The following is a 57671-nucleotide window of genomic DNA, read 5'->3' on the forward strand; positions in this document are numbered from 1 at the left end:
CGCCCGGTGGTGCCACCGGTCTTGCCGGTGCCGCCCGGCTTGCTGTTTCCGCCGCCCTGCTTGTTGCCGCCGGTGCCCGGCTTGGTCTTGCGCCCGCCGCCGCTGCCCTTGCCGCCGTCGCCGCGCTCGCCACCGCCGACCGCCACGGTGTCGAAGGTCGGGGCCTCCTTGCCCTCCAGGGCGCCCGCCATCGCGTCGCGCCAGATCGGGCCGGGGGTGTCGCCGCCGTAGACCTTGTCGTGGTACTGGCCGCCGATGGTGATGTTCTCCATCTCGACGTCCTTGCCCGGGCCGCCGACCCAGACCGCACCGGCCATGTTCGGCGTGTATCCGACGAACCAGGCGGCCTTGCGGCCGTCCGTCGTACCGGTCTTGCCCGCGCTGTCGCGGCCGTCCAGACCGGCCTCCTTGCCCGTACCGTCCTCGACGACGCCCTTGAGGAGCGTGTTGACCGTGTCGGCGGTCTGCTCGGACATCGCTCGCGAGCACTTGCTCTTCGGCACCGGCAGGCTCTTGCCGTTCGGGCCGGTGGCCGCGTTGATCAGGACGGGCGTGCAGTACGTGCCGCCGTTGGCGAAGGCCGCGTAGGCGGCGGCCATGGTGAGCGGGGACATGCCCTGCGTGCCGAGCGCGATCGACGGCACCTGGTCCATGTCGGCGCCGGAGGCCGGCTTGAGGCCGAGCTTGGCCGCCATCTTCGTCACCGGGCAGGTGCCGATGTCACCGATCATCTGGATGAAGTAGGTGTTGACCGACTTGGCGGTCGCCTCCCGCATCCCGTACGGGCCGACCTCGCTCCGGTTCTCGTTGCTGACGGTCTCCCCGCCGGAGTTCTTCCAGGTGCCCGTGCACGTGTCCACGGTGTCCGGGTAGGGCATCTGGTAGGGCGACGAGTACGACTTGTTGGGCGAGATGCCCTCTTCCAGGGCGGCTGCCGCCAGGATCGGCTTGAAGGTGGAGCCGGTCTGGAAGCCGTAGTTCGACCCGCCCCGGTTCTTGTCGGCCGAGAGGTTGATCTGCGTCTGGTGGTCGCCGAAGCCGTACGGGCGCGACTGGCCCATGCCGAGCACCTTGCCGGTGCCGGGCTGCACTATCGAGATCGCGGTGGCCACCGGGTCCGACTGGTAGACGTGGTCGGTGATCGACTTCTGGACCGACTTCTGCGTCTGCGGGTCGAGGGTGGTGCGGATCGTCATGCCGCCCTCGTTCCACCGCTTGGCGCGCGCTTCCTTGGTCTTGCCGAAGACCGGGTCCTTGAGGAAGACCTCGCGGACGTAGTCGCAGAAGAAGCCCGCACCGCTGACGGCGGTGATGCAGCCGCTCTTGGGCCGGGTGACCTTCAGCTTGAGGGGCTCGGCCTTGGCGGCCGCGGCCTCCTCGGGGGTCACGACCTTGAGCTCGGCCATGCGCTGCAGCACGGTGTTGCGGCGCTTGGTGGCCTCGTTCGGGGCGTTGACGGGGTCGTAGCGGCTCGGCGACTGCACGATGCCGGCCAGCATCGCCGACTCGGCCAGGGTGAGGTCCTTCGCGCGCTTGCTGAAGTAGCGCTGGGAGGCGGCCTCGACGCCGTAGGACTGCTGCCCGAAGAAGGTGATGTTCAGGTAGTTGTTGAGGATCCGGTCCTTGCCGAGCTCCTTCTCCACCTGAATGGCGTACTTCAGCTCCTTGACCTTGCGGCCGAGGGTCTGCTGCGTGGCGACGGCGACCTTGTCGGGGTCGTCGCCGGCCTCCTCCACGAAGATGTTCTTGATGTACTGCTGGGTGAGCGTGGAGGCGCCCTCGGAGACGCCGCCCGACTGTGCGTTCTTGTTGACCGCGCGGAGGACGCCCTTGAGGTCGATTGCGCCGTGCTCGTAGAAGCGCGCGTCCTCGATGGCGACGATCGCCTTCCGCATGTACGGGGAGATCTCGTTCAGCGGTACGACCGTACGGTCTCTGGAGTAGACCTTGGCGATTTCACCGCCCTCGGCGTCCAGGATTGTGGTGCGCTGGCTGAGCGGTGGGGTCTTCATACTGGCCGGGATCTCGTCGAACCCTTCGACCGACTCTTTGGCCACCAGGCCGAAAGCCCCGACGGCAGGCAGGGCCAGGCCCGCCAGAACCGCTCCGGAGAGCACGCTGACACCGAGGAATTTGGCGGCCATCCGGGTCCTGTTGGACCCCTCGCCCGAGCGCTTCTTACCCATGGAGGGAAGCCTACGTTCTCATTCGGCGGACAGACGCCCGTGTGTTCGCCTACGCTGTTTCACGCCAGTCACTGCGGTGTGATTCAGCATCATCTCCACTCTCACTCTTGTGGGTGATGAGAGGTGTCCGTATTGCCGTCGGTGTCACCCTCTGGGTTATGCGACCCGGGTGACGTGCCCCGATATGACGGGTTAGTCGGTAATGTCGTCCGCTCACTCCGTTGGGTGATCTGCCGCGTACGCATAGTCCGTTCGGGCCATCCAAGATTGGGCCCGAAGGGGGTGTTGCCCCCTGCCCGCCTTCCGTAACGTCCTCAACTGGCAACGGTGAATATGCCGCTGCCGCCGTGGGGGAGCCCCGATTCGGGAGAGGACGGCGCCAGCATGGGCTGGGTAACCGACTGGAGTGCGCAGGCAGCCTGCCGCACTACCGATCCGGATGAACTATTCGTTCAGGGCGCTGCACAGAACAGGGCCAAGGCGGTATGCACCGGATGCCCGGTGCGCACGGAGTGTCTGGCGGATGCGCTGGACAACCGCGTCGAGTTCGGCGTGTGGGGCGGGATGACCGAGCGCGAGCGCAGGGCGCTGCTGCGGCGCAGGCCGACGGTCACCTCCTGGCGCAGGCTCCTGGAGACCGCCCGCACGGAATACGAGCGCGGGGCGGGCATCCTCTCCCTGGGCGACGACGAGTACGGCGACTACGCCGCCGTCGGGTAGGACCCCGGGCAGGACCCGGGCAGGGCCATTACTCCGCGTCGGCGCCCGCAGCGGCCGGGGCGTCCACGGGGGCGGTGGCAGCGGGCTGGGCGGCGAGGCGCTCGCCGATCTCCCGCAGTCCCGCCAAGTCGTGCACATCACCGGGCAGGGCGGCCACTTCCGCCACCGCGACCTCGGGGTGCAGAGCGGTGAAGCGGTCACGCGTGCGCCGCTCGCGGGCCAGCACCTGCATGCGCTCGGCGTGCAGCCTCAGCAGACCGGCCGCGGTCTTCGACGCGTCGTCCGCTGCTGAAGACGTCGACGGCGTTGAAGACGGTGAAGACGTTGAAGCCGCCGAAGCGGTTGACGGTGTTGAAGGCGCTGAAGCTGAAGCTGCTGTGCCCGGATCGGTGTCCGGATCTCCTGAGGACGCAGGCTGGGGGAGGCCGCTCTCGGGAGGGGACGGGACCGTGGGAGCGCCGGTTCCTGCGACGCGGGCGGTACGTGAGCCAGCTTGCCCGCTCTCACGATCCACAATGCCGCCGTCGGCAAGATTTTCCGATGTTCCTTCCGGGGGCGCTTCCGGAGCCTCCGCCGACCGCTCCGGAAGCCGTTCCGTAAGGCCCTCCGCAAGCCCCTCCGCCAGGGACTCGGCCGCGGCGAGCGCCCGGTCCGCCGGGAGCTGACCGGCCGCACTGCCATGTACCCGGTTGAGGACGAGCCCGGCCAGCGGCATCCGTTCCGCGGCCAGCCGCTCCACGAAGTACGCCGCCTCGCGCAGGGCGTCCCGCTCCGGCGCCGCGACGACGAGGAAGGCCGTACCGGGTGCCTGCAGCAGGCGGTATGTGGCATCCGCGCGCGTGCGGAAGCCGCCGAACATGGTGTCCATGGCTGCCACGAACGTCTGGACGTCCCGCAGGAGCTGGGCCCCCATCAGCTTGTTCAGCGGCCCGCTCATCACCGACATGCCGACGCCCAGGAACTTCATCCCGGCCCGCCCGCCGAGTTTCGCCGGCGCCACCAGCAGCTTGATGAGCTTGCCGTCCAGGAACGACCCGAGGCGCCCCGGAGCGTCCAGGAAGTCGAGCGCGGAGCGGCTCGGCGGGGTGTCCACGACGATCAGGTCCCACTCGTCGCCTGAGCGCAGCTGGCCGAGCTTCTCCATGGCCATGTACTCCTGCGTGCCCGCGAAGCCGGCCGACAGGGACTGGTAGAAGGGGTTCTCGAGGATCGCCCGGGCGCGCTCCTTGTCGGAGTGGGCCTCCACGATCTCGTCGAAGGTCCGCTTCATGTCGAGCATCATGGCGTGCAGCTCGCCACCGGCGGACGCGTCGATGCCGGGCACCCGGCGGGGCACGTTGTCGAGCTCCTCGATGCCCATCGACTGCGCCAGCCTGCGCGCCGGGTCGATCGTCAGAACGACGACCTTCCGGCCGCGCTCCGCCGCCCGCAGGCCGAGGGCCGCCGCAGTGGTCGTCTTGCCGACGCCGCCGGAACCGCAGCACACGACGATGCGCGTGCGGGGATCGTCCAGGACGGGGTCGACGGCCAGGACGGACGCGGCGTCGATGCCCTTCCGCTGGGCCGGCACCGGTGCGGTCGACGGGTGTGCGGTCAACGGGCCACTCCTTGCTTCCGCAGTTCGCGCGCCATGCGGTACAGGCCCGCCAGGTCGACGCCGTCGCCGAGCAGTTCCAGTTCGTACGTGGGGAGGCCGAGCTCCGCAATGCCGGCGCGGCCGCGGTGCTCCAGGGCGAGCCGCTCGACGTGCTCGCGGGCCTCGGCCAGCAGCGGATCGACGAGCTGCTCGGCAAGACCGGGATGGCGTGCGCCGCCGAAGCCGGTGCGTTCCAGGGAGTGCGCCAGGGCCTGCGCCACGGCGGCCCGCTGACCGTTCGCCGCGGCCTCCACGGCCGCGGCGTCCAGGATCTCCGGCCGCACCATGTTGATGACGACGCCGCCCACGGGGAGGTTCGCCGCGCGGAGCTCCGCGATGCCGTCGCACGTCTCCTGGACGGGCATCTCCTCCAGCAGCGTCACGAAGTGCACGGCCGTCTCGGGCGACTTGAGCACCCGCATGACCGCCTGCGCCTGGTTGTGGATCGGGCCGATCCGGGCGAGGCCGGCCACCTCGTCGTTCACGTTGAGGAAGCGGGTGATGCGACCGGTGGGCGGAGCGTCCATGACGACGTGGTCGTAGACGAAGCGGCCCGTGCGGTCCTTGCGCCGCACCGCCTCGCAGGCCTTGCCGGTGAGCAGGACGTCGCGCAGCCCGGGCGCGATGGTTGTCGCAAAATCGATGGCGCCGAGCTTCCTGAGCGCCCGGCCGGCGCTGCCGAGCTTGTAGAACATCTGGAGGTAGTCGAGGAGCGCCCGCTCCGCGTCGATGGCCAGGGCGAACACCTCGCCCCCGCCCGGAGCCACCGCGATCTTGCGCTCCTCGTAGGGCAGCGCCTCCGTCTCGAACAGCTGGGCGATGCCCTGCCGGCCTTCCACCTCCACCAGGAGAGTGCGTTTGCCCTCGGCGGCGAGGGCAAGCGCGAGTGCCGCGGCGACCGTGGTCTTGCCGGTTCCGCCCTTGCCGCTGACGACATGGAGCCTGCTCATGATTCGGAGCCTAATTCCTTTCCGGCGGCCCCGTGGCGGCAGGTGGCGACATGAGGACGCCCGCGCGGACGGGCCCGGCCGAGGCTGTCGGCGCGAGGCATTACAGTCGGCCTATGACCAAATGGGAATACGCCACCGTGCCGCTGCTCGTGCACGCGACCAAGCAGATCCTGGACACCTGGGGCGAGGACGGCTGGGAGCTCGTCCAGGTCGTCCCGGGGCCGAACAACCCCGAGCAGCTGGTGGCCTACCTCAAGCGGCCGAAGCCGTGAGCGCCGTCGAGAGCCGGCTCGCCGAGCTCGGGCTGACCCTGCCGGACGTCGTGCCGCCGCTCGCCGCCTACCAGCCGGCCGTGCGCTCCGGGGCGTACGTGTACACGGCGGGTCAGCTGCCCATGGTCAAGGGCTCCATCCCCCTGACGGGCAAGGTCGGCGCCGAGGTCAGCGCCGAGCAGGCCAAGGAGCTCGCGGCGACCTGCGCGCTCAACGCCCTGGCCGCCGTCAAGTCGGTGATCGGCGATCTCGACCGGATCGTGCGCGTGGTGAAGGTCGTCGGCTTCATCGCCTCCGCCCCCGATTTCACCGCCCAGCCGGGTGTCCTCAACGGCGCCAGCGAGCTGCTCGGCGAGGTCCTCGGCGAGAAGGGCGTGCACGCCCGCTCGGCCGTGGGCGTCGCGGTGCTGCCGCTGGACGCGCCGGTCGAGGTCGAGTTCGTGGTCGAGGTCCGGGACTGAGACGGCACTGAGACGGGACCGATCCGGAACCGTTTCCGGTCTGACGGGGTCTGACGGGCTCCGGTGGAGTCTGACCGGTCCTGATCCGGTGGGATCCGGTCTGATCGGGTCGGACTCGGGGTTTCGGACCGGCCCAGGTGCTGCGAGGGCCCGGCCCCGCCTGCCCCGGTCCGCTGCCCCGCCCCGGTCCGCCGTGGGCCTCGTCCCCTCGAACATCCGCGCGTGAGCGCATAGCATCCGGCCATGTCGACTTCGAACGGCCAGTGGTACCCGCCGGAGTGGCCGGACCGGATCAGAGCGCTCACGCGCGGGGAGCTGCACCCCGTGAGCCCCCGCCGCGCCGCGACCGTCCTGCTGCTGCGCGACGGAGCCGGCGGCCCCGCCGTCCACATGCTGCGCAGACGCGCCTCCATGGCCTTCGCCGGAGGCGCGTACGCGTATCCGGGCGGCTCCGTCGACCCGCGCGACGAGCGGGGAGACGTGCCCTGGGCCGGACCGCCCCCCGCCGAGTGGGCCCGTAGCCTGGGCGTGGACGCCGCCTCCGCCCGGGCCATCGTGTGCGCCGCGGTCCGGGAGACCTTCGAGGAGGCCGGGGTGCTGCTGGCCGGGCCCACCCCCGGCACGGTCGTCGCGGACACCACGGGCCCCGAGTGGGAGGCCGAGAGAGCCGCCCTCGTCAGCCGCGAACTGTCGTTCGCCGACTTCCTCGTGCGGCGCGGCCTGCTGCTGCGCAGCGACCTCCTGGGCGGCTGGGCGCGCTGGATCACGCCCGAGTTCGAACCGCGCCGCTACGACACCTGGTTCTTCGTCGCCGCGCTCCCCGAGGGGCAGCGCACCCGCAACGCCTCCACGGAGGCTGACCGCACGGTGTGGATCCGCCCCGCCGATGCGGCCGACGGCTTCGACCGCGGCGAACTGCTGATGATGCCGCCCACCATCTCCACGCTGCGCGAGTTGCGCCCCTACGAGAGCGCTGCCGCAGCGCTGGCCGCCGCGCGTGACAGGGATCTCACCCCCGTCCTGGCCCGGGCGCGGCTCGACGGGGAGGAGATCGTGCTGAGCTGGCCCGGACACGACGAATTCACCCGGCGCGTCGCCGGCAAACCCTCGGGACCTTCGGAGGCCGACCGATGACATCCGCGACCGAACTCCCCGGCCGCCCGCGCGCGGGGGCCATCGGCGGCCCCGCGACCGCCCGGGCGACCTGCGTCCTGGCGCCCAACCCCTCCGCAATGACGCTCGACGGCACCAACACCTGGATCGTCGCCGAACCGGACTCCGACCTCGCCGTCGTCATCGACCCCGGGCCGCTGGACGACACCCACCTGCAGGCCGTCATCTCGACCGCCGAGGCGGCCGGGAAGCGCGTCGCCCTCACGTTGCTGACCCACGGCCACCCCGACCACTTCGACGGCGCCGCGCGCTTCGCCGAGCTGACCGGCACGCACGTACGGGCCCTGGACCCGGCGCTGCGCCTGGGCGGCGAGGGCCTCGGCATCGGCGACGTCGTCACCACCGGCGGACTGGAGCTGCACGTGCTCTCCACGCCCGGGCACACCGCCGACTCGCTGTGCTTCCACCTCCCCGCCGACCGGGCGCTGTTCACGGGCGACACGGTGCTGGGCCGCGGCACGACGGTAGTCGCCCACCCGGAGGGGCGGCTCGGCGACTACCTCGACTCCCTGCGCCGGCTGCGCGCGCTCGCCGTGGAGGAGGGCGTGGAGACGATCCTCCCCGGGCACGGCCCGGTCCTCGACGACGCGCGCGGCGCCGTCGACTTCTACCTGGTGCACCGGGCGAAGCGGCTCGCCCAGGTGGAGACCGCCGTGGAGAACGGCTACCGCTCGGCCTCGGAGGTGGTCGCCCACGTCTACGCGGACGTCGACCGCTCCCTGTGGCCGGCCGCGGAGCTGTCCGTACGGGCGCAGCTGGAGTACCTGGGCGAGCACGGGCTGATCCAGTGAGGGGCTCTCTTCGCCGCTGTGGCGCCGCGTGCGCATGACGGCCACGGTGGCGTGACGAGGGCATGCCGAAGGCCCCTGCCGTTCCCGGCAGGGGCCTTCCGAGCTTGTGGGCGCGCCTGAGGGCGCTCCCGTGGCGCCGTGCGCCCGGGGCGTGCGGCCTGCACGCCCCGCACGGCTTGCGTCAGCGGGAGCGCTTCGCGAGCCGCTCCACGTCCAGGAGGATCACCGCACGGGCCTCCAGGCGCAGCCAGCCGCGGCCGGCGAAGTCGGCGAGGGCCTTGTTGACCGTTTCGCGGGAGGCGCCGACGAGCTGGGCCAGCTCCTCCTGGGTGAGGTCGTGCACCACGTGGATGCCCTCCTCGGACTGCACGCCGAAGCGGCGCGACAGGTCCAGCAGGGCCTTGGCGACGCGGCCGGGGACGTCCGAGAAGACGAGGTCCGACATCGAGTCGTTGGTGCGGCGCAGCCGGCGGGCGACGGCGCGCAGCAGTGCGGTGGCCACCTCCGGGCGGGCGTTGAGCCAGGGCTGCAGGTCGCCGTGGCCGAGGCCGAGCAGCTTGACCTCGGTGAGGGCGGTGGCGGTGGCGGTGCGCGGCCCGGGGTCGAAGAGCGACAGCTCTCCGATGAGCTCGCCGGGGCCCAGGACGGCCAGCATGTTCTCGCGGCCGTCGGGGGAGGTGCGGTGCAGCTTCACCTTGCCCTCGGTCACCACGTAGAGGCGGTCGCCGGGGTCCCCTTCGTGGAACAGGGCGTCGCCCCTTGCGAGGGTGGCCTCGCCCATGGAGGCGCGCAGCTCAGCGGCCTGCTCGTCATCGAGCGCCGCGAAAAGCGGGGCGCGCCGCAGAACGTCGTCCACGAGTTCTCTCCTTGTCGACATGCACAGAGGACCGTGGTCCCCATGATGCCCGTCGGTAAAACTGTGTGATCAAACACAAGTGTCGCGCATCGTCGCCCGAAGCCCTACGGCAGGGGTCCGATTGGGCTGTGGTTTTCCTGCGTGAGGGCCGGATGTCAGTGGCGGGGCTTAGTCTGGCCGGGTGTCCAATACGCCGGTGAGAGCACAGGGCAAGGGGGCTGGAAGGGTGACTCCGCCTCGTAATTCCGCTGTGGGCGAACGTGCGCCTACGGGGGCGGCGAAAGTCGCAAGCAAGGACAAAAAGGAAAGCGGAGAGACATCTTCCGCATCACCCGCATCTTCGGCAAAGGTAGCGAAGCCGGGCTCCAAGGCCTCCGCCAAGCCGGAGTCCCGTACCGCTCTCGTCCGCCGCGCCCGCCGCATCAACCGCGAGCTCGCCGAGGTCTACCCCTACGCCCACCCCGAGCTCGACTTCGAGAATCCCTTCGAGCTCCTGGTCGCCACGGTCCTCTCCGCCCAGACGACGGACCTGCGCGTCAACCAGACCACCCCGGCCCTCTTCGCCGCCTACCCCACGCCGGAGGACATGGCGGCCGCCGACCCCGAGGCGCTGGAGCAGCTCATCCGGCCCACGGGCTTCTTCCGCGCCAAGGCCAAGTCGCTCATCGGCCTGTCCACCGCGATCCGCGACCGCTTCGGCGGAGAGGTGCCCGGCCGCATAGAGGATCTCGTCAGTCTCCCCGGCGTCGGCCGCAAAACCGCCCACGTGGTCCTCGGCAATGCCTTCGGCCGCCCGGGAATCACCGTGGACACCCACTTCGGCCGGCTCGTGCGCCGCTGGAAGTGGACCGAAGCCACCGACCCCGAGAAGGTCGAGGCGGAGATCTGCGCGCTCTTCCCCAAGAGCGAGTGGACCATGCTCTCGCACCGCGTCATCTTCCACGGCCGGCGCATCTGCCACTCCCGCCGGCCGGCCTGCGGTGCGTGCCCGATCGCTCCGCTGTGCCCCGCGTACGGAGAGGGCGAGACGGACCCCGAGAAGGCAGCCAAGCTCCTGAAGTACGAGAAGGGCGGCAAGCCCGGTCAGCGGCTCAAGCCCCCGCCCGACTACCCGGGCCTGCCGGCCCCGCCGCTGGGAGGAGACGCATGACGAGCACGTACGGCCGAGGGGCCGCCGTCACCGCCGAGGGGCTGCCCGGGTGGCTGGAGCCGGTGGCGCGCGCCTCGGAGACGATCGAGCCCCACCAGCTCAGCCGTTTCCTGCCGCCGGAGACGGGCGGCAGGCAGTCCGCCGTGCTCGTCCTCTTCGGCGACGGCCCCGAGGGCCCCGAGCTGCTCCTCCTGGAGCGGGCCGGGACGCTGCGCTCGCACGCCGGGCAGCCGTCGTTCCCCGGCGGCGCCCTCGACCCGGAGGACGGCGACCCTGCCTCAGGCGGGCTGGTGCGGGCCGCCCTGCGCGAGGCGGAGGAGGAGACCGGGCTCGACCCGTCGGGCGTCCAGATCTTCGGCGTCCTGCCCCAGCTGTACATCCCGGTGAGCGGCTTCGTCGTCACCCCCGTCCTCGGCTGGTGGCGCGAGCCGACCCCGGTCAAGCCGGTCGACAAGGCGGAGACGGCCCGGGTCTTCACCGTCCCGGTGGCCCGCCTGACCGACCCGGAGAACAGGGCCACCGCGATGCACCCGAGCGGCCACACCGGCCCGGCCTTCCTGGTCGAGGACGCCCTCGTGTGGGGCTTCACCGCGGGCGTGATCGACCGGATCCTGCACTACGCCGGATGGGAGCGCCCCTGGGACCGCGAACGGCAGGTCCCGCTGGACTGGCGGGCCTGAGGGGCATGAGACGGTGATCCCGGCCCCCGCCGTCCCCCCGGGCCGGCGACACCGCAGACGACATCATTGCGAGGCATACCCGGTGAACGTGCTGGACATCGTGCTGCTGGTCGCCGCCGTGTGGTTCGCCGTCGTCGGCTACCGCCAGGGCTTCGTGGTCGGTGTGCTGTCGGTGATCGGGTTCCTCGGCGGTGGCCTCGTGGCGGTCTATCTGCTCCCCGTCATCTGGGACAGCGCCACCGGCGAGGCCACTCCCGGCACTGCCGCCGCCATAGCGGCCGTCGTCATCGTCATCGTGTGCGCCTCCGTCGGCCAGGCCGCCACCACCCACTTGGGCAACAAGCTCCGCCGCCACATCACCTGGTCCCCGGCCCGTGCCCTGGACGCCACGGGCGGCGCGCTCGTCAACGTCCTGGCGATGCTGCTGGTGGCCTGGCTGATCGGCTCCGCCCTCGCCGGCACCTCCCTGCCCACGCTGGGCAAGGAGGTCCGCAACTCCAAGGTGCTGCTCGGCGTCGCCCGCGTGGTGCCCCCGCAGGCCAACACCTGGTTCGCCGACTTCAGCACCGTCCTCGCGCAGAACGGTTTCCCGCAGGTCTTCGCGCCCTTCTCCACCGAGCCCATCACCAACGTGCCCGCCCCCGACCCCGCCCTCGCGGGCAGCCCCGTGGCCACGGAGGCCCAGCGCAGCATCGTCAAGGTCGTCGGCACGGCACCCAGCTGCGGCAAGGTCCTGGAGGGCACCGGCTTCGTCTTCGCCCCGCAGCGGGTGATGACCAACGCCCACGTCGTCGGCGGCGTCGACGAGCCCACCGTCCAGGTCGGCGGCCAGGGCCGGCAGTACGAGGCGAAGGTCGTCCTCTACGACTGGAAGCGCGACATCGCCGTGCTCGACGTGCCGGACCTGGAAGCGCCCGAGCTGCGGTTCGCCGAGACGGACGCGGAGAGCGGCAAGGGCGCCATCGTGGCCGGCTTCCCGGAGAACGGCTCCTACGACGTGCGCGCCGCGCGCGTCCGCAGCCGCGTCCAGGCGAACGGCCCGGACATCTACCGCCGTGGCAACGTCCGCCGCGACGTGTACTCGCTCTACACGATCGTCCGCCAGGGCAATTCCGGCGGGCCCCTGCTCACACCGGACGGCCGGGTCTACGGGGTGGTCTTCGCCAAGTCCCTCGACGACGCCGAGACGGGCTACGCCCTGACGGCCGACGAGGTCCGTGGCGACGCCACCAGCGGCCGCCGGGCGACCGAGCGGGTCAACACCCAGGGCTGCGCCCTCTGAGGCGCTCCTGCAGGCCCTCCCGGGGGCCTGCAGGAGCCCGTGCACCGGCCGGTCGATGCGCACCGGCCGGGCGGTCGGCGGTGCGAGCGGTCAGCGACTGCGCGGGTGATGGCGCAGCCGCGCCGACACCCAGCGGGCGCGGCGGCGGATGATGCGCGGAATGCCGATGCGCGGATCGTGCTCGGCGGCCGGCCGGTGCTCACCCCTTCCGGCCCTCTCCGGCAGCTCGCTCACGATCAGCGCGGCGTCGCCCTCGGCGCCCCGCTCCTGCGTCACGTCACGGTAGTCGTGCGTCCAGCCCATACCGTGCTCTGTGCCCGGGCCGAAAGGTCGGTAATCGCCCGGGGGTCCCTCAGTTGGCCTATGCGTCGGGCAATTGGCCGTTCGAAGAACGGACGTTCCTGCCCGCTGTGCGGTGCGGGCCCCCGCGGAGGGGGGCGGCCTTCCGGCCGTCCGCTAGCGGTCCGGTTCGGGGTCCTTGAGCCAGTTCACGAGCTCAGTCGAGAACGCGACCGGATCCTCCTCGTGGGGGAAGTGACCCAGGCCGTCGAACAGCCGCCAGCGGTAGGGCGCCTCCACGTACTCGCCGGAGCCCGCCGCGCTGCGCGTGCGCATCACCGGATCGAGGGAACCGTGCAGATGCAGCGTGGGCACCCGCACGGGCCGCTTCATGCGCCGGTTGAACTGGATGCCGTCCGGCCGCGCCATCGACCGCACCATCCAGCGGTACGGCTCGATCGAGCAGTGCGCCGTCGAGGGGATCGTCATGGCCCGCCGGTAGGTGTCCACGGCCTCGTCCTCCGGCTGACGCGGCCCCGACCACTCCCGCATCAGACGTCCCACCAGTGCCGCGTCGTCGGCGACCAGCCGCCGCTCCGGGATCCACGGCCGCTGGAAGCCCCAGATGTGGCTGCCGGCCGAGCTCTGCTTGGGGTCGGCGAGCATCGCCGAGCGCCAGCGGCGCGGGTGCGGCATGGAGGAGACCGCGAGCCTGCGCACCAGCTTGGGCCGCATCACGGCCGCCGTCCACGCCAGGTAGCCGCCGAGGTCGTGGCCGACCAGCGCGGCGTCCGGCTCGCCCAGGGAGCGGATCACGCCGGTGATGTCGAGGGCGAGGTTGGCCGGGTCGTAGCCCCGCGGCGTACGGTCGCTGCCGCCCACCCCGCGCAGGTCCATGGCCACGGCCCGGAACCCTGCCTCGGCAAGCGCGGGCAGCTGGTGCCGCCACGTCCACCAGAACTGGGGGAAGCCGTGCAGCAGCAGGACCAGCGGCCCGTCGCCCATCTCGGCGATGTGGAACCGCGCGCCGTTCGCCGCGACGTCCCGGTGGGCCCAGGGCCCCTCGGGACGTACGACCGAGGTGGCGGAACCACCCGGGACGCCGGTCGGAGCCGGCCCCGGCAGGGCCGGGCCCGCCGGGACGGCCGGGGAGGCCGGGGTGGCGGGGTCGGGTGACGCGGGCGCTGCGGGGGTCTCGGGCACCGTCATACGGTCGAGCGTGTCACAGATGCGTCGGCGGGGCTCGTGTCGGTGAGCGGACGGGGATGCGGCTTGACGGTGCCCAGCACCGCGGCGGTCTGCTTCGCCGAGGCGATGCTCTTCTCCGGCTTGCTGACCTTCTTGAACTTGGTCACGGCCAGCAGCCCCAGCAGCGCCGCGATCAGCAGGAACGCACCGCCGACGATCAGGAAGGACCAGGCGAGGCCGAGACCGAGGTTGTGGATGCCGTACGCGGCCGCGAAGCTCAGCACGGGCAGCGAGAAGAGCGCGAGCGTCCCGGCCGCGGCGATCGCACCACCGCCGATGCCGACCCGCTTGACGTCCTGCCGCAGCTCGGCCTTGGCCAGTGCGATCTCGTCGTGCACCAGCGCGGACAGCTCGGTGGTGGCCGTAGCCACCAGCTGGCCGAGAGTGCGGTTCGCACCGTTCGCACCGTCGTCGGCTGCGCTCATCGGCTGCTCCCTCATCTTCGTCGCCACGTCATCCGCGGGCTTTCGGCGGATGTAAAGACTCTCAGATCATGCCGGACCGTCGTCACGGGTGGTGTGCCCGGAGGCGACTTCGGCCAGCCGGCGGTGCTCCGCGGCCTTCGCCTCCAGGATCGCCGCCATCCGCAGGTGGTAGGCCGGGTTGTCCTGTTCGTAGACGTCGGGGATGCCGTCCTGGTCGTCGTCACGGTCCTCGTCCGCACACAGCTTCTTGTACTTGTTGTCGCGCAGCTTGAGCAGAACGCTCGCCACGACCGCGGCGATCAGCGATCCGACGAGCACGGCAGCCTTGATCTCGTCGGCGAGCACCGGGTCGGTGCCGAAGGCCAGCTCGCCGATCAGCAGCGAGACGGTGAAGCCGATGCCCGCGAGCGAGGCGACGGCCAGCACGTCGGGCCACTTCAGGTCCGGATTGAGCTCGGCCCGGGTGAAGCGGGCCGCGAGCCACGTCCCGCCGAACACGCCGACCGCCTTGCCGACCACCAGGCCGAGCACCACACCCAGCGTCTCGGGCTTGGTGAAGACGTCCGACAGCGCGCCGCCGGAGACCACCACGCCCGCCGAGAACAGCGCGAAGAGCGGCACTGCCAGGCCCGCCGAGAGCGGGCGCACGAGATGCTCGATGTGCTCGCCGGGGGAGTGGTGCTCGCCCTCGCGGCGGTGGCAGCGCAGCATCAGGCCCATCGCCACGCCCGCGATGGTGGCGTGGACGCCGCTGTTGTACATCAGGGCCCAGTTGACGACCGCCAGCGGCACGTAGACGTACCAGCCGCGGACGCCCTTGCGCAGCAGGAGCCAGAAGACGGCCAGGCCCAGCACGGCGAAGCCGAGGGCGGCGAAGTTCAGGTTCGAGGTGAAGAAGACCGCGATGATCAGGATCGCGAACAGGTCGTCGACGACGGCGAGGGTGAGCAGGAACGCGCGCAGCGCCGAGGGCAGCGCCGTGCCGATGACGGCCAGGACGGCAAGGGCGAAGGCGATGTCGGTGGCGGTCGGCACCGCCCAGCCGGCCGTGGAACCGTTCCCGCTGGTGGCGACCGTGACGTAGACGATCGCGGGCATGGCCATGCCGCAGATCGCGGCGACGACGGGAAGCACCGCCGCCTTGGGATCGCGCAGCTCCCCGGCGACCAGCTCGCGCTTGAGCTCGATGCCCGCGACGAAGAAGAAGACGGCGAGCAGCCCGTCGGCGGCCCAGTGCTGGACGGAGAGGTTCAGCCCCAGCGAGCCCGGACCGAAGTGGAAGTCGCGCACGGTCTCGTAGCTGCCGCGCAGCGGGGTGTTCGCCCAGATCAGCGCGGCCACTGCGGCGGCGAGCAGGAGCACGCCGCCCACGGTCTCGGTACGCAGGGCGTCGGCGAGGAAATTCCGCTCGGGCAGCGGCAACCGGCCGAGGAAGACGGAGCGGCGGTTCTTGGGCGCGGCCACGGCGGGGGACCTCCAGGGTCGTCGGGTACACGTGTGCTGTGTGCCGACCAGACTTCCCGGCGCGCCTCTGATTCTTGTCGCATTTTTTACGCGACCACTCCTCACCTTAACCGGAACGAGTGAACCGAAACGAGCGAAAGGGGGCCCGGCAGCTGCCGGGCCCCCTTTCCGGGGTTCCTCGCTCCTCCGGTCAGTCCTCGCTGGACGCCGCGGGGAGCTGTGACTGGATGAGATCCATGACGGAGGAGTCGGTCAGGGTGGTGACGTCGCCGAGGGTGCGGTTCTCCGCCACGTCGCGCAGGAGACGGCGCATGATCTTGCCCGAGCGGGTCTTGGGCAGCTCGGCGACGGGGAGGATCCGCTTGGGCTTGGCGATCGGGCCGAGCTGCTTGGCGACATGCGCCCGCAACTCCTCGACCAGCCCCTCCTCGCCGGCGTCGGCGCCGCCGCGCAGGATGACGAAGGCGCAGATCGCCTGGGTGGTCTGCGGGTCGGTCGCGCCGACGACCGCCGCCTCGGCGACCTTCGGGTGCGAGACGAGGGCCGACTCGACCTCGGTAGTGGAGATGTTGTGCCCGGAGACGAGCATGACGTCGTCGACGCGACCGAGCAGCCAGATGTCGCCGTCGTCGTCCTTCTTGGCGCCGTCGCCCGCGAAGTACTTGCCCTCGAAGCGGGACCAGTAGGTGTCGAGGTAGCGCTGGTCGTCGCCCCAGATGGTGCGGAGCATCGACGGCCACGGCTCGGTGAGGACGAGATAGCCGCCGGCGCCGTCGGGCACCTCACGGGCCTCGTCGTCCACGACCGTGGCCGCGATGCCGGGGAGCGGGACCTGCGCCGAGCCGGGCTTGGTCTCGGTGACGCCGGGCAGCGGGCTGATCATCATGCTGCCCGTCTCCGTCTGCCACCAGGTGTCGACCACCGGGGTGCGGTCGGCGCCGATGTGCTTGCGGTACCAGACCCAGGCCTCGGGATTGATGGGCTCGCCGACCGAGCCGAGGATGCGCAGGCTGCTCAGGTCGAACTTGGCGGGGATGTCGTCGCCCCACTTCATGGCGGCGCGGATCGCGGTCGGCGCGGTGTAGAGGATCGTGACGCCGTACTTCTGGACGATCTCCCACCAGCGGCCCTGGTGCGGGCTGTCGGGCGTGCCCTCGTAGAGGACTTCGGTGGCGCCGTTGCTGAGGGGGCCGTAGACGATGTACGAGTGGCCGGTGACCCAGCCGACGTCGGCGGTGCACCAGAAGACGTCCGACTCGGGCTTGAGGTCGAAGACGGCGTGGTGGGTGTACGACGCCTGGGTGAGATAGCCGCCGGTCGTGTGCAGGATGCCCTTCGGCTTCCCCGTGGTGCCGGAGGTGTAGAGGATGAAGAGCGGGTGCTCGGCGTCGAAGGCCTGCGGCGTGTGCTGCTCGGGCTGGCGGTCGACGAGGTCGTGCCACCACACGTCACGGCCCTCGGTCCAGCCGATGCCCTCCTGACCGGTGCGCCGGACGACGAGGACGCTGCGGACGTTCTCCGTGCCGGGGCGGGTGAGGGCCTCGTCCACCGCGGGCTTCAGGGCGGAGGGCTTGCCGCGGCGGTAGCCGCCGTCGGCGGTGATGACGACGCGGGCGTCGGCGTCGTTGATGCGCGTGGCAAGGGCGTCGGCGGAGAAGCCGCCGAAGACCAGGGAGTGCGGGGCGCCGATGCGGGCGCAGGCGAGCATCGCCACGACCGCCTCGGGGATCATCGGCAGGTAGATGGCGACGCGGTCGCCCGCCCGGACGCCCAGCTCGGTGAGGGCGTGCGCGGCCTTGGAGACCTCGCGCTGGAGGTCGGCGTAGGTGATGGTGCGGGTGTCGCCCGGCTCGCCCTCGAAGTGCAGCGCGACGCGGTCGCCCAGGCCGTTCTCCACGTGGCGGTCGACGCAGTTGTACGCGACGTTGAGCTTGCCGTCGGCGAACCACTTGGCGAACGGGGGGTTCGACCAGTCGAGGGTCTCGGTCGGCTCGGTCTCCCAGCTCAGGCGGCGGGCCTGAGCGGCCCAGAAGCCCAGCCGGTCAGCCTTCGCCTGCTCGTACGCCTCCGCGGTGACGTTGGCACTCGCGGCCAGGTCTGCAGGCGGTGCGAAGCGGCGCTCCTCCTTCAGGAGGTTGGCCAGGCTCTCGTTGCTCACGACATCTCCCTTTCCCAGGGTGCCCGTTGGGTGACCGTGCTGTGCCCGGTGGGTGCCCGTAGTGTCCCGGGGCATAGCTCACCAGCCCGGGGCACACCCTGACAAGGGCTGTTGATAAAAATTGGTTTAGACCTGTAGAAAGATCGCGAGGGCGAACGAACCCAGCGGTCAGACGGCGTCGAGAACCTCCGGGCGTACGGCCGCGAAGGTGCGCGAGGCCGCGTCCAGCACATAGGCCTGGGCCTCGGCCACGTGGAAGTACATGCCGTGGAGCTGGAGCGATCCCTCGGCCACCCGGCGGGCGACGCAGTCGTGGGCCATCAGGTGATCGAGCTGCTGCATCACGTTGACGAGCGCGAGCCGCTCGAGGGCATCCGCCACCGGACGATCCGCCATCGCCACCTCGCCGCGGCCGAGCCGCCCGATCCGCTGCATCCTGGCCAGGCTCGGACGGCCGTGCCGCAGCCAGCGCACGAGCGGCGTCTGCGGGTCCGCGGGGGCCTTGCCGCCGGATCCCGTGCCGCCGCCGCTCCGGCCCGCGCCACTGCGGCCTGCGGTGCTCGGGCCGGCCGAGTCGAGCAGCGCCTGCATCGCGCCGCACCCCGAGTGCCCGCAGACGGTGATGCTGCCGACCTTCAGCACCTCGACCGCGTACTCCACTGCGGCGCCGACGGAGTCGCAGGAGCCGTCGGTGGCGGGCGGCGGGATCAGATTGCCCACGTTGCGCACGGTGAACAGGTCGCCCGGCCCGCTGGAGGTGATCATGCTGGTGACCAGCCGCGAGTCGGCGCAGGTGAGGAAGAGCTGCGTCGGGCACTGGCCCTCGCGGGCCAGGCGCGCCAGCTCGTCCCGTACGAGGGGGGCGGTGTTGCGCTGGAAGGCACTCACGCCGCCCAGAAGCTGCTGCCCGCCGCCCGGCGCGGGGGCGTCCGCCGGAAGGGCCGGCCGGGTGCAGTGGTGATTGCGCCAGGGCGTCCAGGGGCGGCACGCGTGCGTGCTGACCGGCTCGGCGATCGGCCGCCCGCCGCGCCCCCTGAGGGTGACCCATCCGCCCCGCGCGCGATGGGCATTGGTCCACGACTGCAGGGTGTCGTACGCGGTGTGATCCATGAAGGAGCCGCCCAGTTCGACGACCACCACGGCCCCCGCCGGGATCTGGGTGAGCGCTCGGCTCAGCCGCGGGACGGCCAGGAACGTCAATTGCCCGCTGACGCGGACCACGTGGCCCGCGCCCTCCTGCTCCACGGTGATGCGGGTGTAGGCGAGCCTGCGCAGGGAGAGGAACGCCGTGACCACGATGCCTACGGCCACTCCCTGAAGGACGCCGAACAGGACCACGGCGCCGAGCGTGGACGCGTACATGGGGAACTCGCGGTGCCGCTGGACGTGCTTGATGTGTGCGAAGCTCACCATCTTCACTCCCACCACCATCACCAGAGCGGCCAGGGCCGCCAGCGGGATCAGCTCCAGGACCGTTGTGAGCAGGCCGGCGCAGAGGAGCACCCACAGCCCGTGCAGCACGGTGGACTTGCGGGAGGCGGCGCCCGCCTCCACGTTCGCCGATCCGCGGATCGCGCCGCCGGCGATCGGCAGACCGCCCAGGAGCCCGGAGACGACATTGGCGGCCCCTTGGCCCGCGAGCTCGCGGTCGAGGTCGGCCGGGCCCTCCTGCATCCCCGCGCGCTCGGCACGCAGCCGGTCCACCGCCACGGCGGACAGCAGGGATTCCATGCTCGCCACGAGCGTCACCGTCAGCACGGCCGCGAAGACGCCCAGCACCGGCCCGTCCGGCAGGGCGGGCAGCGCCTGCAGCCGCCACTCGGGCAGGGAGACCCGGGGCACGGACATGCCGGTGCTCGCTCCGGTGGCGGCGGCAATGGCGGCGAGGGGGGCGGGGACCGTGCGCAGCCACAGCCCGGCTCGGCCCGGCAGCCGGGGCCAGGCGACCAGCACGGCCACGGTGACCGCCCCGACCAGCAGGGCTGAGGGGTGCGGATGGCCGAGCTCCGACGGGAGCGCTGCCAGGTTCTCCAGGGCGGAGCTGTTGGGGGTGTCGCCCAGGACGACATGGAGCTGGCCGAGCGCGATCGTGACACCGATGCCGGCGAGCACGCCGTGCACGATCGCCGGGCTGACGGCCAGGGCGCCGCGCGCGACCCGTGCGGTGCCGAGGGCGAGTTGCATCAGGCCCGCGAGGGCCGTGATCGCGCAAGTGGCCCGCCAGCCGTACCGCCCGACGAGCTCGGCGGTCACCACGACCAGGCCCGTCGCGGCACCGCTGACCTGGAGCGGCGCGCCTCCCAGAACCCCCGCCACGATGCCGCCGACCGCCGCCGCCACCAGCCCGGCCTGGAGCGGGGCTCCCGTGGCCAGTGCGATGCCCAGGGAGAGCGGCACGGCGATGAGGAAGATCACCAGGGAAGCGGAGAGGTCCCGGCGCCAGGTGGACGGGTCGGGGGGTTGCGGGCCGCTGCTGCCGGCTGCCGGCGGGCGGTGTGTCGATGGTGGCTGAGGCTGCATGGTCGTTCCCGTCGTCGTCGGGCGGCACGGATGCGGTGAAGACGCGGCCGTCGTCACGGCGCGCAGCGGCAGGAGCGGCTGCGGTGGCGGGGGTTAACTCAACTCTCGGTAAACGAATCGTAATGGAGAGTAAAGAGCCGTGGAAAGGATGACGGGTCGAATAAAGACGCGGTTCCGTCTATCGAGTGAATTCGTCATTTCATCTGCTTGTCACTTCTGCGTGTTGGCTCCCCCCGTGCGACGTTGAGGTGCCGAATCGGGCAGCAGCGAAGGCAGAGGTGGCTGATGGCCGCTGGATGGAAAGTGGCGCTGGGCGCTCTGACGGCCCTCGCCCTGGCGACAGGTTCGGCCGGCTGCTCGGGCGATGCGGAGCCCGGAGCGCTGCGCGGTTCGGTGGACCCGGAAGCCGCCCGGCGGCCCGTTCGCCTCATCGGCGACGGATCCACCGCGGACACGGGCCCCCAGCCCGGCCAACCCGCCCCCGACCGGCTGCAGCCCGGCCACAGGCCCCCGCAGTTCGTCGTCTTCTCCTGGGACGGCGCGGGTGAGGACGGGCAGCACCTGTTCTCGCACTTCCGCAGGGTCGGCAAGAAGTACCACGCCACGATGACGTACTTCCTCAGCGGCGTGTACATGCTTCCCACCGGGAAACGGCGCGTCTACGCACCCCCCAGGCACCGGCCCGGCGCCTCGGACATCGGCTTCAACTCCGTCAAGGGAGTCAAGGACACCGTCGAGCAGCTCCGCGGTGCATGGCTGGACGGCAACGAGATCGGCACGCACTTCAACGGGCACTTCTGCGGGCCCGACCGGGGCGTCGGCACCTGGTCGCCCAAGGAGTGGAGGAGCGAGATCCGCCAGGCGCGGTCCTTCGTCCGGCGATGGAAGACCAACGCCGGGCTGAAGGAGGAGGATCCGCTGCCGTTCGACTACACCAAGGAGCTCGTCGGCGGCCGCGCCCCGTGCCTCGAAGGCCAGCGCAACCTCATCAAGGCCGCACGGACCATGGGCTTCCGCTACGACGCGAGCTCCGTGGGCGGACGCCAGGTCTGGCCCCGCAAGATCGAGGGCCTCTGGGACTTCCCGCTGCAGGACATCCCGGTCCCGGGGCGGGGCTTCGAGACCCTCTCGATGGACTACAACTTCCTTGCCAACCAGTCCGGAACGACCAGGGGCAGCCGGGCCCTGCACCGCGCCTGGGGCAAGCAGATGCGTGACGGTCTGCTCGCAGGATTCCGCCGTGCCTACCGCGGCAACAGGGCGCCGTTCTTCATCGGGGACCACTTCGAGTCCTGGAACGGCGGCACCTATATGCGCGCGGTCGAGAGCACCATCAAGACCGTCTGCACGAAGGAGGAGGTGCGCTGCGTGTCCTTCAAACAACTGGCCGACTGGCTCGATGCGCAGGACAGCAGGCTCCTCACGGCGCTGCGCACGCTCGACGTGGGCAAGGCGCCCAAGGGCGGCTGGGAACGCTTCCCCGCCGCCCAGCGGGTCAGGCGGGCTGCGGGGTAGTCGCCCAGCGCTCGTCCAGGACGAAGGCGGGGTCGACCTGAGCCGCCAGGTCGGCGCCCGTCTTCGCGTTGCCCCAGCTCTCCGCGTTCTTCAGGTGGAAGTGCACCATCTGGCGGGTGTAGCGCTGCCAGTCCCGCAGCTCGTACGAGCCGTCCGCCGTCTCGCGCAGGGTCCGCAGCGCCTGGTGGTTGTGCTCTTCGAGCAGGCCGAAGCGGGGCGGCCGGCCCTTCTCCATCGCCCGCACCCAGTCGGAGTGGCCGAAGGTCACCAGCAGGTCATCGCCCACCTCCTCGCGCAGGAAGTCGACGTCGTCCGGGCCCTGCACCTTGTTGCCCACGACCTTCAGGCAGATGCCGAAGTCGCGTGCGTACTCCTTGTACTGCCGGTAGACGGACACGCCCTTGCGGGTGGGCTCGGCGACCAGGAACGTCATGTCGAAGCGGGTGAACATGCCCGAGGCGAAGGAGTCGCTTCCGGCCGTCATGTCGACCACGACGTACTCGCCGGAGCCGTCCACCAGGTGGTTGAGACACAGCTCGACCGCCCCGACCTTGGAGTGGTAGCAGGCCACACCGAGATCGGATTCGGTGAAGGGCCCCGTCACCATCAGCCGCACGGCGCAGCCGTCGAGCTCGACGGGCCGGGCGCACGCGTCGAAGACCGGGTTGCCCTCACCGATCCGCAGCAGGCGCGAGCCCTCGCCGGGGGGCGTCGTCTTGATCATGGTCTCGGCGGAGGTGATGCGCGGGTTGCTGCCGCGCAGATAGTTCTTGATCAGGGGAAGCTGCGCGCCCATCGCGGGCAGTGCGGAGGTCTCTTCCTCGTCCAGGCCGAGCGCCGCGCCGAGGTGCTGGTTGATATCGGCGTCCACCGCGACGACGGGGGCGCGGTCGGCGGCGAGGTGGCGGATGAACAGCGAGGACAGCGTGGTCTTGCCGCTGCCGCCCTTCCCTACGAAAGCGATCTTCATGTTCACCAAGCGTAGGTGTGAGGGTGCACGGAGTGAGAGCTGCGCGTGAAGAAGACCACTCGTTCGAGGGGTGTAGACCCGAAGTGCGTACTGTCTTACGCATGAGTACGACTGCCGATCCGCTCGCCGCCCTGGCCACGCTCCCCGGCGTGGCCGACTCCGTGGACTCCGTGCGCAAAGCCGTGGACCGCGTCTACGGACACCGGGTGATGCGCCGCCGCAGCAACGAGATCACCTCCGAGGCCGCGCTGCGCGGCGCGCGCGGCTCGGCCGCGCTGTCCGGTGCCGACTGGGCGCTCGAAGAGGTGCGTCGCCGCACCGACTTCGGCGTCGAGGGCGAGGCGAGGACCGTGGGTGCGGCCCTGCGGCTGACCGCGGAGGCCGGACAGCTGCTGAGCGTGTGGCGGCAGTCCCCGCTGCGGGTGCTGGCCAGGCTGCACCTGGTGGCCGCGGGCGGGACGCAGGCGGACGAGACGGTGGGCCGGCCCCGGCTGGCCGGCGAGCCGGTCGACGAACCGCTGGTCCGGCTGGCGGTGCCCAGCGCGTCGGAGGTGGCCGGGCGGCTCGAGGGCCTGGCCGGGCTGCTCCTTGCGGGGACCGAGGCGCCCGCGCTGGTCACGGCGGCCGTGGTGCACGGCGAGCTGCTCGCCCTGCGCCCCTTCGGTTCGCACAACGGGCTGGTAGCCCGGACGGCCGAGCGGATCGTGCTGGTCGGCAGTGGCCTCGACCCCAAGTCGATCTGCCCGGCCGAGATGGGCCACGCCGAACTCGGCGCCGAGGCGTATCTGGCGGCGCTCGACGGATACGCCTCCGGGACGCCGGAGGGTGTCGGGGCCTGGATCGCGCACTGCGGCCGCGCGGTCGAGCTGGGCGTGCGGGAGAGCACGGCGGTGTGCGAGGCGCTTCAGCGCGGGGCCGCTTGAGCGGCGGATGACCCCGGACAGGGTTGCGGCGGTACCGGTCAATTCCGGTACCGCCGCTGGCATGTTCGCCGGGTTACCATGCGTGCACGAAGGTTGCCCATCAGGTCGGGAACTTCGCCCGTCACCTGGTGCGGCTGGCCCGTAATCGACGGGTCTGCGTCGCGTGGGTGCCCGACGTTCATGCTTCGGTCCGTGGGGCCGTGGTGCGTGAAGGGCGTCCTCCCGGATGTCCCTGGTCTCGCGGGCCGTTAAGTCCTTTCTACTCCTGTCACCGCCGAAGTGGAAGGCCGGGGCTCAGATCTCTGGTTTTAGTGCTGAACCTGGGCAAGGCGGACACCCGTTTCGCGGCGCCTGCCGGCCAGCCAGACGAGGCCCGCCGTGGCTGCGGCGGCGCCGACCGCGGCCGCGGCGACGAGAGCGGGACGCGAGGGCATCGACAGGGCGGGTACCCGCTGCTTGAGCCGCACCGGGCGGTCGAAGGTGAGAACCGGCCAGTCGCGGGCCGCGGCTTCGCGGCGCAGGGCCCGGTCGGGGTTGACCGCGTGGGGGTGGCCGACGGTCTCCAGCATGGGGATGTCGGTGACGGAGTCGCTGTAGGCGTAGCAGCGCGAGAGGTCGTACCCCTCGGAGTCGGCGAGCTCCTTGATGGCCTCGGCCTTGGTGGGGCCGTAGGCGTAGTACTCCACTTCACCGGTGAAGGCACCGTTCTCGACGACCATGCGGGTGGCGACCACGCGGTCGGCGCCCAGCAGTTCGCCGATGGGCTCGACGACCTCGGCGCCCGAGGTGCTGACAATCACCACGTCGCGGCCGGCGGTGTGGTGTGCTTCGATGAGGGAGGCGGCTTCGTCGTAAATGATCGGGTCGATGAGTTCGTGCAGGGTCTCGGCGACGATCTCGCGGACCAGCTGGACATTCCAGCCCCTGCAGAGCGCCGAGAGATACTCGCGCATCCGCTCCATCTGATCGTGATCGGCTCCGCCGGCGAGGAAGACGAACTGTGCGTACGCGGTGCGCAGCACCGCACGCCGGTTGATCAAGCCACCTTGGTAGAACGACTTGCTGAAGGTGAGCGTGCTCGACTTCGCAATGACCGTCTTGTCCAGATCAAAGAACGCGGCTGTCCGGGGCAACGAGTGGTTTTCCACGGTGCCGAGCATAGGCGCCCTCCATTCGGCGTAAGCTGAGGCGTGTGGGTTTGCCTGAGAAGGCTCTCGGGTACACCATGGAAGTCACGGATCGTTCGCGACCGTGTCTAACCCGGTCCGACTCCTCCCCCCCCGAGTCGGCCGTGGGGACGACCCCCGCTCTCCCCCCCGGCGGGGGTCGTCGCATGTCCGGATGCCTTTTGTAGGGCCCCCACCGGCATTCCTCCTTCCCGCGCCGCCCGGTCGGCGGCTGCCTGCCTCCCTTCATACACGCTACGCAGCGTAATCGGTGGGCTGCTCTCCGGAAGTCACCGGTATAGGTGACCGGGATATTCACAGCGGTTGAGTTGTCCACAGTTTTTGACCAAGATCCACATTATTTTCCAGTTCCCTGCACGGTGATTCCCCGCGCTCTTCCGCGATGTCCGCGGATGCGAGAGCGCGCAGTGAGACGGGGAGGACGCCGTGGCCGGATCCAGTGCATCCGATTGGCCGCCCGCCGCCGGCAGGAGGCGGCGCGGACCACTGATCATCGCCGAGGACGAGGAGCTGCTCGATGACCTGTTGCGCCTGTGCGCGGCGGCCGGAGCAGTGCCCGAAGTGGCGCACGGAGCGCCTGCGCGCCGAGGCACGGGGCAGGATCCGCCGCTGATCCTGGTCGGCGAGTGCTGCGCTCCCCGCCTGCGCGGATCGCGTCTCGCGGCCCATGGGGAGGCGGTGCTGCTCGTCGCCCGGGACCGCGGTGACGCCGGGGTGTGGCGGCTGGCCATGGAGATCGGCGCCCGGGATGTGGCGCTGCTGCCCGGTTGCGAGAGCCGGCTCGTGGAGCGGATCGCCGATGCCGTCGAGGGGGCCGGGCGGCCCGCCCTCACCGTCGGAGTGATCGGCGGGCGGGGCGGCGCGGGGGCGAGCACGCTCGCGTGCGCGCTCGCCGTCGGAGCGGCCGGTGCCGGGCGGCGCACCATGCTCATCGACGGTGATCCCCTGGGCGGCGGCCTCGACGTCCTGCTCGGAGGCGAGAGGGCCGAAGGGTTGCGCTGGCCCGCCTTCGCCGACTCCAGAGGCCGGGTGGCGTGTCACGCGCTGGAGGAGGCCCTGCCCGAGCTCCACTCGCTGCGCCTGCTCAGCTGGGACCGGAGCCCCTGCACAGCCGTGCCGCCCGACGCGATGAAGGCCGTGCTGGCCGCCGCGCGGCGCCGCGGAGGCGCGGTCGTCGTCGACCTGCCGCGCAGGCTGGACGAAGCCGCCCTCGAAGCCCTCGGGCAGCTCGACGCGGGCCTGTTGGTCGTGCCCGCCGAGCTGCGGGCCGTGGCAGCGGCCCACCGAGTCGCCGCCGGCGTCGGCGCCGTCCTCGGCGATCTGCGGGTGGTCGTCCGCGGCCCGCGCACCTCCGGGCTCGACGGAGAGGAGATCGCCCGGCTCCTCGGCCTGCCCCTCGCGGGCGACCTGCCTCCGGAGGCGGGCCTGCCTGCCGCGCTCGCGGCAGGCAGGCCGCCGGGTGGCGAGCGCGGCCCGCTGGCCCGGTTCTGCACCGACTTCTGGGCCTGCTTCGAGGCCGCCCAGGGGGCGTCGGCATGAGCACCGGACTGCTGGACGCCGTGCGGCTGCGGCTCGCCGAAAGCGGCGCCGACCCCACGCCCGCCAAGGTCGCCGAGGCCCTGCGTCAGGAAGGGCGGCTGCTGGGAGACGCCGAGATCCTCGGTGTCGCGGCCCGGCTGCGCTCCGAACTGATCGGCGCGGGCCCGCTCGAGCGGCTGCTGGCCGAACCCGACGTCACCGACGTCCTGGTCACGGCGCCGGACGAGGTCTGGGTCGACCGCGGCGCCGGCCTGGAGCGCACGGACGTGGCCTTTCCGGACGCGGCCGCGGTGCGCAGGCTCGCCCAGCGCCTCGCCGCGATCGCCGGCCGGCGGCTGGACGACGCCCGCCCCTGGGTCGACGCACGGCTCCCCGACGGGACCCGGCTGCATGCGGTGCTGCCGCCGATCGCCGTCGGCTCGACCTGTCTGTCCTTGCGCGTCGTCAGGCCGCGCGCCTTCACCTTGGACGACCTGACGGCGGCCGGGACGGTGCCGCCCGGCGGGGACCGGCTGCTGCGGGCGGTGCTGGAGGCGCGGCTGTCGTTCATCGTCAGCGGCGGCACGGGCTCCGGCAAGACGACGCTGCTGACCACCCTGCTGGGGCTGGTCGCGCGGGACGAGCGGATCGTTCTCGCGGAGGACTCCGCCGAACTGCGTCCCGACCACCCGCACGTCGTCCGGCTGGAGACCCGGCCGGCGAACCAGGAGGGAATGGGTCTGGTCACTCTGCGGGATCTGGTGAGACAGGCCCTGCGGATGAGGCCGGACCGCTTGGTGGTGGGTGAAGTCCGAGGGCCGGAGGTCACGGACCTGCTGGCCGCGCTCAATACGGGCCACGAGGGCGGCTGCGGCACCGTGCATGCGAACGCCGCGGCGGACGTGCCCGCCCGGCTGGAGGCGCTCGGCTCCACCGCCGGCCTCGACCGCGCCGCGCTGCACAGCCAATTGGCGGCCGGACTGTCGGTCGTGGTCCACCTGGTGCGCGAGCGGAGCGGCTGTCGACGCGTGGCGGAAGTGCATGTGCTCGAACGGGATCCGGCGGGCTTCGTCACCACCGTGCCCGCCGCCGTCTGGGGACTCACCGGCTTTCAGCGGGCCCGCGGTTGGGCCCGGCTGGCGCAGCTCTGCGAGCGGGCGGGAGTCGCGCCGTGACGGCCGCGGGGACGATGCCGCCGGCCACGCTCGCGGGCGTCGCTGCGCTGGGCGCCCTGTTCATGGCCTGGCCGCCGGGCGGGTCGGGGAGGGAGCGCCGCCGCGCGCGGCTGATGCTCGCAGGGGGCGGATCGTTCGTGCCTCCCACGCCCTGGCCGCCCGCTCGGGTGGGCGAGTGGGCCGCCCGGCTGCGGCGTTGGGCGTCGTCCCGGAGAGAGCTGGTGTGCCTTCCGCTCGGCGGTCTCGTGGCTCTGCTGGGCGGGTCGGTGCTGCCGCTGCCGGCGGCGCTGGTGGCCGTGCCGCTCGTGCGGAGGTGGCTGGCCGCCCGTGGGGAGCAGCGGAAGAGGGAGCGGCGGGAAGCGGCCGTGATCGAGCTGTGCGGGGCCGTGGCGGGCGAGCTGCGAGCGGGGCGGCAGCCCGGTCAGGCGCTGGCAGGTGTGCCTGCGGGGGACTTGGGGCCGCAATGGACGGCGGTGTCGGCGGCGGCGAGATTCGGCGGGGACGTGCCGGAGGCGCTGAAGGCGGTGGCGGTCCGCCCCGGAGCCGAGGGATTGCACGGTGTGGCCGCCTGCTGGCGCGTTGCCGTCGACGGCGGTGCGGGGCTTGCCACCGGGCTCGAGCGGGTCTCGGCGGCCCTGAGCGCCGAGCGGGACCAAAGGGAAGAACTCCGCTCGCAGTTGGCCGGTGCGCGGTCCACCGCCGTCATGTTGGCCCTGCTGCCCGTGCTGGCCCTGCTGATGGGCAGCGCGCTGGGGGCGGCGCCGCTGCGGGTGCTGCTGCACACGCCGGCCGGACTGTGCTGTCTGCTCCTCGGCGGGCTCCTGGAGGCGGCAGGCATCGCCTGGACCGGGCGGATCGTACGGGCGGCGGCGGGGGAGCGGGGAGGAGCCGGAGGGTCCGGTGTGCCCGGTACGGCGAAAGGGAAGGTGCCGTGAGAGAAAATGTTATCCACAGCCTGTGGATGATGATTCTCCCGGGAATCGTCTCCCTCGGAGCCGTGGTGGCGGCGGTCCGCGTGCGCAGGAGGCGGACGGTACGCCGCCGGATCGCCTCGCTCTTCGGCGGGGCCCCGGGAAGGTCCGCGAAGGGGCAGCGATTGCGTGCCCTTTCCGGTCGGTTGCCGGCGCTCCGGGACGGGATGCTCGCGGCCGCGTCCGGAGCCGCAGGGGTCATCCTCCTCGGCGGGGTCGCCGGCTGGGCAGCGGGACTCGCCGCCGCGTACGGCATGTGGCGGTGGTTGCGCCGCCGGAAGCGGGATGCCGCTCCGGACGGCCTTCCGGCCGAAGAAGTGGAGCGGCAACTTCCGCTTGCTGCGGACCTCATGGCGGCCTGTCTGGCCGCGGGGGCCGGTCCGAGGGAGGCCGCCGAAGCGGTCGGTGTGTCGCTGGGCGGTCCGGTGGGCGAACGGCTCGCCCGGGCCGCGGCGGAGGTGCGGCTCGGCGGCGATCCGGCCACGGCATGGAGCCGGCTGGGCGGGCTCCCCGGCGCCCGGGGGCTGGCTCTCTGCCTGGAGCGGGCGCAGGCGACCGGGGTTCCCGCGGTGGAGCCCATGTCCCGGCTCGCCGGCCGCCTGCGGGCCGAGCGCGGCAGGGCGGCCGGCATACGGGCCCGGCGCGCGGGCGTCCTGGCGACGGCCCCTCTCGGGCTGTGTTTCCTGCCCGCGTTCCTGACGGTCGGAGTGGTGCCCGTGGTGATCGGGCTGGCGAGCGGTCTGACGAAAGGACATTGACGGTGAGCGGAGTGACGGTGGGCGGAGTGAAGGTCGTGACCGTAAGGACGGGGGAGAAGGCGATGGTTCTGCGAGGGAGGCCGGGGCGCCCGGCCCGGAGGGAGGCGCCGCGGTCGCGGCAGGGGGCTCGGAGCGGACGGTGGTGGGCGCCGGCCCGGCCGCGGCTGTGGCCGGCGGCCTGGCCGAAGGGCCGGCCGTGGGCCCTCGCCCATGCCGAGGCGGGCATGTCGACCGCCGAGTACGCCGTCGGCACCGTGGCCGCCTGCGCGCTCGCCGCGGTGCTCTACAAGGTGGTCACGAGCGGAGCGGTCAGCGCGGCGCTGCAGGGGCTCATCGGGCGGGCGCTCCATGCGCCGTTCTGACGATGCGGCGGGCGATACGGCTGACTGGGCGTCCGCAGCCTTACGCAACAGGCGATCTGACGGCGGCTATGTGACGGCCGAGGCGGCGATGGTGCTTCCGGCGCTGATCCTCTTCGGTGCGGCCCTGATCTGGGGACTGATGGCAGCCGCCGCACAGATCCAGTGTGTGGACGCTGCCCGGGCAGGAGCCCGGGCAGCGGCCCGGTCCGATCCGGTGGGCGTCGCGGTCGCGTCGGCGCGGGCCGCCGCGCCGCCGGGCTCCCGCATCGCCGTCGCGCGCGAAGGCGATCTCGTACGAGTGCGGGTGGAAGCCCGCGTGGCGGGGCCGCTGGCTCTGAGGCTGGGCGGAGAGGCGGTGGCCCTTGCAGAGGAGACGGTGCGGTGACCGGGGCATGGCGACGGTGTGGGTGGCGGTGGCGGCCACCGCGCTCTGCGCGGTGTTCGCGGGCCTGCTGGCCATGGGGCAGGCGGTGGTGGCCCGCCACCGCGCGGGCGGCGCGGCGGACCTGTCGGCGCTGGCGGCGGCCGATCACGCCCTCGAAGGGCAGGAGACCGCGTGCGGTCTCGCCCGGCGCGTGGCGGCCGCCCAGGGGGCGAGAGTGGTGCGCTGTGCCGTGAGCGGCGAGATCGCCGAGGTGGCGGCCGAGGCGAGGGCGGGACCGTACGCCGTCCGGGTGCGGTCGCGGGCGGGGCCCGCGGAGGCGGCGGGAACCGGACCCGTCTCCTTCTCCGCAGCGGCAGCCGCAGCCCGCCCGCCCCGGGCCTCGCCCCCGGTCGTGGACCTCAGTCCCCGGAACCGGAAGTCTGCGACGGGCCCGTTGCACCGGACGGATCTGCTGCACCGGACGGGCCCGCTGCCCCGGACGGCCCAACCGGCCCGGGCGATTCGGGAGGTCGCCCAGGTGGAGGATCCCCGTCCTTCGGGGCGTCCTTGAGGAGGCGGGCCAGGAGGCGTATCGCCGCTCGCTTGTCGAGAGGTTCGTTGCCGTTGCCGCACTTGGGGGACTGGACGCAGGACGGGCAGCCGGTGTCGCACTCGCAGGCCGCGATCGCCTCGCGGGTGGCGGTGAGCCAGCTCGCCGCGGTGTGGAAGGCCCTCTCGGCGAAGCCCGCGCCGCCGGGGTGGCCGTCGTAGACGAAGACGGTCGGCAGGAGCGTGTCGGGGTGCAGCGGGATGGAGACGCCGCCGATGTCCCAGCGGTCGCAGGTGGCGAAGAGGGGGAGCATGCCGATGGAGGCGTGTTCCGCGGCGTGCAGGGCGCCTCCGAGGGCCTCGGGGGCGATGCGGGCCTCGTCGAGCTGGTCCTCGGTGACGGTCCACCACACGGCGCGGGTACGCAGCGTACGCGGCGGGAGGTCCAGCTTGGACTCGCCGAGGACCTCGCCGGTGATGAGCCGGCGGCGGAGGAAGGAGACGACCTGGTTGGTGACCTCGACCGAGCCGAAGCACAGCCGTGCCTCCCCCCAGGGGATCTCGGCGCTGGTTTCCAGGATGGAGATGGCCGTCGTGTCGCGGGCCGTCGTCGAATAGGGCGGGTCGGCCTGCTCGACGAGGGCGACGGAGTCCTCCAGGTCGAGGCGGCGGACGAGGTAGGTGCGGCCCTGGTGGAGATGGACCGCGCCCTCGTGGACGGAGGCGTGGGCGGCGCCCGCGTCGACGGTGCCCAGGAGCCGCCCGGTGCCCTCCTCCACGACCTGGACGGGCCGGCCCCCGCCGCCGCGGATGTCGGTGAGGTCGGCGGCGCGCTCGCGCCGGGTCCAGTGCCAGGCGGCACCGCGGCGGCGGAGCAGCTTGCGCGCCTCCAGCTGGGCGAGCAGGCCCGCCGTCTCGGGTCCGAACAGGGACAGGTCGGCCTCGGTGAGCGGCAGCTCGGCGGCCGCTGCGCACAGATGGGGGGCGAGGACGTAGGGGTTGTCGGGATCGAGGACGGTGGATTCCACGGGCTGCCGGAAGAGCGCCTCGGGATGGTGGACGAGATACGTGTCCAGCGGGTCGTCGCGGGCGACCAGCACGGCGAGGGCTCCGCGGCCCGTACGGCCCGCGCGGCCGGCCTGCTGCCACAGGGAGGCCCGCGTGCCCGGATAGCCGGTCAGGAGGACGGCGTCGAGGCCCGCGACGTCGACGCCGAGCTCCAGGGCGGTCGTGGCGGACAGGCCCAGCAGCTCACCGCTGTGCAGGGCACGCTCGATGGCGCGCCGCTCCTCGGGGAGGTAGCCGCCGCGGTAGGCGGCGACACGCCCGGGCAGGGAGCGGTCCACGGACGCCAGGCGCTCCTGGGTGATCAGGGCGATGAGCTCGGCGCCGCGCCGTGACCGCACGAAGGCGACCGTGCGGACGCCCTGGACGACGAGGTCGGTGAGGAGGTCGGCGCTCTCGGCGGTGGCGGTGCGGCGCACGGGGGCTCCTCGCTCGCCGTGCAGCTCGGTCAGGGGCGGCTCCCAGAGGGCGAAGACCAGCTCGCCGCGCGGGGAGGCGTCGTCGGTGATCTCCACCACCGGCACGCCCGTCAGCCGGCCGGCGGCGGTGGCCGGGGCGGAGGAGGTGGCCGAGGCGAGGAGGAAGACCGGATCGGCCCCGTAGCGGGCGCAGACACGCCGGAGCCGGCGCAGCACCTGGGCGACGTGCGAGCCGAAGACGCCCCGGTAGGTGTGGCACTCGTCGATGACGACGTAGCGCAGGGCACGCAGGAAGGAGGACCACTTGGGGTGGGCGGGCAGGATCGAGCGGTGGAGCATGTCGGGGTTGGTGAGCACGTAATTGGCGTACTGCCGCACCCACTCCCGCTCCTCGACGGGCGTGTCCCCGTCGTAGACGGCGGGCCGCACGCCCTTGCCCAGGGGCTCGGCGAGGGCCTTCACGGCGCGCCGCTGATCGGCGGCGAGGGCCTTGGTGGGGGCGAGGTACAGCGCGGTCGCCCCGCGGCCGTTCGGGGCCTCGGAGCCGTCCAGCAGGGCGCTGAGGACCGGTGCGAGGTACGCGAGGGACTTCCCGGAGGCGGTTCCGGTGGCCACGACCACCGATTCGCCGCGCACGGCGTGCTCGGCGGTGAGCGCCTGGTGGGCCCACGGCCGTTCGATGCCGGCCGCCCGTACGGCCTCGGTCACTTCCGGCCGGATCTGCTCAGGCCAGGGGGCATGACGTCCGGGACGCGGGGGCAAGTGCTCCGTATGAGTGATGCGTGCAGCCCTGTCGGCCCCGGTGGTCAGTCGGTCGAGGACTGTCCGGGGAACGGGATGTACGCCCGCCTCGGGCGGGAGTTGATCGTTGGCCATCGGCACCGAGTGTGTCACTGGCGTGACGGACAATGGCGTCAAGGCGTCGTGCGCGCCTGCCGGTAAGTGATTGAATGCCATCGCGGCTGCCGATCCATGGGGGGCGACCGCTCGATGCAAGGTGCTGGAGGATCCGTGGACCTGTCCCTGTCGACCGAGACCGTAGGCGACCGTACGGTTGTCCGGGTCGGTGGCGAGATTGATGTGTACACCGCGCCCAAGCTGCGTGAGCAGCTGGTCGAGCTTGTCAACGACGGCAGCTATCACCTCGTCGTGGACATGGAGGGCGTCGACTTCCTCGACTCCACCGGGCTCGGCGTCCTGGTCGGCGGACTGAAGCGGGTGCGTGCCCATGAGGGCTCGCTGCGCCTGGTCTGCAACCAGGAGCGCATTCTCAAGATTTTCCGTATCACCGGCCTCACCAAGGTGTTCCCCATCCACACCTCGGTCGAGGACGCGGTGCAGGCGACCGACTGAGGCCGCCGGGGAAGACTGTCACGCGGGGGGCACCCGGGCTCGCGGGTCCGGCCCCCTCGTGAGTCCGCCCTTTTCCGGATGCGGGGAGAGGGCACGTACGACCGAGGGGGATGGCATGGCCACCGTCGAACTGCTCTTCAGTGCCCTTCCCGAGCATGTCCGGACCGCCCGGCTGGTGGCGGCCGCGGTGGCGCGCCGTGCCGGCGTGGACGAGGCCGTGCTGGACGAGGTCCGGCTCGCCGTGGGCGAGGCGTGCTCGCGCGCGGTGGGGCTGCACATCACCCATGAGGTGAGCACCCCCGTCCGGGTGACGCTGATCGAGGACGAGAAGAAGTTCTCCATCGAGGTCGGGGACGACGCCCCCGGTCCCTCGCCGGAGGCGCTCGCTGCCGCGAACGGCTCGGAGCACGCCGCGGGCGGCCCCGAGGAGAGCGGTGCCGACAGCGAGGACGACATGGGCCTCGCGGTCATCAGCGGCCTGGTCGACGACGTCGAGGTGACGGCCGACGAGCGCGGCGGGCTGATCCGGATGAGCTGGCCGATCGCCCCTGCTGCCGTGGCGCCGTAGTCCGCCCGGACACATCGCCGTAGTAGGCCCTCCTTCGACGGCCGTAACTCCCGGCTGCCCTGCGCGGCCGTTCCGATGACGCCCGCTGGACGGGCCGTCGCGGGATGCACCGGCCCCTTGCGGACCGAGCAGCCATAATTCCGCGATCTTTCCCCGGCCTGCCCCTGCCGGCGGCGTCTCATGGCCGCAGATCTCCGTGCGCCTCTGGGTGCGACGCCTCCGGACCCATTGATGACCTTCCGACGGGTCCGGTGAATCCGGGGATTCAGGCGATCTCCGGAATTGATCTCGTATGGAACCCCTTTTTCCGGGGTGCCGCTGATCGCTGCCATGCCCCCGGTGATCCCCGTTGATCGCCAATGATCGCCCTTCCGGATCTCCGTCCGCGATCGTTTATCCGGCGGATCATTCACTCGATCTTCACTTGCACAGGCCAATTCCATTTGCCGCGCTCTGTTTTGATCTCGCCATGCTCCCTACAATCCGTCCATCTTGAGCTCAGGACGCCTGAGCGTGGCCGCTGCTCCGTGATCTCCCTTTTCGTGATCGCGGGTCAGCTGCGCGCCCATGTGCCAAACGTCAGGGAGGACGAATGGCGGGGCCCTTCACCCCTCGACAGGTGGACTTCACTCAGCACCTCGCAGCCGAACTCACCCAGGGCAACCGCACCATGGTGATCGTGATCGCGGCCGTCGCACTCGCGGCGCTCGTGGTCGCCGTCGCCCTGGTGCGGCAGGTCCTCGCGGCGGGCGAGGGAACCGACAGCATGAGAAGGATCGCGGCGGCGGTGCAGGAAGGCGCGAACGCCTATCTCGCACGGCAGTTGCGCACGCTGGGCGTATTCGCCGTGGCGGTGTTCTTCCTCTTGATGCTCCTGCCGGCCGACAACTGGTCGCAGCGCATCGGGCGTTCGCTGTTCTTCCTGATCGGAGCGCTCTTCTCGGCGGCCACCGGCTATATCGGCATGTGGCTGGCCGTGCGCAGCAACGTGCGGGTCGCCGCAGCGGCCCGCGAGGCCACCCCGGCGGCGGGCGAGCCCGAGAAGGACCTGACGGCCGTTTCCCACAAGGCCATGAAGATTGCGTTTCGGACGGGTGGCGTCGTCGGGATGTTCACCGTGGGGCTCGGCCTGCTGGGCGCCTCCTGCGTGGTGCTCGTCTACGCCGCCGACGCGCCCAAGGTGCTGGAGGGATTCGGCTTCGGAGCGGCACTGCTGGCGATGTTCATGAGGGTCGGCGGCGGCATCTTCACGAAGGCGGCGGACGTCGGCGCCGACCTCGTCGGCAAGGTCGAACAGGGCATTCCCGAGGACGACCCGCGCAACGCCGCCACCATCGCGGACAACGTGGGGGACAACGTCGGCGACTGCGCGGGCATGGCCGCCGACCTCTTCGAGTCGTACGCCGTGACGCTGGTCGCCGCGCTGATCCTCGGCAAGGCCGCCTTCGGCGACGCCGGGCTCGCCTTCCCCCTGCTCGTCCCCGCGATCGGCGTGCTCACGGCGATGATCGGCATCTTCGCGGTGGCGCCGCGCCGCGCCGACCGCAGCGGGATGACCGCCATCAACCGCGGGTTCTTCATCTCGGCCGTCATCTCGCTCGCCCTGGTGGCCGTCGCGGTGTTCGCGTACCTCCCCTCCAGCTATGCCGACCTGAAGGGCATCGGGGACGAGGCCATCCGCGGCCACGCCGGTGACCCGAGGGTGCTCGCGCTCGTGGCGGTGGCCATCGGCATCGTCCTCGCCGCGCTCATCCAGCAGCTCACGGGGTACTTCACCGAGACCAGCCGGCGGCCCGTGCGGGACATCGGCAAGACGTCCCTGACCGGACCGGCGACGGTCGTCCTCGCGGGCATCTCCATCGGCCTGGAGTCCGCCGTCTACTCGGCCGTGCTCATCGCGCTGGGCGTCTACGGGGCGTTCCTGCTCGGCGGCACGTCGATCATGCTGGCCCTGTTCGCCGTCGCGCTCGCCGGCACCGGACTGCTGACCACCGTGGGCGTCATCGTCGCCATGGACACCTTCGGCCCGGTCTCCGACAACGCCCAGGGCATCGCCGAGATGTCCGGTGACGTCGAGGGCGCCGGCGCGCAGGTGCTCACCGACCTCGACGCGGTCGGCAACACCACCAAGGCCATCACGAAGGGCATCGCCATCGCCACGGCCGTCCTGGCGGCGTCGGCGCTCTTCGGCTCGTACCGCGACGCGATCGCCACCGCGGTGAAGGACGTCCACGCGAAATCCGGTGAGCTGGGCCTGAGTCTGGACATCTCGCAGCCCAACAACCTCGTCGGGCTCATCCTCGGAGCCGCCGTCGTCTTCCTCTTCTCGGGGCTGGCGATCAACGCCGTGTCGCGGTCGGCGGGAGCGGTGGTCTACGAGGTGCGGCGGCAGTTCCGCGAGCACCCCGGGATCATGGACTTCAGCGAGAAGCCGGAGTACGGGCGCGTGGTGGACATCTGCACCAAGGACGCGCTGCGCGAACTCGCCACGCCCGGGCTGCTGGCCGTGATGGCGCCCATCGCGGTCGGGTTCTCGCTCGGCGTCGGCGCGCTCGGCTCGTACCTGGCCGGGGCCATCGGCACCGGCACCCTGATGGCCGTCTTCCTCGCCAACTCCGGCGGCGCCTGGGACAACGCCAAGAAGCTGGTGGAGGACGGGCACCACGGCGGCAAGGGCAGCGAGGCGCACGCGGCGACGGTCATCGGCGACACGGTCGGCGACCCGTTCAAGGACACCGCCGGGCCGGCCATCAACCCGCTGCTGAAGGTGATGAACCTGGTGGCGTTGCTGATAGCCCCTGCAGTGGTCAAGTTCTCCTACGGCGTCGATGCCAACAAGGGCGTACGGATCGGGGTTGCGGTGCTGGCGATCGTCGTCATCGTCGGTGCGGTGTACGTCTCCAAGCGGCGAGGGGTCGCCGTGGACGACGACGGGAACGCCGAACGGGCGTCGAAGCCGGTCGATCCGGCGGTGGTGTCGTGAAGAACTGATGCAGCGGCAGCTGCGGCAGCTGTGACAGCTGTGACAGCGCCGGCAGCTGCGAGAGCGGCGGCAGGTCGGGCCCGGGCCGGTGGCGTGTGGTTGCGCTGCCGGCACGGGTGCGGTGAATGCCACGCTGCGCTTGGTGCAAATGGCTTCAAAAGGAGGCATATGGTGTGCTCGCCTCCTGGGCGGTCCCGCTCGGACGTGTAAGTTCCGGGCCGAGAGCCATCGAAGGGACCGATCCGGTGAACAAGAAGCTTGCGGCCGCACTGTCCGGCGGTACGGCGCTCCTGCTGGCGCTGACCGGCTGCGGCGGCGACGAGGACGAGAGCAAGAAGAAGCTGGACGCCTGGGCCATGAAGGTCTGCGACCAGATGCAGCCCCAGGTGAAGAAGATCCTGGAAGCCAACAAGTCGATCGCGAGCGTCCAGACCGAGGAGGACTCCAAGAAGGTCCAGCAGACCGACTCCGCGGGCTTCCAGGTCAGCGTCGACGCGTACAAGGCGCTCGCCAACGCGGTGCAGGACGCGGGTGCTCCGCCCGTCAAGGACGGCGAGACGAGCCAGAAGAACGCCGTCAAGGCGCTCAACGACCTCTCCACGGCGTACGCGAACCTGAAGAAGCGCAGCGACGCCCTCGACACCGGTGACAAGAACAAGTTCGGCGAGGGCCTCCGGGCCATCGGCGGGGACATCTCCAAGCTCAGCGGCCAGAGCTCCGAGGCGCTCAAGAAGCTGCAGTCGGGCGACGTCGGCAAGGCCATGGCCAAGCAGCCGGGCTGCCAGAAGAACTCGCTCTCCCCGGCGCCGGGGAAGAGCTGACCGAAGAGCTGCGGCCCGAAAAGCTGACCGAAGAGCCGCGGCCCGAAGAGCTGACCGAAGGGCCGCCCCGGACAGTCGTCCCGGAGGACCGTTCGGGCGAGCGGCGGGCTGCCGTGCCGCGTCCCCACGGACGCGACGCCGCACCCCGCCGCTTTCGTCATTTGCCGGTGCCGCCCCCGACAATGGTGCCGTGAGTACGCTCCTTCCCGCCGCCGACCGCGCGCGCACCTCCCGCCTGCGCGACGCCCTCCTCGCCGCCGCCTTCACCGCCGACGGTCTCCTCGACCTGCTGGGCGCCCCCGCCTACGCCGCTCTCGCCCGCAGCGAGACCGTGCCCGCCCTGCGCGCCACGCGCGGCGACGGCCCGCTGGAGACGCTCGTACGGCTCTTCCTGCTGCAGCGCCCGGCCCCGTACGCACGGGCCGCGGCCGCGCTGCCCGTCGACGACTGCCTCGCCGGAGGCTGGCTCGTGCGCGACGGGGACGAGGTGCGCGCCACCGTGGATGTGCGCCCGTACGGCGGCCCGGAGGGGCAGGACTGGTGGATCGTCTCCGACCTCGGCTGCGCGGTCGGCGGGGCCGGCGGCATCGCCGGAGGCGGGAGCGGGCCCTCGGGAGTGGACCGCGCGCAGCTCGTCCTCGGCGTCGGCGGCGCCTCGACCACCCTGGCCGGCCTCACCGTCCGCACGCCCGTCGCAAGCGCCCTCGACCTGGGTACGGGCTCCGGCATCCAGGCGCTGCACGCGAGTCAGCACGCCACGCGCGTGACCGCGACGGACCTCAACCCGCGCGCCCTGCACATCACGCGCCTCACCCTGGAGCTGTCCGGCGCCGCCGAGGCCGACCTGCGCGAGGGCTCGCTCTTCGAACCGGTCGCCCAGGACACCTTCGACCTGATCGTCTCCAACCCGCCGTTCGTCATCTCGCCCGGCGCGCGCCTGACGTACCGCGACGGCGGCATGGGCGGCGACGACCTGTGCCGCACCCTGGTCCAGCAGTCCGCCGACCGGCTCAACGACGGCGGCTACTGCCAGCTGCTCGCCAACTGGCAGCACGTGGAGGGTGAGGACTGGCGCGAGCGGCTCTCGTCCTGGGTGCCGCGGGGCTGCGACGCCTGGATCGTCCAGCGCGAGGTGCAGGACGTCGCCCAGTACGCCGAGCTGTGGCTGCGCGACGCGGGCGACCACCGCGCCGGCCCGGAGGAGTACGCGGCGCGCTACGACGCCTGGCTGGACGAGTTCGAGGCCCGCAAGACCAAGGGCATCGGATTTGGCTGGATCACGCTGCGCAAGTCGGGTGCGGACCGGCCGTCCGTCGTAGCGGAGGAGTGGCCGCACCCGGTCGAGCAGCCGCTCGGCCCGGCCGTCCGCGCCCACTTCGACCGGCAGGACTTCCTGCGCACACACGACGACGCCGCGCTGCTCGCCGCCCGCTTCGCCCTGGCCGACGAGGTCGTGCAGGAGCAGGTCGGCCTGCCCGGCGCGGAGGACCCCGAGCACGTGGTGCTCCGCCAGAACCGCGGCATGCGGCGGGCCACCAAGGTGGACACCGTCGGCGCGGGTTTCGCGGGCGTGTGCGACGGCTCCCTCAGCGCCGGCCGGATCCTCGACGCCATCGCCCAGCTGATCGGCGAGGACCCGGTGCTGCTGCGGGACCGGACGCCGGAGTCGATCCGGATGCTCGTGGAACAGGGGTTCCTCACGCCTGTGGCCGAATAACGGCGCAGCAGGGCCAGGAGCAGGGAACGACAAGGCCAGGAGCAGGGCCAGGAGCAGGGCCAGGAGCAGGAGCCGCCCCTGATCAGGGCGTGTTTTCCGTCACGGCTTCCCGGTCACGGTGCGACGCTCGCCACCGCGACCGGGAAGCCCAGGGCGGCGGCTTCCTCCGCGACTGCGGTGAAGTCCGCGGAGGGGTTGAGCGCGGCGACGATGGCCTCCGTGAGGGGCTCGCCCGCGAGGACGGACGCCACGGCGGCGCGGTCCACGGAGCGTTCCCAGTAGTCCGCGACGTACTCCGCGCAGGCCTCGGCGCGGGCTTCCGGGCTGCCGTCCACCAGCAGCTCGAAGAGCCAGGCGCCGTCCGTGTCACCGTCCTCGAACTCCACCGGGCCGCACTGCCATGCGTCGGCGCCGCTCTCGCGCCAGGCGCAGAGCGTGGCGTCGAAGAAGCCGTCGAACGAGAACGCCTCCTCGGCCGGGTACGCGGCGAACGCCGCGGGCAGCCCGTCGAGCAGCCCGGGCCAGTGGGCACGCGGCTCCTCGCGCCACGGCGTGGCGGCACACTCGTGGTCGAAGCAGTAGAGGAACACGCCCGCCGGGGCGAAGACGACGCCGTAGAGATCGCCGATGCCGTTGTCCATCGCGGCGAGTGCGGTGTCGTCGTCCCAGCGGGGGTGGAAGGTGTGCTGCCGTTCCCCGGGGTGGTCGCGTTCGAAGACGACGTCCAGCACGGCCAGCGCCCTGCAGTGCTGCAGGAGCGCCTCCGGGGCCGGCAGCCTCGGTATGAGGTCGTGGACGGTGTCGAGCTCGGCGGCGGCGTCGGTCATGCCCGCATTGAAGCGCGTGCCACTGACAATGCCCCAAGGGACACGTGACGGCCCCCACGCCCCGCAGGTGTTTGCGGACCACAATTCTGGACATCGTTTTCAGGACAACCTGTGGTCCGTGGTCCGTCCGGGCGCATACGCGCCCGATACCTCGGGCAGGGCCATGTCAAGGATCGGCAGATCGGCAGGATCGGCAGGATCGCCCGGGCTTTCATGACTCTTTCGGGTCCAAGCCCGCGCCCTTGCGGCGCGCGGCCCGCCGTCCGTTCCTCTGCCGTCACACCCTTGGCCAGGGCCCTGTGAAGCGCGGCACCGGGGGCGGAGTGGACGTAGCCTTCATTACGACCCTAAGAGTGTGATGTTGGATACCGTGCTGGTTAGAACGTACATCGGGTTACCGTTCGAGTGGCGTTGCGGGCTTTTTCCGTTTGACACGGGGGCGGGATGTACCGTCACACTCCGCAGCGTCACCGCAGCGCCCACACCGAGTGCCGACCGGAAGAAGAGCGAAGTTGTCCCCGACCAGCGAGACCGCAAAGGGCGGCCGCCGACTCGTCATCGTCGAGTCGCCTGCCAAGGCGAAGACGATCAAGGGCTACCTCGGCCCCGGATACGTCGTCGAGGCGAGCGTCGGGCACATCCGTGACCTGCCGAACGGGGCCGCCGAGGTCCCGGCGAAGTACAAGGGCGAGTCCTGGGCCCGGCTCGGCGTCAACGTCGAGAAGGACTTCCAGCCGATCTACGTCGTGAACCACGACAAGAAGGATCAGGTCAAGAAGCTCAAGGAGCTGCTGGCCGAGTCCGACGAGCTCTTCCTCGCCACCGATGAGGACCGCGAGGGCGAGGCCATCGCCTGGCACCTGCAGGAGGTCCTCAAGCCCAAGGTGCCCGTCCGCCGCATGGTCTTCCACGAGATCACCAAGGACGCGATCCAGGCCGCCGTCGCCAGCCCGCGCGAGCTGAACAAGAAGCTCGTCGACGCCCAGGAGACCCGCCGCATCCTCGACCGCCTCTACGGCTACGAGGTCTCGCCGGTCCTGTGGAAGAAGGTCATGCCGCGGCTGTCGGCCGGCCGCGTGCAGTCCGTGGCCACCCGTCTCGTCGTCGAGCGGGAGCGCGAGCGCATCGCCTTCCGCTCCGCCGAGTACTGGGACCTCACCGGCACCTTCGGCACCGGCCGCTCCGGTGACAACAGCGACCCCGCGACCCTCACCGCCCGCCTGGCCTCGGTCGACGGCCGGCGCGTGGCCCAGGGCCGCGACTTCGGCTCGAACGGCCGCCTGAAGGACGCCGCCCAGGTGCTCCACCTGGACGAGGCCAACGCCCGCGCGCTGGCCGCCGCCCTCGCCGAGGCCTCGTTCTCGGTGCGCTCGGTCGAGTCCAAGCCGTACCGCCGCTCGCCGTACGCCCCGTTCCGCACGACGACGCTGCAGCAGGAGGCCTCGCGCAAGCTGGGCTTCGGCGCGAAGGCCACGATGCAGGTGGCCCAGAAGCTGTACGAGAACGGCTTCATCACCTACATGCGTACGGACTCCACGACGCTGTCCGACACCGCCGTGAACGCGGCCCGTGCGCAGGTCACCCAGCTCTACGGCGCCGACTACCTGCCGGAGAAGCCGCGCACGTACGCCGGCAAGGTCAAGAACGCCCAGGAGGCGCACGAGGCGATCCGGCCTTCGGGTGATCGTTTCCGCACGCCCGCCGAGACCGGCCTGACCGGCGACCAGTTCCGGCTCTACGAGCTGATCTGGAAGCGGACCGTCGCCTCCCAGATGAAGGACGCGACGGGCAACTCGGTCACCGTGCGGATCGGCGGCCGGGCGAGCGACGGCCGGGACGCCGAGTTCACCGCCTCCGGCAAGACCATCACCTTCCACGGCTTCATGAAGGCCTACGTGGAGGGCGCGGACGACCCGAACGCCGAGCTCGACGACCGCGAGCGCCGCCTCCCGCAGGTCACCGAGGGCGACCCGCTCACGGCCGAGGAGATCACGGCCGACGGCCACGCCACCAAGCCCCCCGCCCGCTACACCGAGGCCTCGCTGGTCAAGGAGCTGGAGGAGCGGGAGATCGGCCGCCCGTCGACCTACGCGTCGATCATCGGCACCATCCTCGACCGCGGCTACGTCTTCAAGAAGGGCACGGCGCTCGTCCCGTCCTTCCTGAGCTTCGCCGTCGTCAACCTGCTGGAGAAGCACTTCGGCCGGCTCGTCGACTACGACTTCACCGCCTCCATGGAGGAGGACCTCGACCGCATCGCCCGCGGCGAGGCCCAGGCCGTGCCGTGGCTGCGCCGGTTCTACTTCGGCGAGGGCACCGAAGGCGCCGCGGGCGGCGCCGCCGAGGCCGGCAACGGCGACGGCGACCACCTCGGCGGCCTCAAGGAGCTCGTCACCGACCTCGGTGCGATCGACGCCCGCGAGGTGTCCTCCTTCCCGGTCGGCGAGGGCATCGTGCTGCGCGTGGGCCGCTACGGCCCGTACGTCGAGCGCGGCGAGAAGGACTCCGAGGGCCACCAGCGGGCCGACGTCCCCGGCGACCTCGCGCCCGACGAGCTGACCGTCGAGTACGCCGAGGAGCTGCTCGCCAAGCCCAGCGGGGACTTCGAGCTGGGCACCGACCCGGGCACCGGGCACCAGATCGTCGCCAAGGACGGCCGCTACGGCCCGTACGTGACGGAGATCCTCCCCGAGGGCACCCCGAAGACCGGCAAGAACGCGGTCAAGCCGCGCACCGCCTCGCTCTTCAAGTCGATGTCCCTGGACACGGTCACCCTGGACGACGCGCTCCGGCTGATGTCGCTGCCGCGCATCGTGGGCACCGACGCCGAGGGCGTCGAGATCACCGCGCAGAACGGCCGCTACGGCCCTTATCTGAAGAAGGGCACCGACTCGCGGTCGCTGGAGACCGAGGACCAGCTCTTCAGCATCACCCTGGACGAGGCCCTGGCCATCTACGCCCAGCCCAAGCAGCGCGGGCGCGCCGCGGCCAAGCCGCCGCTGAAGGAGCTGGGCACCGACCCCGTCAGCGAGCGCCCGGTCGTGGTCAAGGACGGCCGCTTCGGCCCGTACGTGACGGACGGCGAGACCAACGCCACCCTGCGCCGTGACGACGACGTCGAGACGATCACCCCGGAGCGCGGCTACGAGCTCCTGGCGGAGAAGCGCGCCAAGGGCCCGGCGAAGAAGACGGCCAAGAAGGCCCCCGCGAAGAAGGCGCCGGCGAAGAAGACCGCCGCCAAGAAGACGGCGGCCAAGAAGACCGCGGCGAAGAAGACGACGACCGCGAAGAAGACGACGGCGTCCAAGACGGCCACCAAGACGGCCGCCAAGAAGACGACCGCCGCGAAGAAGGTGGCCGCGGCCGCACAGGCCGCCGACGAGTGACCGGCCGACGGCGCGGCGGGGGCTTCCCCCGTCCGCGCCGTCAGCGTCGGTGGGCCATCCATTCGTTCGGGCGCATGTTCGGGCAGAAACGCGGAAGCCCGGACAGGCCGGATAGGCTGGCAGGATGACGCGAGCCGAGCAGCCAACCGTGGTGACCTCCACCTCCGGCGCCCTAGCCGCGGACTCCCGCGAGCGTGCCGTCCGGTCCCTGCTGCGCTTCCCACCGCTGCGGCGGCTGTGGAACGCCCAGTTCGCCGGCGGTGTCGGAGACTCCCTCGCCCTCCTCGTCCTTCTGCTGCTCTCGCTGCAGGCGGCCGTCGCGGAGGGCTCCTTCGGGGGCGGTTACCGAGGCGCGGCCCTCGCCGTCGCCGCGGTCCTCGCGGCACGGCTGCTGGCGACCCTCCTCTTCGGCGCGGTGCTGCTCGGGCCGCTGTCCTCGCTCATCGCCCCGGCCGGTCCCCTCGACCGCCGGTGGACCATGATCGGCGCGGACGGGGTCCGGTTCGGTCTGCTGGCCGTCGCGCCCCTGTGGCTCGACTGGACCGGGAGCCGTGCGCTCGCCTTCCTGCTGATCTCCGCCTTCGTGATCGGCGTCGCCGAGCGCGTGTGGACGGTCGTCAAGGACAGCGCGGCCCCCGCGCTCCTGCCCGCGCCCCCCGTCGAGGGCTCGGCGGTGCGCCCCCTGCCCGATCACTACGACGCGCTGCGGCGCCTGTCGCTGCGCACGAGCTTCGTCTCGCTGCCCCTCGCCGCGGCCGCGCTCCTCGCCGTCACGCTGATCGGCAATCTGCTCGGCGCCGGCATCGACTGGTTCCACCAGCATCAGGCGGCCCTCGGGTCGTTCCTCGCGGCCGTCCTGTTCGGCGTCTCGGGCGCCATCCTCTACTTCCTGGAACTGCCCGGCGCGAAGTCGCCGCGCGTGCGCTCCCCGCTGGAGGGCCTGCGCCGCCCCAAGACCACCCAGGGCCCGAACGCCGGGCGGACGCCGGACACCGGCCGTACGGGCGCCATCCCGGTGCTCGTCCTGGCCTGCGCGGCCGTCGCGGGCGCCATTGCCGCCGCCGTCGGCGTGGCCGCCCTCCAGGCCGTCGACCTCGGCGGCGGGCCCGTGGCCTTCGGCCTGCTCGTCCTCGCCCTCTCCGGCGGGCCCGTCATCGGCATCCGCAGCGCCGTCAAGGTGCTGCCCGGCTTCTCCCGGCGTCGCCTGCTCGCGCTGTCCATCGCCCTGACCGGCCTGGCACTGCTCGCGGCGGGCCTCGTGCCCGACCCCACCACGGTCCTCCTGCTCGTACTGCTCGCCGGCGTCTGCGCGGGCGTCGCCGCCAACACCGGCCACGCCCTCCTCGACCAGGAGACGGAAGAGGCCCGCCGGCCCCGTACGACCGACCACCTGCACGCCGTCGTCCGCGTCACGGCCGCGCTGGGCGCCGTCGCCGCGCCGCTGCTCGCCGCCGCCATCGGACCGCACCGGCTGGAGAGCGGCAGTTTCGTCTTCGCGCACGGAGGGGCCGCCTTCACGCTGATGCTCGTCGGCGCGCTGCTGCTGCCCGTCGGAGCCATCGTGCTCGGCAAGACCGACGACCGGCACGGCGTGCCCTTCCGCCGCGACCTGCTGGACGTGCTGCGCGGCGGCGACCCCGACCAGACCCCCGCCACGACGGGCTTCTTCCTCGCCTTCGAGGGCGGAGACGGCGCCGGCAAGTCCACGCAGGTGCGGGCCATCGCCGAGTGGATCCGCTCCAAGGGCCACGAGGTCGTGGTCACCCGCGAGCCCGGCGCCACGCCCATCGGGCAGCGGCTCCGCGCGATCCTGCTGGACGTCTCGTCGGCCGGCCTGTCCGACCGCGCGGAGGCGCTGCTCTACGCGGCCGACCGCGCCGAGCACGTCGACTCCGTCGTCCAGCCCGCCCTGCAGCGCGGCGCGATCGTCATCTCCGACCGCTACATCGACTCCTCCGTGGCCTACCAGGGCGCCGGGCGGGACCTCTCGCCGACCGAGATCGCCCGCATCAACCGCTGGGCCACGGGCGGGCTCGTGCCGCACCTGACCGTGCTGCTCGACGTCTCCCCGGAGACCGCGCGCGAACGTTTCACCGAGGCGCCCGACCGGCTCGAATCCGAGCCCATGGAGTTCCACAACCGCGTCCGCACCGGGTTCCTGACCCTGGCCGCCGCCGACCCCTCGCGCTACCTCGTCGTGGACGCCGGGCAGGCGCCCGAAGACATCACCACCGTCGTACGCCACCGCCTCGACCAGGTCCTGCCGCTCTCCGCGGCCGAGATCGAAGCCCGCGAGAAGGCCCGCAAGGCCGCCGAGGAAGCAGCGCGGCGCAAGGCCGAGGAAGAAGCCGCGCGCAAGGCGGAGGAAGCGCGGCTGGAGCGCGAGCGCCAGGAGCAGCTCGCCAAGCTGCGCGCCGAGGAGGAGGAGCGCAAGCGGCGCGAGGCCGAAGAGGCCCGCATCCGTGAAGAGGCGCGCCTCGCCGAGGAAGCCCGGCAGCGTGCCGAGGAGGCCCGCAGGCAGGCGGAAGAGGAGCGCAAGCGCCGCGAGGCGGAGGAGCGCACCCGCGCCGCCGAGCAGGAGCGGCTCCGCAAGCAGGCCGAGGAGGAAGCGCGGCTGCGCGCGGAGGCCGAGGAGCGGCGCCTGGAGAAGCAGCGCAAGGCGGAGGAGGCGCTGCTGCGGGCGGAGCAGGCGCGGGTGGCCGCGGAGGCCGCGGCTGCGGCTTCGGCGGCTTCGGCTGCGGCTTCTGCCGCGCCGGGCTCTTCCGGCACGGGGGCTTCGGGTTCCGAGGCTCCGACCGTCGAGCGGCCTTCGTTCCGCAAGGAGGCGGTGGCCCCCGAGGCGTCCGCTCCGCAGAGCTCGTCGGATGAGACGCAGGTCCTCCAGACGCCGTCCGTCCACCGGCCGGATCCGCGCAATACGGACTTCACCGGGCTGACCGCGGACACGACGCCCACGGTGGAGCGGCCGCGCGTCGATCCGCGGGCTTCGCGGGCGGCTGGCACGGCTGGTGCGTCCGGTGCCTCCGGTGCGTCCGACGAGACCGAGGTGTTGCCGCCTGTCGCCGTACGGCCTGTGGAGCAGCAGCGCGTCACCTGGGGCGTGGAGCCCCAGGAGTCGGAGGAGACGGCTGTGCTGCCGCAGCCGCCGGTTGCCGACGCTGCCGGCGGTGCGAGCGCGGATGCGGACACCGATACGGACGTGACGGAGGTGCTGCCTCCGGTACGGCCGGAGGCGCGCGCCGAGGATCCGGCCGACCGGGTGCCGGACTGGCTGTTCCGGCCGGAAGAGCGCGCGGGTGCGGGCACGGGCGCGGCGGACGCCGAGCAGACGCGGGAGCTGCCGCAGCTGGACGAGGACGCGCAGGACCCCGCCGCCAGGGGCCGCCGTCGCCCGGGCTGGGTGGAGGAAACCTCCCCCGACGACGAGCCGACGCTCGCGGACGAGCTCCTGGGGCCGCGGGGCGGCCGTGAGGGCGGTCGTCGCGGCGACGACGAGGAACGGGGCGGCGGCCGCGGCCGGCGCCGCTGAGGCGGGTTCCGGGCAGGTCCGAGGCCGGGGCCGGGGCTGAGGCCGGGCCTTGTCGGAGCCGGGGTGCCGGGCCCGGGGCCCTTGCCGGGCCCTGTCGGCGCCGGGGTGGCCCGGCACCGCCGCGCTGCGACGTTGAGGTTGATCGCCGTTGCGGCGGGAGTGGAGAGACGGGCCTCGGGCGGGCGTCCGGGGGTTCTTCTCCCCGGCGTTCGGTGTCAGTGCTGTGGCCCACAATGGACGTCGCAGGGCAATCAAGCGGAGGACAGCCATGGCGGTATGGGACGACGTGGTCGGTCAGGACCGGGTGACGGAGCAGCTTTCCGCCGCCGCGCGGGACGCGGATGCCCTGGTCACCGCCGCGGAGTCGCCCGCGGCGGACGCCGCGGCCGTCGGCGGCGGGTCGATGACCCACGCCTGGCTGTTCACCGGGCCCCCCGGCTCGGGCCGGGCCGACGCCGCGCGGGCGTTCGCCGCCGCCCTGCAGTGCGTGAGCCCGGACAGGGCCGTCGGCGGGGCTCCCGGTTGCGGGTTCTGCGACGGCTGCCACACCACGCTCGTGGGCACGCACGCGGACGTGGAGATCGTCCGTACCGACCAGCTGTCGATCGGCGTCAAGGAGACCCGGGACCTGGTCCGCCGGGCCCAGCTCTCCCCGGCCGGCGGCCGCTGGCAGGTGATCGTCCTGGAGGACGCCGACCGGCTGACGGAAGGCGCGGGCAACGTCCTGCTGAAGGCGGTCGAAGAGCCCGCGCCCCGTACGGTGTGGCTGCTGTGCGCGCCGTCGCTGGAGGACGTGCTGCCGACCATCCGGTCCCGCTGCCGCCTGCTCACCCTGCGCACGCCGCCGGTGGCCGCCGTGGCGGAGATCCTCGCCCGGCGGGACGGCATCGACGCCGAACTGGCCGCGCGGATGGCCCGTGCCACGCAGGGGCACATCGGCCGCGCCCGCCGCCTGGCCACCGACGAGCGGGCCCGCTCCCGCCGCGCGGCGGTGCTCAGGCTGCCCCTGCGCGTCGACGACGTCGGCGGCTGCCTGAAGGCGGCCCAGGAACTGATCGACGCGGCCGCCGAGGACGCCAAGCAGGTCGCGGAGGAGGTCGACGCCAAGGAGACCGAGGAGCTGAGGGCGGCGCTCGGCGCGGCGGCCGGTACGGGCAGTCGCCTCCCGCGCGGCACGGCGGGTGCGATGAAGGAGCTGCAGGACCGTCAGAAGCGCCGCAGCACCCGCACCCAGCGGGACAGCCTCGACCTGGCCCTGGTCGACCTGACGGGCTTCTACCGCGACGTCCTGGCGCTGCAGCTCCGCTCGCGCGTGGAGATCGCCAACGCGGACATGCAGGACGCGCTGGAGCGCGTCGCTTCCGCATCCGGCCCGGAGCGGACGCTGCGCCGCATCGAGGCGATCATCGACTGCCGACGCGCTCTGGACCGGAACGTGGCCCCGCTGCTTGCGGTCGAGGCGATGACGATGGCGCTGCGGGCCGGCTGAGCGGCTGCCGGAGGACGGCTGGGCGACGACTGGGCGACGACTGGGCGACGACTGAGCGGAGGCCGACGGAGGCCGAGAGAGCGGCGCGCGCCGCAGGCGTTCGGCCACGTGGACGGCAGAGCGCAACCGCAGACCGCAGACCGCAGACCGCAGACCGCGCAGCAGTCCGGTTACGCGCTCTCACTCATACGAGGCCTCCTGGGCCCGGCGACTGGCGGCACCCCGCAGGGGTACGGATACGCTCCGTCGGTACGCAGCGATTCTCCGTGACCACGTACAGGGACCAAGGGACCAGCCGATGGACTCCAGCCGCCTGTTCCGTACCTCCGGCACCGTCATCGCGGCAGCGGCGCTGCTGATCTCCGGCTCCGCCCTCGGGGACACCTCGCCGCGGGCGACGGCGGCGCCGAGAGCGTACGGGCCGGGCGACGGGCAGGCCCCGTCCGCGGGGAGCGCGGGGGAGGGAAGGGGCGGCCGCGGCCTCCCCGGTCTCGGCGGCTTCGGCGCCGGAGGCACCTTCGCGGGCCTGGGCCGGCTGGGTGGCCCGGGCGGTGCGAGCGGCCCGGGACAGGCCGCCGGCGGCCCGGGCAGGCCCGGGGACGCCCCACTGCTCACCCCGCTGCCGACCGACCTCCCCGCGTCCCTGCGCCCCTACTACGGGCAGAAGCTCGCCTGGCACCCCTGCAGGACGAGCGGCTTCGAATGCGCCACGCTGAAGGCCCCGCTGGACTACGACGACCCCCGCGAGGCGGACGACCTCAAGCTCGCGGTCTCCCGCAAGAAGGCCACGGGCGCGGGCCACGCCAAGCGCCTGGGCTCCCTCATGGTCAACCCGGGCGGCCCGGGTGGTTCGGCGGTCGGCTATCTCCAGCACTTCGCGGGCGTGGGCTATCCCGCGGCCGTCCGCGCCCAGTACGACATGGTGGCCATGGACCCGCGCGGCGTGGCCGGCAGCGAGCCGGTCACCTGTCTCTCCGACGCCGAGATGGACCGCTACACGGAGGTGGACCAGACCCCGGACGACGCCGGGGAGACCGGGGAACTCGTCGCCGCGTACTCCCACTTCGCCGACGGCTGCGCCGCCCGCTCCGGCAAGGTCCTGGGCCACGTGTCGACCATCGAGGCGGCCCGCGACATGGACGTCCTGCGCGCGGCCCTGGACGACGCCAAGCTGACGTACGTGGGCGCCTCGTACGGCACGTTCCTCGGCGCCACCTACGCCGGGCTGTTCCCCTCCCGCGTCGGCCGCCTCGTGCTCGACGGCGCCCTCGACCCGTCCCTGGACTCGGAGCGGATCAACCGCGACCAGACCGCGGGCTTCCAGACGGCCTTCGTGTCCTTCGCGGAGGACTGCGCCCGGCGCAAGGACTGCCCGCTCGGCACCGACCCGGCCGCCGCGGGCGACCGCCTCTCCGCCCTCTTCAAGAAGGCCGACGGGACCCCCCTGGCCACCGGCAAGTCCCGCAGGCTCACGGAGAGCCTCGCCACGACGGGTGTGATCACCGCCATGTACGACGAGGCGGCGTGGGGCCTGCTGCGCAATGCCCTGCGGGCCGCTTTCCAGGGCGACGGCGCCCAGCTGCTGAGGCTCTCCGACGCCTATTACGAGCGCGACTCCCGCGGCTCGTACCAGAACCTCATGTACGCCAACGCGGCCGTGAACTGCCTCGACCTCCCGCCGGCCTTCCGCTCCCCGGCCGGCGTCCGCGACGCGCTCCCGGCCTTCCGCAAGGCCTCGCCCGTCTTCGGTACCCCCCTCGCCTGGGCGGCCCTGACCTGCGGGTACTGGCCGGTGGCGGCCACCGGCACCCCGCACCGCATCCCGGCCCCGGGCGCGGCGCCCATCCTCGTCGTCGGCACCACCCGCGACCCCGCGACCCCCTACGGCTGGGCCCGCTCGCTGGCCTCCCAGCTCTCCTCCGGCCGCCTGCTGACCTACGACGGCGACGGCCACACGGCCTACACCCGCGGCAGCGCCTGCATCGACAACGCGATCAACACCTACCTGCTGACCTCGACCCCGCCGCCCGCGGGCCGGAAGTGTTCCTGACCACACACGGCCCCATAAACTCGCACGGGCCCATAAAACCGAAAAGCCCAGGTCAGACGATGTCTGACCTGGGCCTCTTCGGAGCCGCCTTCGGGATTCGAACCCGAGACCTACGCATTACGAGTGCGTTGCTCTGGCCAACTGAGCTAAGGCGGCAAGCTGCCTGATCCGTACCGGCTTCAGCAGCGCGCCCAAGTCTACACACTCCGGAGGGGTGCTCCGTACACAGTGGTCAGCGGGGGCCGGCGGGGCCTCCCGGCGGGTCTCCCGGGCGGCCTCCCGGCGGGTCTCCGGTGGTCAGTGGGCCGGGACGGGCGTCAGTGGGCCGGGGCCGTGATGCTGTCCGAGATGAGGCCGACGAGCTCCCGCTGGTGGTCGTTGAGGTAGAAGTGGCCGCCGGGGAAGACGCTGATCTCGAAGGGCCCGGTGGTGTGCTGCTCCCAGTCCTGGACCTCGTCGACGGTGGCCTTGGGGTCCTTGTCGCCGGTGAGGGCATGGACGGGGCAGCTGACGCGCAGGCCGGGGCGGGCTCGGTGGGTCTCTATCGCCCGGTAGTCGGCGCGGAGCGCGGGCAGGACCATCTGCAGGATCTCGTCGTTGTCCAGCATCTGGGCGTCGGTGCCGCTCAGCTCGCGGAGCTCCCGGACCAGTCCCGCCTCGTCGCGCAGGTGGACCGTCTCCTCGCGGTGGCGCGAGGGGGCGCGGCGGCCGGAGGCGAAGAGGACGGTGGGCTCGACGCCCCGCTCCTCCAGGCGCAGGGCGACCTCGTAGGCGAGGGTCGCGCCCATGCTGTGGCCGAAGAGGGCCAGGGGGCGGTCGGTCCAGGGGAGGAGCGCCTCGGTGGTCAGGTCCGCCAGTTCGGCCAGGTTGTCGATGCAGGGGTCCGTGCGCCGGTCCTGCCGGCCGGGGTACTGGACGGCCAGCACGTCGACCGCCGGCGAGAGTGCCTTCGACACCGGGAAGAAGTAGCTCGCCGCCCCTCCGGCGTGTGGCAGGCAGGCGAGGCGGACCGGGGCGTCCTGCGCCGGATGGAATCGGCGAATCCACTTTTGGTTGTCAGCGGGGGACATGGTCATCGTGCTGTTTCCCTTCGGAGCCGTTCAGTTGCTGCCTTTCGGGTCTCGGGCAGGATACGTGGGGCGGCCGCAGGGGCATGCTCGTGGCCGGTAGGGGTTCCTTCGGGAGCCCCGGGCGTATTAAGTTCCCTTGCAGGGTGCAGACGTACGTCGTGCCGGCTCGAAGTACGCCGGAACACAGCGGTGTTCCGGTACGCACAGGGGATTCGTCGAGAAGGACGCGAGAAGGACGCACAGTGCCCAACGGAAAACTGCTGGCCGTCAGCGATCTGCACGTCGCCTACAAAGAGAATCGCGCACTCGTCGAAACGCTCCGGCCCGAGAGCGACGACGACTGGCTCATTGTGGCCGGAGATGTCGGTGAGCAGTACGCGGACGTCGAATGGACGCTGCGCCTGCTCGCCGGGCGATTCGCCAAGGTCGTCTGGGCGCCCGGGAATCACGAGCTGTGGACCCACCCGCAGGATCCGGTCGACCTGCGCGGCGAGAAGCGCTATCTCCATCTGGTGGAGCTGTGCCGCGGTCTCGGCGTCGCCACTCCCGAGGACCCGTATCCCGTGTGGCAGGGCGAGGGCGGCCCGGTCGCCGTGGCCCCGCTGTTCGTGCTCTACGACTACAGCTTCCGCGTCCCCGGGGCGCACACCAAGGAGGAGTCGCTGCGCCGCGCCTACGACGCCGGAGTCGTCTGCGCCGACGAGCACTTCCTGCACCACGACCCCTACTCCGGCCGCGATACGTGGTGCCACGCGCGCGTGCAGTACACCGAGCGCCGCCTGGCCGCGGTCGACCCCGCCCACCGCACCGTCCTGGTCAACCACTTCCCCCTGGTGCGCGAGCCCACGAGGATCCTGCGCTACCCGGACTTCGCGCAGTGGTGCGGCACCGAGCTGACCGCCGACTGGCACATCCGCTTCCGCGCCGCCGCGGCCGTCTACGGCCACCTCCACATCCCGCGTGTCACGTGGCACGACGGGGTGCGGTTCGAGGAGGTCTCCATCGGCTACCCGCGCGAGTGGCGGCCGCGCCCACCGCGCGAGCCCCTGCGGCAGATCCTGCCCCGGCCGGCCGGGGAGAGGGTCGGGGACGGCGCGAAGGGGTTCTGGGAATGATCGAGCAGATCCTGCCCGCGGAGGCCGTCGCGGAGGAGAGCTTCGCCGTTCCGCCGCAGCCGTCCACCGCCCCCGGCGCCCGCCCGGGGGAGCCGCTCGCCCTGCCCCACGGGAACGCCCTGGGCCTCTACCCCGAGGAAGCGGCCCACGTCGCCCGTGCCGTGCCCAAGCGGCAGCAGGAGTTCGCGGCCGTACGGGCCTGTGCGCGGCGGGCGCTGGGGCGGCTCGGATTCCCGCCCGTGCCCCTCGTCCCCAACCGGCGCGGCGCTCCGCAGTGGCCCGACGGCGTGGTCGGCAGCATGACGCACTGCGACGGCTTCCAGGCGGCCGTCGTGGCCCGGGCCGACGCCCTGGCCTCGGTGGGCATCGACGCCGAGCCGAACGGGCCGCTCCCCGAGGGCGTCCTGCGCGTCGTCTCGCTGCCGTCCGAGCGCGTGGCCATCGACCGGCTGACCGCACAGCAGCCCCGCGTGCACTGGGACAGGCTGCTGTTCAGCGCCAAGGAAAGCGTCTTCAAGACGTGGTATCCGCTGACCGGGCAGGAGCTGGACTTCGACGAGGCGGAGCTGGAGATCGAGCCGGTCACCGGCACGTTCTCCGCCCGGCTGCTCGTGCCCGGCCCCGTCGTGGGCGGCGTCCGGCTGGGCGGCTTCAGCGGCCGGTGGGCGGCGGTCGGCGGCTTCGTGCTCACGGCCATCGCCCTGCCCGCCCCCGCCCCGGGCCTGCGCCCCGCGGACGGCCCGCAGGTCAGCGAGTCCGCGGCATTCCGTGCCTGAAGGCGGCGAAGCCTTCGGGCAGTTTCCGGGCGTGCCGGGTGTTGAGCCACAGGCGCAGCAGGTCGCGGCGCCTGCCCGGCTCGTCCCGGAAGGCGGAGCGGCCGTGGACGACCACGTTGTTGTTGAGCAGCTGCAGGTCTCCGGCGCGCAGGGTCATCTCGACGCGGTGCTCGTCCATGGCCGCCACGTCCTGGAAGACGCGTAGCGCGCGCTGCTCGATCGGGCTCAGCGGAATGCCTGACTTCGCCACCGCGGAGTCGATGTAGTGCGTCATGTAGAAGCGGCAGCTCAACTGCCCGTCGAAATAGCCGTACACGGAATTCCGGTAGTACGGGAGCTCGTCCGAGCCCTCTTCCGTGCGCCGGTCGTAGACGAATCCCCGGTAGTACAGGCCGAGCAGCTCCCGGTGGTGGGCCAGGAGGTGGTTGTGGACGGTCATGGAGCTGCTGAGGGTGCTGACGCCGCCCTCGCCCGCCTGGCGCAGGCACACCAGGCCCACGATGTCGGAGCTGTCGGTGTGGAAGGGCAGCTCGGAGCGGGTGCGGTAGGCGCGGGTGGCGGATTCGGTGACCTCGCCCTCGCCGTAGTCCCTGACGTGCGCGATCAGTTCGCCTGCCGCGTTCTGGGAGACCGGGGTGCCCAGGTGCAGGGCGATGCCCCAGGCGGCCAGGCGGGCCTCCTGTGGTGACCATGTCTCCACCGGAAGGCCGCGCAGCAGCGTGAATCCGCGCCCGAACTCCAGCTCGTGGACGGCCGCCTCGAACGTCTTGCCCAGAACGGGAAGCGGGAAATCGTTCACGGTGAGCCGGTCGAGCGGAAGTCCGCGGCTCTTCACCGCAGCGAGTGCCGACTGCAACTCACCGATTTCCTCAGGGGTAAGAACGACCGTCCAGTCATGTTCACCGGTGAAGTCGGAAGCGCGCCACGCGCTCGGTCCGGTGACGGGCTCGGTGAGGACGGCGGCGGTGTCTGCGTCAGCGGACGGTGCAGGCATACGGACTCCACTCGGGATTCTCGGCGCTTGCGGCAGGTGTGCAGCACATCGATCATGAATCCAAGCCCGCGGCGGGTCAATGGAGTTGGCCGCGCGGCGCAGGGGGCGGAGTGTCGCGATTGCGCGTGAACTCGATCACCTTCACGCCCTTCCGTGGTGCGGGGAGTGCGCCGGTGGTTAGTTTCCGGGAAGGCACGGTGACGCAGAAAGAAAAGACGGCAGCGAGACGCAGAGACACGGAGACACAGTGGCCAAGTCATCCGCAAGGTCAGGGCCGGCGCCGGGGGCGGCGCTGCGACGTACCGCCCGCGCGACCGGTTGCGCCCTCCTGGCCGGCACCCTGGCCGCCGCGTGCGGCTCCGGCGGCGGCAGCGGCCCGGGCTCCGGCCCCGCCGGATCGCTCTCCATCGGCCTCATCGCCGAACCCGCGAGCCTCGACTTCACCACCACCGACGGCGCGGCCGTCCCGCAGGCCACACTGGGCAGCATCTACGAGGGCCTGGTCCGCGTGGACCAGCAGGGGAAGATCCAGCCGCTGCTGGCCGAGCGCTACGAGCGCTCCGCCGACGGCCGCACGTACACCTTCCACCTCCGCAAGAACGTGAAGTTCACCAGCGGCGCCGAGTTCACCGCCGACGACGCGGTCTTCTCCATCGAGCGGGTGAAGAAGGAGTGGAAGCTCAAGACGGCCCGCCAGATGGACGTCGTCGACAAGGCGGAGAAGACCGACGACCACACCGTCAAGGTCACGCTGAACCACGCGAGCAACGGCTGGCTCTACGCGATGACCACGCGCATCGGCGCCATGTTCAGCCGCACCGGCGTCGCCGACCTCGCCGCCCACCCGGTCGGCACGGGCCCCTTCAAGCTGGCCGAGCGCCGCCGCGGCGACCGCATCGTCCTCGAGCGCAACGCCTCGTACTGGGGCAGCGAGCCGGAGCTCGGCAAGGTCACCCTGAAGTACTTCAAGGACGCCGGGGCGATGAACAACGCCCTGCTCACCAAGGGCATCGACGTCGTCGGCACGGTCCAGGCCCCCGAGTCGCTGTCCCGCTTCTCCGACAAGAACCGCTTCCAGGTCATCGAGGGCTCCTCCACCGGCGAGGTCGTCCTGTCGATGAACAACTCCCGCGAGCCGCTGAAGGACAAGCGGGTCCGCCAGGCCGTGCGCCACGCCATCGACCACAAGGCGCTCGTGGAGACCTCCCGCGCCGGTCACGGCAAGCTCATCGGCACCATGGCCAGCCCCACCGACCCCTGGTACGAGGACCTGACCGGCAGCTATCCGTACGACCCGGACAAGGCGCGGCAGCTGCTGAAGGAGGCTGGTGCCGAAGGCCGCACCCTGAAGTTCCGGGTGCCCAACATGCCGTACGCGATGTCCGCCGCGCAGGTCGTGAAGTCCCAGCTGGAGCAGGTCGGGCTCAAGGCGGAGATCGAGCCCCTGGAATTCCCCGCGCGCTGGCTGTCGGAGGTCTACAACAAGGCCGACTACGACCTCTCCGTCATCGCCCACACCGAGCCACGCGACCTGTGGACGTTCGCCGACCCCGGCTACTACTTCCGCTACGGCAACCCCGCCTACGCCAAGCTCCTCAAGGACGCCGACTCCGGCCGGCCCGAGGACGAGGCCGCCCGCTACCGCGAGGCCGCCCGCCTGCTCTCCGACGACGCCGCGGCCGACTGGCTCTACCTGATGCCCAACCTGATGGTGGCCGACAAGGACGTCACCGGCCTGCCGGTCAACCAGGTCGGCGAGGGCCTCGACCTCGCGAACGTCCGCTGGGCGAAGAAGAAGTAGGAAGCGGCCCCGGCATGCGGGTGTACCTGCGCAAGGCGGCATCGTTGCTGATCAGCGCCGTGATCGCCAGCTTCGTCGTCTTCGCCTTCCTCTCCGTCCTGCCCGGCGACCCGGCCGAGGTCGTCCTCGGCACGAACGCCGGCGAGGCGGAGCTGGCCGCGCTGCGCCACTCCTTCGGCACCGACCGCCCGCTCGTCGTGCAGTACGCCGACTGGGCGCAGGGCCTGCTGCACGGCGACTTCGGCACCTCGTACGTCAGCCACGACGCCATCGGCCCCCGGATCGCCGACCGCTTCGGCGTCACGTGCTGGCTGGCGCTCGGCGGCATGCTCGTGGCCGTCCTCTTCGCCCTGCCCGCGGGCGTGCTGGCGGCCGCCTGGCACCGCAGGCCGGCCGGGGCGCTGCTGTCCGCGCTCAGCCAGGCCGGGATCGCGGTCCCCGCCTTCCTCGCGGGCATCCTGCTCGTCTACGTCTTCGCGGTCCGGGCCGGGGCGCTGCCGGCCGGTGGGTACACCCCGCTCGCCGAGGACCCGGCGGCCTGGGCGCGGCAGCTCGTCCTGCCGTGCCTGTCCCTCGGGCTCGTCCAGGGCGCGGTCCTCACCCGCTACGTGCGCTCGGCCGTCCTCACCGTCCTGCACCAGGACTTCCTGCGCACGGCCCGGGCCAAGGGCCGTCGGCGCCGGGGCGCGCTGTGGCGGCACGGGCTGCCCAACGCGGCGGTGCCCGTCCTGACCGTCCTCGGGCTGCAGCTGTCCACCGTCCTCGTCGGGGCCGTCGTGGTCGAGCGGGTTTTCGTCATCCCGGGGCTGGGCGACCTGCTGCTGCAGTCGGTCGCCGACCGCGACCTGCTGGTCGTCCAGGGCGTGGTGATCGTCCTGGTCGTGGCCGTGCTCGTGGTCAACGTCGTCACCGACCTGCTCTACCACCTGCTCGACCCGCGCCTGCGGAGCCGCTGATGCAGCCACCCATGGAACGGCCCGAGAACTCGCCGGCGGACGCACCGGCGGACACCCCGGTGAGCGCACCGGCGGGCGTGCGCGTGCTCGCGCCGGTGAAGGCCCGGGGCCTCCTCGGGCGGCTCGCCCGCCGCCCCGCGCTCACCGCCGGGGGGCTCCTCGTCGCCCTCGTCCTCGCCCTGGCCCTGCTGTCCCTGATCTGGACGCCC

General features: G+C 72.1%; 46 protein-coding genes, 1 tRNA gene and 1 pseudogene (1 of these 48 running past the window's edge). 31 read left to right on the forward strand and 17 right to left on the reverse strand.

Annotation, left to right across the window (positions count from 1 at the left end; translation table 11 throughout):
- The coding region (locus tag ACSNOG_RS02030) for a transglycosylase domain-containing protein (protein WP_436750751.1) at window positions 1–2186 on the reverse strand (2186 nt) is incomplete at its 3' end.
- Window positions 2187–2570: 384 nt separating this feature from the next.
- Between ACSNOG_RS02030 and ACSNOG_RS02035 the strand changes: the two genes are divergently transcribed.
- On the forward strand, window positions 2571–2906 hold the full coding sequence (locus ACSNOG_RS02035) for a WhiB family transcriptional regulator (RefSeq protein ID WP_058045538.1): 336 nt from the start codon (window positions 2571–2573) through the stop codon (window positions 2904–2906).
- A 28-nt stretch (window positions 2907–2934) separates the two neighbouring features.
- Here the strand turns inward: ACSNOG_RS02035 and ACSNOG_RS02040 are convergent, their stop codons facing one another.
- The gene (locus tag ACSNOG_RS02040) at window positions 2935–4503 is read right to left on the reverse strand and encodes an ArsA family ATPase (RefSeq protein ID WP_436750752.1); all 1569 of its coding nucleotides are present in this window, start codon (window positions 4501–4503) and stop codon (window positions 2935–2937) included.
- Window positions 4500–5492 carry an ArsA family ATPase gene (locus tag ACSNOG_RS02045; protein ID WP_436750753.1) on the reverse strand — a complete coding sequence of 331 codons (993 nt, stop codon included), beginning with the start codon at window positions 5490–5492 and terminating at the stop codon, window positions 4500–4502. The genes ACSNOG_RS02040 and ACSNOG_RS02045 overlap by 4 nt, the downstream gene beginning before the upstream one ends.
- 113 nt (window positions 5493–5605) lie before the next feature.
- Between ACSNOG_RS02045 and ACSNOG_RS02050 the strand changes: the two genes are divergently transcribed.
- From ACSNOG_RS02050 to ACSNOG_RS02065, 4 genes are all read left to right on the forward strand, one after another.
- Window positions 5606–5764: a DUF4177 domain-containing protein gene (locus ACSNOG_RS02050; RefSeq protein ID WP_086785308.1), complete on the forward strand. Its 159-nt coding sequence runs from the start codon at window positions 5606–5608 to the stop codon at window positions 5762–5764.
- Window positions 5761–6225, forward strand: a complete 465-nt coding sequence (locus ACSNOG_RS02055; protein ID WP_436750754.1) for a RidA family protein — start codon at window positions 5761–5763, stop codon at window positions 6223–6225. The genes ACSNOG_RS02050 and ACSNOG_RS02055 overlap by 4 nt, the downstream gene beginning before the upstream one ends.
- Before the next feature lie 243 nt (window positions 6226–6468).
- On the forward strand, window positions 6469–7359 hold the full coding sequence (locus ACSNOG_RS02060; RefSeq protein ID WP_436750755.1) for an NUDIX hydrolase: 891 nt from the start codon (window positions 6469–6471) through the stop codon (window positions 7357–7359).
- Window positions 7356–8189, forward strand: a complete 834-nt coding sequence (locus tag ACSNOG_RS02065; RefSeq protein ID WP_436750756.1) for an MBL fold metallo-hydrolase — start codon at window positions 7356–7358, stop codon at window positions 8187–8189. Before ACSNOG_RS02060 ends, ACSNOG_RS02065 begins: the two co-directional genes overlap by 4 nt.
- Window positions 8190–8370: 181 nt before the next feature.
- Here the strand turns inward: ACSNOG_RS02065 and ACSNOG_RS02070 are convergent, their stop codons facing one another.
- Entirely contained in the window at window positions 8371–9045 is a 675-nt protein-coding gene (locus ACSNOG_RS02070) for a Crp/Fnr family transcriptional regulator (protein WP_030367278.1), read from the reverse strand.
- A 250-nt stretch (window positions 9046–9295) separates the two neighbouring features.
- Between ACSNOG_RS02070 and nth the strand changes: the two genes are divergently transcribed.
- From nth to ACSNOG_RS02085, 3 genes are all read left to right on the forward strand, one after another.
- Window positions 9296–10195 (forward strand): endonuclease III, encoded by a 900-nt coding sequence (gene nth, locus ACSNOG_RS02075; protein ID WP_436750757.1) that lies wholly within the window; start codon window positions 9296–9298, stop codon window positions 10193–10195.
- Entirely contained in the window at window positions 10192–10875 is a 684-nt protein-coding gene (locus ACSNOG_RS02080) for an NUDIX hydrolase (protein ID WP_436750758.1), read from the forward strand. Before nth ends, ACSNOG_RS02080 begins: the two co-directional genes overlap by 4 nt.
- Before the next feature lie 82 nt (window positions 10876–10957).
- Window positions 10958–12157, forward strand: a complete 1200-nt coding sequence (locus tag ACSNOG_RS02085) for a MarP family serine protease (protein WP_436750759.1) — start codon at window positions 10958–10960, stop codon at window positions 12155–12157.
- A 90-nt stretch (window positions 12158–12247) separates the two neighbouring features.
- Here ACSNOG_RS02085 and ACSNOG_RS02090 read toward each other — a convergent pair whose 3' ends face one another.
- From ACSNOG_RS02090 to ACSNOG_RS02115, 6 genes are all read right to left on the reverse strand, one after another.
- Window positions 12248–12460 (reverse strand): hypothetical protein, encoded by a 213-nt coding sequence (locus tag ACSNOG_RS02090; RefSeq protein ID WP_436750760.1) that lies wholly within the window; start codon window positions 12458–12460, stop codon window positions 12248–12250.
- 153 nt (window positions 12461–12613) lie between these two features.
- Complete coding sequence (locus ACSNOG_RS02095; RefSeq protein WP_436750761.1) at window positions 12614–13645, reverse strand: alpha/beta fold hydrolase; 1032 nt, start codon at window positions 13643–13645, stop codon at window positions 12614–12616.
- Window positions 13642–14109, reverse strand: coding sequence for a phage holin family protein (locus ACSNOG_RS02100; protein WP_436750762.1), 468 nt, complete (start codon window positions 14107–14109; stop codon window positions 13642–13644). The genes ACSNOG_RS02095 and ACSNOG_RS02100 overlap by 4 nt, the downstream gene beginning before the upstream one ends.
- Window positions 14110–14175: 66 nt before the next feature.
- Window positions 14176–15573 (reverse strand): Na+/H+ antiporter NhaA, encoded by a 1398-nt coding sequence (gene nhaA / locus ACSNOG_RS02105; protein WP_436750763.1) that lies wholly within the window; start codon window positions 15571–15573, stop codon window positions 14176–14178.
- A 190-nt stretch (window positions 15574–15763) separates the two neighbouring features.
- On the reverse strand, window positions 15764–17806 hold the full coding sequence (acs, locus tag ACSNOG_RS02110) for an acetate--CoA ligase (protein ID WP_436750764.1): 2043 nt from the start codon (window positions 17804–17806) through the stop codon (window positions 15764–15766).
- A 93-nt stretch (window positions 17807–17899) separates the two neighbouring features.
- On the reverse strand, window positions 17900–20251 hold the full coding sequence (locus ACSNOG_RS02115) for a bifunctional SulP family inorganic anion transporter/carbonic anhydrase (protein ID WP_436750765.1): 2352 nt from the start codon (window positions 20249–20251) through the stop codon (window positions 17900–17902).
- A gap of 285 nt (window positions 20252–20536) precedes the next feature.
- Here ACSNOG_RS02115 and ACSNOG_RS02120 point away from each other — a divergent pair, with 285 nt between their 5' ends.
- The gene (locus tag ACSNOG_RS02120; protein ID WP_436750766.1) at window positions 20537–21766 is read left to right on the forward strand and encodes a hypothetical protein; all 1230 of its coding nucleotides are present in this window, start codon (window positions 20537–20539) and stop codon (window positions 21764–21766) included.
- Here the strand turns inward: ACSNOG_RS02120 and ACSNOG_RS02125 are convergent.
- Window positions 21747–22736 (reverse strand): ATP-binding protein, encoded by a 990-nt coding sequence (locus tag ACSNOG_RS02125; protein ID WP_436750767.1) that lies wholly within the window; start codon window positions 22734–22736, stop codon window positions 21747–21749. The genes ACSNOG_RS02120 and ACSNOG_RS02125 overlap by 20 nt on opposite strands.
- Before the next feature lie 101 nt (window positions 22737–22837).
- Between ACSNOG_RS02125 and ACSNOG_RS02130 the strand changes: the two genes are divergently transcribed.
- Window positions 22838–23659, forward strand: coding sequence for an oxidoreductase (locus tag ACSNOG_RS02130; protein ID WP_436750768.1), 822 nt, complete (start codon window positions 22838–22840; stop codon window positions 23657–23659).
- A 308-nt stretch (window positions 23660–23967) separates the two neighbouring features.
- Here ACSNOG_RS02130 and ACSNOG_RS02135 read toward each other — a convergent pair whose 3' ends face one another.
- Window positions 23968–24819: an HAD family hydrolase gene (locus ACSNOG_RS02135; protein ID WP_436750769.1), complete on the reverse strand. Its 852-nt coding sequence runs from the start codon at window positions 24817–24819 to the stop codon at window positions 23968–23970.
- A 453-nt stretch (window positions 24820–25272) separates the two neighbouring features.
- Between ACSNOG_RS02135 and ssd the strand changes: the two genes are divergently transcribed.
- From ssd to ACSNOG_RS02170, 7 genes and pseudogenes are all read left to right on the forward strand, one after another.
- The gene (gene ssd / locus ACSNOG_RS02140; RefSeq protein ID WP_436750770.1) at window positions 25273–26385 is read left to right on the forward strand and encodes a septum site-determining protein Ssd; all 1113 of its coding nucleotides are present in this window, start codon (window positions 25273–25275) and stop codon (window positions 26383–26385) included.
- Window positions 26382–27539, forward strand: coding sequence for a TadA family conjugal transfer-associated ATPase (locus tag ACSNOG_RS02145; protein ID WP_436750771.1), 1158 nt, complete (start codon window positions 26382–26384; stop codon window positions 27537–27539). The genes ssd and ACSNOG_RS02145 overlap by 4 nt, the downstream gene beginning before the upstream one ends.
- 14 nt (window positions 27540–27553) lie before the next feature.
- Entirely contained in the window at window positions 27554–28474 is a 921-nt protein-coding gene (locus tag ACSNOG_RS02150; RefSeq protein ID WP_436750822.1) for a type II secretion system F family protein, read from the forward strand.
- The gene (locus ACSNOG_RS02155) at window positions 28471–29268 is read left to right on the forward strand and encodes a type II secretion system F family protein (protein WP_436750772.1); all 798 of its coding nucleotides are present in this window, start codon (window positions 28471–28473) and stop codon (window positions 29266–29268) included. Before ACSNOG_RS02150 ends, ACSNOG_RS02155 begins: the two co-directional genes overlap by 4 nt.
- Before the next feature lie 224 nt (window positions 29269–29492).
- Window positions 29493–29630 (forward strand): DUF4244 domain-containing protein, encoded by a 138-nt coding sequence (locus tag ACSNOG_RS02160; protein ID WP_436750773.1) that lies wholly within the window; start codon window positions 29493–29495, stop codon window positions 29628–29630.
- A complete protein-coding gene (locus ACSNOG_RS02165; RefSeq protein ID WP_436750774.1) occupies window positions 29617–30015 on the forward strand; it encodes a TadE family type IV pilus minor pilin in 399 nt (132 codons plus the stop codon). The genes ACSNOG_RS02160 and ACSNOG_RS02165 overlap by 14 nt, the downstream gene beginning before the upstream one ends.
- A 7-nt stretch (window positions 30016–30022) precedes the next feature.
- Window positions 30023–30265: pseudogene (locus ACSNOG_RS02170) on the forward strand (Rv3654c family TadE-like protein); the annotation flags it as partial.
- 148 nt (window positions 30266–30413) lie between these two features.
- Here the strand turns inward: ACSNOG_RS02170 and ACSNOG_RS02175 are convergent.
- Complete coding sequence (locus ACSNOG_RS02175) at window positions 30414–32984, reverse strand: DEAD/DEAH box helicase (RefSeq protein ID WP_436750775.1); 2571 nt, start codon at window positions 32982–32984, stop codon at window positions 30414–30416.
- A 54-nt stretch (window positions 32985–33038) separates the two neighbouring features.
- Between ACSNOG_RS02175 and bldG the strand changes: the two genes are divergently transcribed.
- The 5 genes from bldG (at window position 33039) to ACSNOG_RS02200 (ending at window position 39469) form a co-directional block, all read left to right on the forward strand.
- Complete coding sequence (gene bldG, locus ACSNOG_RS02180; protein ID WP_030367299.1) at window positions 33039–33380, forward strand: anti-sigma factor antagonist BldG; 342 nt, start codon at window positions 33039–33041, stop codon at window positions 33378–33380.
- 115 nt (window positions 33381–33495) lie between these two features.
- A complete protein-coding gene (locus tag ACSNOG_RS02185) occupies window positions 33496–33948 on the forward strand; it encodes an ATP-binding protein (RefSeq protein WP_436750776.1) in 453 nt (150 codons plus the stop codon).
- Window positions 33949–34540: 592 nt separating this feature from the next.
- Entirely contained in the window at window positions 34541–36931 is a 2391-nt protein-coding gene (locus tag ACSNOG_RS02190; protein WP_436750777.1) for a sodium-translocating pyrophosphatase, read from the forward strand.
- Window positions 36932–37176: 245 nt separating this feature from the next.
- Window positions 37177–37752, forward strand: coding sequence for a small secreted protein (locus tag ACSNOG_RS02195; protein WP_436750778.1), 576 nt, complete (start codon window positions 37177–37179; stop codon window positions 37750–37752).
- A 190-nt stretch (window positions 37753–37942) separates the two neighbouring features.
- Entirely contained in the window at window positions 37943–39469 is a 1527-nt protein-coding gene (locus ACSNOG_RS02200) for a DUF7059 domain-containing protein (protein WP_436750779.1), read from the forward strand.
- Between the two features lie 113 nt (window positions 39470–39582).
- On the opposite strand, the gene ACSNOG_RS02205 is transcribed toward ACSNOG_RS02200, so the two are convergent.
- Entirely contained in the window at window positions 39583–40296 is a 714-nt protein-coding gene (locus ACSNOG_RS02205) for a hypothetical protein (protein WP_436750780.1), read from the reverse strand.
- 512 nt (window positions 40297–40808) lie between these two features.
- Between ACSNOG_RS02205 and topA the strand changes: the two genes are divergently transcribed.
- The 4 genes from topA to ACSNOG_RS02225 all read left to right on the forward strand — a co-directional run bounded on the left by topA (window position 40809) and on the right by ACSNOG_RS02225 (window position 50750).
- Window positions 40809–43682 carry a type I DNA topoisomerase gene (topA, locus tag ACSNOG_RS02210; protein ID WP_436750781.1) on the forward strand — a complete coding sequence of 958 codons (2874 nt, stop codon included), beginning with the start codon at window positions 40809–40811 and terminating at the stop codon, window positions 43680–43682.
- A 124-nt stretch (window positions 43683–43806) separates the two neighbouring features.
- On the forward strand, window positions 43807–47211 hold the full coding sequence (tmk, locus tag ACSNOG_RS02215; RefSeq protein ID WP_436750782.1) for a dTMP kinase: 3405 nt from the start codon (window positions 43807–43809) through the stop codon (window positions 47209–47211).
- Between the two features lie 268 nt (window positions 47212–47479).
- Window positions 47480–48700 (forward strand): DNA polymerase III subunit delta', encoded by a 1221-nt coding sequence (locus ACSNOG_RS02220; RefSeq protein ID WP_436750783.1) that lies wholly within the window; start codon window positions 47480–47482, stop codon window positions 48698–48700.
- Between the two features lie 298 nt (window positions 48701–48998).
- Entirely contained in the window at window positions 48999–50750 is a 1752-nt protein-coding gene (locus ACSNOG_RS02225; protein WP_436750784.1) for an alpha/beta hydrolase, read from the forward strand.
- Between the two features lie 82 nt (window positions 50751–50832).
- Here ACSNOG_RS02225 and ACSNOG_RS02230 read toward each other — a convergent pair.
- Window positions 50833–50906: transfer RNA gene (locus ACSNOG_RS02230), tRNA-Thr, on the reverse strand.
- 161 nt (window positions 50907–51067) lie between these two features.
- Complete coding sequence (locus ACSNOG_RS02235) at window positions 51068–51826, reverse strand: thioesterase II family protein (protein ID WP_436750785.1); 759 nt, start codon at window positions 51824–51826, stop codon at window positions 51068–51070.
- A gap of 236 nt (window positions 51827–52062) precedes the next feature.
- Between ACSNOG_RS02235 and ACSNOG_RS02240 the strand changes: the two genes are divergently transcribed.
- Together ACSNOG_RS02240 and ACSNOG_RS02245 are read left to right on the forward strand one after the other, a co-directional pair.
- On the forward strand, window positions 52063–52935 hold the full coding sequence (locus ACSNOG_RS02240) for a metallophosphoesterase family protein (RefSeq protein WP_436750786.1): 873 nt from the start codon (window positions 52063–52065) through the stop codon (window positions 52933–52935).
- Window positions 52932–53711 carry a 4'-phosphopantetheinyl transferase family protein gene (locus ACSNOG_RS02245; RefSeq protein ID WP_436750787.1) on the forward strand — a complete coding sequence of 260 codons (780 nt, stop codon included), beginning with the start codon at window positions 52932–52934 and terminating at the stop codon, window positions 53709–53711. The genes ACSNOG_RS02240 and ACSNOG_RS02245 overlap by 4 nt, the downstream gene beginning before the upstream one ends.
- On the opposite strand, the gene ACSNOG_RS02250 is transcribed toward ACSNOG_RS02245, so the two are convergent.
- Window positions 53683–54705: a TauD/TfdA family dioxygenase gene (locus ACSNOG_RS02250; protein ID WP_436750788.1), complete on the reverse strand. Its 1023-nt coding sequence runs from the start codon at window positions 54703–54705 to the stop codon at window positions 53683–53685. The two genes, ACSNOG_RS02245 and ACSNOG_RS02250, sit on opposite strands and share 29 nt — an antisense overlap.
- A 247-nt stretch (window positions 54706–54952) precedes the next feature.
- On the opposite strand from ACSNOG_RS02250, the gene ACSNOG_RS02255 reads away from it, so the two are divergent.
- The 3 genes in view from ACSNOG_RS02255 to ACSNOG_RS02265 are tightly spaced (at most 14 nt apart) and all read left to right on the forward strand, a layout consistent with a single transcriptional unit that may run on beyond the window.
- On the forward strand, window positions 54953–56506 hold the full coding sequence (locus ACSNOG_RS02255; protein WP_436750789.1) for an ABC transporter substrate-binding protein: 1554 nt from the start codon (window positions 54953–54955) through the stop codon (window positions 56504–56506).
- A 14-nt stretch (window positions 56507–56520) separates the two neighbouring features.
- On the forward strand, window positions 56521–57462 hold the full coding sequence (locus ACSNOG_RS02260; RefSeq protein ID WP_436750790.1) for an ABC transporter permease: 942 nt from the start codon (window positions 56521–56523) through the stop codon (window positions 57460–57462).
- A protein-coding gene (locus ACSNOG_RS02265; protein WP_436750791.1) for an ABC transporter permease crosses the window boundary here: on the forward strand, window positions 57462–57671 show its 5' end (the start). It continues 729 nt past the right edge of the window; the window shows 210 of its 939 coding nt (coding positions 1–210); it begins with the start codon at window positions 57462–57464; its stop codon lies beyond the right edge, outside the window. The genes ACSNOG_RS02260 and ACSNOG_RS02265 overlap by 1 nt, the downstream gene beginning before the upstream one ends.

Source organism: Streptomyces sp. URMC 124, assembly GCF_051386455.1.
GTDB lineage: Bacteria > Actinomycetota > Actinomycetes > Streptomycetales > Streptomycetaceae > Streptomyces.

Bases quoted from the DNA above. Each gene is read 5' to 3' on its own strand.
- ACSNOG_RS02260 (WP_436750790.1), top strand. From the start codon at position 56,521: ATGCGGGTGTACCTGCGCAAGGCGGCATCGTTGCTGATCAGCGCCGTG.
- ACSNOG_RS02235 (WP_436750785.1), bottom strand. From the start codon at position 51,826: ATGACCATGTCCCCCGCTGACAACCAAAAGTGGATTCGCCGATTCCAT.
- ACSNOG_RS02145 (WP_436750771.1), top strand. From the start codon at position 26,382: ATGAGCACCGGACTGCTGGACGCCGTGCGGCTGCGGCTCGCCGAAAGC.
- ACSNOG_RS02080 (WP_436750758.1), top strand. From the start codon at position 10,192: ATGACGAGCACGTACGGCCGAGGGGCCGCCGTCACCGCCGAGGGGCTG.
- ACSNOG_RS02250 (WP_436750788.1), bottom strand. From the start codon at position 54,705: ATGCCTGCACCGTCCGCTGACGCAGACACCGCCGCCGTCCTCACCGAG.
- ACSNOG_RS02065 (WP_436750756.1), top strand. From the start codon at position 7,356: ATGACATCCGCGACCGAACTCCCCGGCCGCCCGCGCGCGGGGGCCATC.
- ACSNOG_RS02050 (WP_086785308.1), top strand. From the start codon at position 5,606: ATGACCAAATGGGAATACGCCACCGTGCCGCTGCTCGTGCACGCGACC.
- tmk (WP_436750782.1), top strand. From the start codon at position 43,807: ATGACGCGAGCCGAGCAGCCAACCGTGGTGACCTCCACCTCCGGCGCC.
- ACSNOG_RS02060 (WP_436750755.1), top strand. From the start codon at position 6,469: ATGTCGACTTCGAACGGCCAGTGGTACCCGCCGGAGTGGCCGGACCGG.
- ACSNOG_RS02135 (WP_436750769.1), bottom strand. From the start codon at position 24,819: ATGCTCGGCACCGTGGAAAACCACTCGTTGCCCCGGACAGCCGCGTTC.
- ACSNOG_RS02185 (WP_436750776.1), top strand. From the start codon at position 33,496: ATGGCCACCGTCGAACTGCTCTTCAGTGCCCTTCCCGAGCATGTCCGG.
- ACSNOG_RS02160 (WP_436750773.1), top strand. From the start codon at position 29,493: ATGTCGACCGCCGAGTACGCCGTCGGCACCGTGGCCGCCTGCGCGCTC.
- ACSNOG_RS02225 (WP_436750784.1), top strand. From the start codon at position 48,999: ATGGACTCCAGCCGCCTGTTCCGTACCTCCGGCACCGTCATCGCGGCA.
- ACSNOG_RS02095 (WP_436750761.1), bottom strand. From the start codon at position 13,645: ATGACGGTGCCCGAGACCCCCGCAGCGCCCGCGTCACCCGACCCCGCC.
- ACSNOG_RS02130 (WP_436750768.1), top strand. From the start codon at position 22,838: ATGAGTACGACTGCCGATCCGCTCGCCGCCCTGGCCACGCTCCCCGGC.
- ACSNOG_RS02115 (WP_436750765.1), bottom strand. From the start codon at position 20,251: ATGCAGCCTCAGCCACCATCGACACACCGCCCGCCGGCAGCCGGCAGC.
- ACSNOG_RS02100 (WP_436750762.1), bottom strand. From the start codon at position 14,109: ATGAGCGCAGCCGACGACGGTGCGAACGGTGCGAACCGCACTCTCGGC.
- ACSNOG_RS02205 (WP_436750780.1), bottom strand. From the start codon at position 40,296: ATGACCGACGCCGCCGCCGAGCTCGACACCGTCCACGACCTCATACCG.
- ACSNOG_RS02165 (WP_436750774.1), top strand. From the start codon at position 29,617: ATGCGCCGTTCTGACGATGCGGCGGGCGATACGGCTGACTGGGCGTCC.
- ACSNOG_RS02090 (WP_436750760.1), bottom strand. From the start codon at position 12,460: ATGGGCTGGACGCACGACTACCGTGACGTGACGCAGGAGCGGGGCGCC.
- ACSNOG_RS02045 (WP_436750753.1), bottom strand. From the start codon at position 5,492: ATGAGCAGGCTCCATGTCGTCAGCGGCAAGGGCGGAACCGGCAAGACC.
- ACSNOG_RS02125 (WP_436750767.1), bottom strand. From the start codon at position 22,736: ATGAAGATCGCTTTCGTAGGGAAGGGCGGCAGCGGCAAGACCACGCTG.
- ACSNOG_RS02120 (WP_436750766.1), top strand. From the start codon at position 20,537: ATGGCCGCTGGATGGAAAGTGGCGCTGGGCGCTCTGACGGCCCTCGCC.
- ACSNOG_RS02220 (WP_436750783.1), top strand. From the start codon at position 47,480: ATGGCGGTATGGGACGACGTGGTCGGTCAGGACCGGGTGACGGAGCAG.
- acs (WP_436750764.1), bottom strand. From the start codon at position 17,806: ATGCCCCGGGACACTACGGGCACCCACCGGGCACAGCACGGTCACCCA.
- ACSNOG_RS02035 (WP_058045538.1), top strand. From the start codon at position 2,571: ATGGGCTGGGTAACCGACTGGAGTGCGCAGGCAGCCTGCCGCACTACC.
- ACSNOG_RS02150 (WP_436750822.1), top strand. From the start codon at position 27,554: ATGCCGCCGGCCACGCTCGCGGGCGTCGCTGCGCTGGGCGCCCTGTTC.
- ACSNOG_RS02190 (WP_436750777.1), top strand. From the start codon at position 34,541: ATGGCGGGGCCCTTCACCCCTCGACAGGTGGACTTCACTCAGCACCTC.
- ACSNOG_RS02175 (WP_436750775.1), bottom strand. From the start codon at position 32,984: ATGGCATTCAATCACTTACCGGCAGGCGCGCACGACGCCTTGACGCCA.
- ACSNOG_RS02245 (WP_436750787.1), top strand. From the start codon at position 52,932: ATGATCGAGCAGATCCTGCCCGCGGAGGCCGTCGCGGAGGAGAGCTTC.